This is a genomic window from Qipengyuania sp. ASV99 (assembly GCF_047872805.1).
Lineage (GTDB): Bacteria > Pseudomonadota > Alphaproteobacteria > Sphingomonadales > Sphingomonadaceae > Erythrobacter.
In genome coordinates this window covers 57,672-113,279 of record NZ_JBLQUK010000007.1, presented here as the reverse complement: position 1 = coordinate 113,279, position 55,608 = coordinate 57,672, and the positions used below count along the sequence as shown (strand labels likewise).

53 protein-coding genes and 2 tRNA genes (2 of these 55 running past the window's edge) are annotated in these 55,608 nt (G+C 62.2%); 32 read left to right on the top strand and 23 right to left on the bottom strand.

The features are described 5' to 3' along the window. Positions 1-334: the 3' portion of a hypothetical protein gene (locus ACM64M_RS09815; protein WP_416228506.1), read on the top strand. The gene continues 194 nt to the left of window position 1, outside the view; only the last 334 of its 528 coding nucleotides appear in the window; its start codon lies off the left edge, out of view; it ends in the stop codon at positions 332-334. A gap of 25 nt (positions 335-359) precedes the next feature. Here ACM64M_RS09815 and clpX read toward each other — a convergent pair whose 3' ends face one another. Further along, a complete protein-coding gene (clpX, locus tag ACM64M_RS09810; protein WP_416228505.1) occupies positions 360-1,631 on the bottom strand; it encodes an ATP-dependent Clp protease ATP-binding subunit ClpX in 1,272 nt (423 codons plus the stop codon). A 253-nt stretch (positions 1,632-1,884) separates the two neighbouring features. Next, positions 1,885-2,589 (bottom strand): ATP-dependent Clp protease proteolytic subunit, encoded by a 705-nt coding sequence (locus tag ACM64M_RS09805; RefSeq protein WP_416228504.1) that lies wholly within the window; start codon positions 2,587-2,589, stop codon positions 1,885-1,887. A gap of 195 nt (positions 2,590-2,784) precedes the next feature. Between ACM64M_RS09805 and ACM64M_RS09800 the strand changes: the two genes are divergently transcribed. After that, a complete protein-coding gene (locus tag ACM64M_RS09800) occupies positions 2,785-4,329 on the top strand; it encodes an amidase (protein WP_416228503.1) in 1,545 nt (514 codons plus the stop codon). Between the two features lie 9 nt (positions 4,330-4,338). Here ACM64M_RS09800 and tig read toward each other — a convergent pair whose 3' ends face one another. After that, on the bottom strand, positions 4,339-5,886 hold the full coding sequence (tig, locus tag ACM64M_RS09795; protein ID WP_416228502.1) for a trigger factor: 1,548 nt from the start codon (positions 5,884-5,886) through the stop codon (positions 4,339-4,341). A gap of 64 nt (positions 5,887-5,950) precedes the next feature. Then, positions 5,951-6,035, bottom strand: a tRNA-Leu gene (locus ACM64M_RS09790). Positions 6,036-6,167: 132 nt separating this feature from the next. Here ACM64M_RS09790 and ACM64M_RS09785 point away from each other — a divergent pair. Genes ACM64M_RS09785 through ACM64M_RS09775 form a run of 3 tightly spaced genes read left to right on the top strand, consistent with a single transcriptional unit; the run spans position 6,168 to position 8,500 of the window. Beyond that, entirely contained in the window at positions 6,168-6,524 is a 357-nt protein-coding gene (locus ACM64M_RS09785; RefSeq protein WP_416228501.1) for a DUF3297 family protein, read from the top strand. A gap of 54 nt (positions 6,525-6,578) precedes the next feature. After that, a complete protein-coding gene (gene der, locus ACM64M_RS09780; RefSeq protein ID WP_416228556.1) occupies positions 6,579-8,021 on the top strand; it encodes a ribosome biogenesis GTPase Der in 1,443 nt (480 codons plus the stop codon). Then, positions 8,018-8,500 (top strand): DUF2721 domain-containing protein, encoded by a 483-nt coding sequence (locus tag ACM64M_RS09775; protein ID WP_416228500.1) that lies wholly within the window; start codon positions 8,018-8,020, stop codon positions 8,498-8,500. Before der ends, ACM64M_RS09775 begins: the two co-directional genes overlap by 4 nt. 72 nt (positions 8,501-8,572) lie before the next feature. On the opposite strand, the gene bfr is transcribed toward ACM64M_RS09775, so the two are convergent. Both bfr and ACM64M_RS09765 read right to left on the bottom strand, forming a co-directional pair. Next, positions 8,573-9,055, bottom strand: coding sequence for a bacterioferritin (gene bfr / locus ACM64M_RS09770; protein WP_416228499.1), 483 nt, complete (start codon positions 9,053-9,055; stop codon positions 8,573-8,575). A gap of 162 nt (positions 9,056-9,217) precedes the next feature. Next, positions 9,218-9,364, bottom strand: coding sequence for a ferredoxin (locus ACM64M_RS09765; RefSeq protein ID WP_416228498.1), 147 nt, complete (start codon positions 9,362-9,364; stop codon positions 9,218-9,220). 208 nt (positions 9,365-9,572) lie between these two features. Between ACM64M_RS09765 and ACM64M_RS09760 the strand changes: the two genes are divergently transcribed. Then, positions 9,573-10,325, top strand: coding sequence for a hypothetical protein (locus tag ACM64M_RS09760; RefSeq protein WP_416228497.1), 753 nt, complete (start codon positions 9,573-9,575; stop codon positions 10,323-10,325). 7 nt (positions 10,326-10,332) lie between these two features. On the opposite strand, the gene ACM64M_RS09755 is transcribed toward ACM64M_RS09760, so the two are convergent. Both ACM64M_RS09755 and ACM64M_RS09750 read right to left on the bottom strand, forming a co-directional pair. After that, positions 10,333-11,625, bottom strand: a complete 1,293-nt coding sequence (locus ACM64M_RS09755; RefSeq protein WP_416228496.1) for a DUF418 domain-containing protein — start codon at positions 11,623-11,625, stop codon at positions 10,333-10,335. A gap of 98 nt (positions 11,626-11,723) precedes the next feature. Next, positions 11,724-12,758 (bottom strand): SPOR domain-containing protein, encoded by a 1,035-nt coding sequence (locus ACM64M_RS09750; RefSeq protein WP_416228495.1) that lies wholly within the window; start codon positions 12,756-12,758, stop codon positions 11,724-11,726. A 277-nt stretch (positions 12,759-13,035) separates the two neighbouring features. Here ACM64M_RS09750 and ACM64M_RS09745 point away from each other — a divergent pair, with 277 nt between their 5' ends. The 3 genes from ACM64M_RS09745 to ACM64M_RS09735 all read left to right on the top strand — a co-directional run bounded on the left by ACM64M_RS09745 (position 13,036) and on the right by ACM64M_RS09735 (position 15,868). Next, positions 13,036-13,758: an AAA family ATPase gene (locus ACM64M_RS09745; RefSeq protein WP_416228494.1), complete on the top strand. Its 723-nt coding sequence runs from the start codon at positions 13,036-13,038 to the stop codon at positions 13,756-13,758. Continuing rightward, entirely contained in the window at positions 13,709-14,296 is a 588-nt protein-coding gene (locus tag ACM64M_RS09740; protein ID WP_416228493.1) for a hypothetical protein, read from the top strand. The genes ACM64M_RS09745 and ACM64M_RS09740 overlap by 50 nt, the downstream gene beginning before the upstream one ends. 66 nt (positions 14,297-14,362) lie before the next feature. Further along, complete coding sequence (locus tag ACM64M_RS09735) at positions 14,363-15,868, top strand: SPOR domain-containing protein (RefSeq protein WP_416228492.1); 1,506 nt, start codon at positions 14,363-14,365, stop codon at positions 15,866-15,868. Positions 15,869-15,972: 104 nt separating this feature from the next. Here ACM64M_RS09735 and ACM64M_RS09730 read toward each other — a convergent pair whose 3' ends face one another. Next, positions 15,973-17,202, bottom strand: coding sequence for a dihydroorotase (locus ACM64M_RS09730; RefSeq protein ID WP_416228491.1), 1,230 nt, complete (start codon positions 17,200-17,202; stop codon positions 15,973-15,975). Continuing rightward, positions 17,199-18,215: an aspartate carbamoyltransferase catalytic subunit gene (locus ACM64M_RS09725; RefSeq protein WP_416228490.1), complete on the bottom strand. Its 1,017-nt coding sequence runs from the start codon at positions 18,213-18,215 to the stop codon at positions 17,199-17,201. Before ACM64M_RS09725 ends, ACM64M_RS09730 begins: the two co-directional genes overlap by 4 nt. Before the next feature lie 146 nt (positions 18,216-18,361). Here ACM64M_RS09725 and sppA point away from each other — a divergent pair, with 146 nt between their 5' ends. Beyond that, positions 18,362-20,263 carry a signal peptide peptidase SppA gene (sppA, locus tag ACM64M_RS09720; RefSeq protein ID WP_416228489.1) on the top strand — a complete coding sequence of 634 codons (1,902 nt, stop codon included), beginning with the start codon at positions 18,362-18,364 and terminating at the stop codon, positions 20,261-20,263. Between the two features lie 84 nt (positions 20,264-20,347). Continuing rightward, positions 20,348-20,422, top strand: a tRNA-Val gene (locus ACM64M_RS09715). Positions 20,423-20,521: 99 nt separating this feature from the next. On the opposite strand, the gene ACM64M_RS09710 is transcribed toward ACM64M_RS09715, so the two are convergent. The 3 genes from ACM64M_RS09710 to eda form a co-directional block, all read right to left on the bottom strand. After that, a complete protein-coding gene (locus ACM64M_RS09710; protein WP_416228488.1) occupies positions 20,522-21,385 on the bottom strand; it encodes an exonuclease domain-containing protein in 864 nt (287 codons plus the stop codon). A gap of 134 nt (positions 21,386-21,519) precedes the next feature. Then, a complete protein-coding gene (locus ACM64M_RS09705; protein ID WP_416228487.1) occupies positions 21,520-21,768 on the bottom strand; it encodes a hypothetical protein in 249 nt (82 codons plus the stop codon). A 227-nt stretch (positions 21,769-21,995) separates the two neighbouring features. After that, on the bottom strand, positions 21,996-22,634 hold the full coding sequence (gene eda, locus ACM64M_RS09700) for a bifunctional 4-hydroxy-2-oxoglutarate aldolase/2-dehydro-3-deoxy-phosphogluconate aldolase (RefSeq protein ID WP_416228486.1): 639 nt from the start codon (positions 22,632-22,634) through the stop codon (positions 21,996-21,998). A 180-nt stretch (positions 22,635-22,814) separates the two neighbouring features. On the opposite strand from eda, the gene ACM64M_RS09695 reads away from it, so the two are divergent. Next, entirely contained in the window at positions 22,815-23,549 is a 735-nt protein-coding gene (locus ACM64M_RS09695; protein WP_416228485.1) for a hypothetical protein, read from the top strand. Between the two features lie 16 nt (positions 23,550-23,565). Here the strand turns inward: ACM64M_RS09695 and ACM64M_RS09690 are convergent, their stop codons facing one another. After that, positions 23,566-24,243 (bottom strand): Fe2+-dependent dioxygenase, encoded by a 678-nt coding sequence (locus ACM64M_RS09690; RefSeq protein ID WP_416228484.1) that lies wholly within the window; start codon positions 24,241-24,243, stop codon positions 23,566-23,568. 81 nt (positions 24,244-24,324) lie between these two features. Here ACM64M_RS09690 and ACM64M_RS09685 point away from each other — a divergent pair, with 81 nt between their 5' ends. From ACM64M_RS09685 to ACM64M_RS09670, 4 genes are read left to right on the top strand one after another with little or no spacing between them, the layout of a single operon-like run. After that, the gene (locus tag ACM64M_RS09685; RefSeq protein WP_416228483.1) at positions 24,325-25,164 is read left to right on the top strand and encodes a hypothetical protein; all 840 of its coding nucleotides are present in this window, start codon (positions 24,325-24,327) and stop codon (positions 25,162-25,164) included. 50 nt (positions 25,165-25,214) lie between these two features. Continuing rightward, positions 25,215-26,495: a serine--tRNA ligase gene (gene serS / locus ACM64M_RS09680; protein ID WP_416228482.1), complete on the top strand. Its 1,281-nt coding sequence runs from the start codon at positions 25,215-25,217 to the stop codon at positions 26,493-26,495. Further along, positions 26,495-27,271 carry a 5'/3'-nucleotidase SurE gene (gene surE, locus ACM64M_RS09675; protein ID WP_416228481.1) on the top strand — a complete coding sequence of 259 codons (777 nt, stop codon included), beginning with the start codon at positions 26,495-26,497 and terminating at the stop codon, positions 27,269-27,271. The genes serS and surE overlap by 1 nt, the downstream gene beginning before the upstream one ends. Before the next feature lie 6 nt (positions 27,272-27,277). Beyond that, positions 27,278-28,366, top strand: a complete 1,089-nt coding sequence (locus tag ACM64M_RS09670) for a potassium channel family protein (RefSeq protein WP_416228480.1) — start codon at positions 27,278-27,280, stop codon at positions 28,364-28,366. A 6-nt stretch (positions 28,367-28,372) separates the two neighbouring features. Here ACM64M_RS09670 and ACM64M_RS09665 read toward each other — a convergent pair whose 3' ends face one another. Further along, the gene (locus tag ACM64M_RS09665) at positions 28,373-28,771 is read right to left on the bottom strand and encodes a DUF1761 domain-containing protein (protein ID WP_416228479.1); all 399 of its coding nucleotides are present in this window, start codon (positions 28,769-28,771) and stop codon (positions 28,373-28,375) included. A gap of 67 nt (positions 28,772-28,838) precedes the next feature. On the opposite strand from ACM64M_RS09665, the gene rimO reads away from it, so the two are divergent. The 8 genes from rimO to ACM64M_RS09625 all read left to right on the top strand — a co-directional run bounded on the left by rimO (position 28,839) and on the right by ACM64M_RS09625 (position 41,333). Then, positions 28,839-30,230: a 30S ribosomal protein S12 methylthiotransferase RimO gene (gene rimO, locus ACM64M_RS09660; RefSeq protein ID WP_416228478.1), complete on the top strand. Its 1,392-nt coding sequence runs from the start codon at positions 28,839-28,841 to the stop codon at positions 30,228-30,230. 462 nt (positions 30,231-30,692) lie between these two features. Further along, positions 30,693-32,300, top strand: coding sequence for a site-specific DNA-methyltransferase (locus ACM64M_RS09655; protein ID WP_416228477.1), 1,608 nt, complete (start codon positions 30,693-30,695; stop codon positions 32,298-32,300). A 34-nt stretch (positions 32,301-32,334) separates the two neighbouring features. Next, a complete protein-coding gene (locus ACM64M_RS09650; protein ID WP_416228476.1) occupies positions 32,335-33,159 on the top strand; it encodes a transglutaminase-like domain-containing protein in 825 nt (274 codons plus the stop codon). Between the two features lie 82 nt (positions 33,160-33,241). Then, positions 33,242-34,717, top strand: coding sequence for a glucose-6-phosphate dehydrogenase (gene zwf, locus ACM64M_RS09645; RefSeq protein ID WP_416228475.1), 1,476 nt, complete (start codon positions 33,242-33,244; stop codon positions 34,715-34,717). After that, positions 34,710-36,527: a phosphogluconate dehydratase gene (gene edd / locus ACM64M_RS09640; protein ID WP_416228474.1), complete on the top strand. Its 1,818-nt coding sequence runs from the start codon at positions 34,710-34,712 to the stop codon at positions 36,525-36,527. The genes zwf and edd overlap by 8 nt, the downstream gene beginning before the upstream one ends. Positions 36,528-36,547: 20 nt before the next feature. Next, positions 36,548-37,549 carry a glucokinase gene (locus ACM64M_RS09635; RefSeq protein ID WP_416228473.1) on the top strand — a complete coding sequence of 334 codons (1,002 nt, stop codon included), beginning with the start codon at positions 36,548-36,550 and terminating at the stop codon, positions 37,547-37,549. Then, positions 37,546-40,335 (top strand): phosphoenolpyruvate carboxylase, encoded by a 2,790-nt coding sequence (locus tag ACM64M_RS09630; RefSeq protein ID WP_416228472.1) that lies wholly within the window; start codon positions 37,546-37,548, stop codon positions 40,333-40,335. The genes ACM64M_RS09635 and ACM64M_RS09630 overlap by 4 nt, the downstream gene beginning before the upstream one ends. Positions 40,336-40,469: 134 nt before the next feature. Beyond that, positions 40,470-41,333: a L,D-transpeptidase family protein gene (locus tag ACM64M_RS09625; protein ID WP_416228471.1), complete on the top strand. Its 864-nt coding sequence runs from the start codon at positions 40,470-40,472 to the stop codon at positions 41,331-41,333. A 20-nt stretch (positions 41,334-41,353) separates the two neighbouring features. On the opposite strand, the gene tilS is transcribed toward ACM64M_RS09625, so the two are convergent. The 5 genes from tilS to ACM64M_RS09600 form a co-directional block, all read right to left on the bottom strand. Continuing rightward, positions 41,354-42,358 (bottom strand): tRNA lysidine(34) synthetase TilS, encoded by a 1,005-nt coding sequence (gene tilS / locus ACM64M_RS09620; RefSeq protein WP_416228470.1) that lies wholly within the window; start codon positions 42,356-42,358, stop codon positions 41,354-41,356. Between the two features lie 45 nt (positions 42,359-42,403). Continuing rightward, positions 42,404-43,387 carry a tetratricopeptide repeat protein gene (locus ACM64M_RS09615; RefSeq protein WP_416228469.1) on the bottom strand — a complete coding sequence of 328 codons (984 nt, stop codon included), beginning with the start codon at positions 43,385-43,387 and terminating at the stop codon, positions 42,404-42,406. Between the two features lie 191 nt (positions 43,388-43,578). Beyond that, positions 43,579-44,451, bottom strand: coding sequence for a helix-turn-helix domain-containing protein (locus tag ACM64M_RS09610; RefSeq protein ID WP_416228468.1), 873 nt, complete (start codon positions 44,449-44,451; stop codon positions 43,579-43,581). A gap of 148 nt (positions 44,452-44,599) precedes the next feature. Beyond that, a complete protein-coding gene (ptsP, locus tag ACM64M_RS09605) occupies positions 44,600-46,870 on the bottom strand; it encodes a phosphoenolpyruvate--protein phosphotransferase (RefSeq protein WP_416228467.1) in 2,271 nt (756 codons plus the stop codon). A 105-nt stretch (positions 46,871-46,975) separates the two neighbouring features. After that, positions 46,976-47,143, bottom strand: a complete 168-nt coding sequence (locus tag ACM64M_RS09600) for a YdcH family protein (RefSeq protein WP_416228466.1) — start codon at positions 47,141-47,143, stop codon at positions 46,976-46,978. Positions 47,144-47,436: 293 nt separating this feature from the next. On the opposite strand from ACM64M_RS09600, the gene ACM64M_RS09595 reads away from it, so the two are divergent. Then, entirely contained in the window at positions 47,437-47,634 is a 198-nt protein-coding gene (locus ACM64M_RS09595) for a YdcH family protein (protein ID WP_416228465.1), read from the top strand. Between the two features lie 154 nt (positions 47,635-47,788). Then, positions 47,789-48,262, top strand: coding sequence for a DUF1465 family protein (locus ACM64M_RS09590; RefSeq protein ID WP_416228464.1), 474 nt, complete (start codon positions 47,789-47,791; stop codon positions 48,260-48,262). On the opposite strand, the gene glpK is transcribed toward ACM64M_RS09590, so the two are convergent. Beyond that, positions 48,259-49,743, bottom strand: coding sequence for a glycerol kinase GlpK (glpK, locus tag ACM64M_RS09585; protein WP_416228463.1), 1,485 nt, complete (start codon positions 49,741-49,743; stop codon positions 48,259-48,261). The genes ACM64M_RS09590 and glpK overlap by 4 nt on opposite strands. 56 nt (positions 49,744-49,799) lie before the next feature. On the opposite strand from glpK, the gene ACM64M_RS09580 reads away from it, so the two are divergent. The 5 genes from ACM64M_RS09580 (at position 49,800) to ACM64M_RS09560 (ending at position 53,584) form a co-directional block, all read left to right on the top strand. After that, complete coding sequence (locus ACM64M_RS09580; protein ID WP_416228462.1) at positions 49,800-50,678, top strand: MBL fold metallo-hydrolase; 879 nt, start codon at positions 49,800-49,802, stop codon at positions 50,676-50,678. After that, positions 50,663-51,352, top strand: coding sequence for a DUF4230 domain-containing protein (locus tag ACM64M_RS09575; RefSeq protein ID WP_416228461.1), 690 nt, complete (start codon positions 50,663-50,665; stop codon positions 51,350-51,352). Before ACM64M_RS09580 ends, ACM64M_RS09575 begins: the two co-directional genes overlap by 16 nt. 102 nt (positions 51,353-51,454) lie before the next feature. Next, entirely contained in the window at positions 51,455-52,243 is a 789-nt protein-coding gene (locus tag ACM64M_RS09570; RefSeq protein ID WP_416228460.1) for a hypothetical protein, read from the top strand. 66 nt (positions 52,244-52,309) lie between these two features. Further along, entirely contained in the window at positions 52,310-53,311 is a 1,002-nt protein-coding gene (gene nadA / locus ACM64M_RS09565) for a quinolinate synthase NadA (RefSeq protein WP_416228459.1), read from the top strand. Positions 53,312-53,368: 57 nt separating this feature from the next. Then, complete coding sequence (locus ACM64M_RS09560) at positions 53,369-53,584, top strand: hypothetical protein (RefSeq protein ID WP_416228458.1); 216 nt, start codon at positions 53,369-53,371, stop codon at positions 53,582-53,584. Positions 53,585-53,681: 97 nt separating this feature from the next. Here the strand turns inward: ACM64M_RS09560 and ACM64M_RS09555 are convergent, their stop codons facing one another. Both ACM64M_RS09555 and ACM64M_RS09550 read right to left on the bottom strand, forming a co-directional pair. Beyond that, positions 53,682-53,975, bottom strand: coding sequence for a GIY-YIG nuclease family protein (locus ACM64M_RS09555; RefSeq protein ID WP_416228457.1), 294 nt, complete (start codon positions 53,973-53,975; stop codon positions 53,682-53,684). Further along, on the bottom strand, positions 53,972-54,979 hold the full coding sequence (locus ACM64M_RS09550; RefSeq protein WP_416228456.1) for a DMT family transporter: 1,008 nt from the start codon (positions 54,977-54,979) through the stop codon (positions 53,972-53,974). The genes ACM64M_RS09555 and ACM64M_RS09550 overlap by 4 nt, the downstream gene beginning before the upstream one ends. 68 nt (positions 54,980-55,047) lie before the next feature. Between ACM64M_RS09550 and ACM64M_RS09545 the strand changes: the two genes are divergently transcribed. Then, positions 55,048-55,608, top strand: the 5' portion of a protein-coding gene (locus ACM64M_RS09545; protein ID WP_416228455.1) for an alkene reductase. 552 nt of this gene lie beyond the right edge of the window; 561 of the gene's 1,113 nt are visible here — the first part of the coding sequence; its start codon is at positions 55,048-55,050; the stop codon falls past the right edge of the window.

Below are 55,608 nucleotides of genomic sequence, written 5' to 3'. Positions count from 1 at the left end.
GAGCAAAGATGCAAATTACTTTGCAAACACTTCACCCCAAAATGTTGCACGCGATTTTGCAAGCCAATACTGCCCGGCAAACCCATCTCCTGGCTGGTTTACTGGTCCGGTAATCAATGGAAGGGGCCCTGACGGAAAGCTGGCTATCCGATACTACGATGAAGTTACCTGTCAGGCCGATCTGACGACCGTTCCGTCACCGATCCCAGTTTCGAACGCGAACAATGGCTTCCAAATTTATTACTCAGGGTGCGAATTTGACCGCTTAGGCGATCCGTCTGAAGTCGACAGGGTAGACACTAAGACACCAACGGGCACACCCACGCCAATCTGATTTCAGCAATGAGGCTGCCTGCAAATCAGGCAGCCTCCTCTGTCTTAGCGTTCTTAGAGCCGTCCATAACCTTAACCGGTTCCTTGCGGCCTTCGACCACATCCTGATCGATCACGATTTCGCTGACCCCTTCGAGGTCGGGCAGATCAAACATCGTATCGAGCAACAGACCTTCGACGATCGAGCGCAGGCCGCGCGCGCCAGTTTTGCGCAGAATCGCGCGTTCGGCGATGGCTCGCAATGCCTCATCGGTGAAAGTCAGTTCAACATCCTCAAGCTCGAACAGCTTGCGATATTGTTTGACCAGCGCATTTTTTGGCTCGTTCAGGATCGTCACCAGCGCATCGACATCGAGATCATGCAGAGTGGCGATCACCGGCAGACGACCGACAAATTCGGGGATCAGACCAAATTTGAGCAGATCTTCGGGTTCGCTTTTTTCCAGCAATTCACCCACCCGCCGCTTGTCCGGGTCAGCGACATGCGCGCCGAACCCGATGCTGCGTTTCTGCAGGCGGTCGGCGATAATCTTGTCTAGGCCCGCAAACGCGCCGCCGCAGATGAACAGGATGTTGGTTGTGTCCACCTGCAGGAATTCCTGCTGCGGATGCTTGCGCCCGCCCTGCGGCGGCACCGACGCAGTGGTGCCTTCCATCAGCTTGAGCAGCGCCTGCTGCACGCCTTCGCCCGAAACGTCGCGGGTGATCGAAGGGTTTTCGGCCTTGCGCGTGATCTTGTCGATCTCGTCAATATAGACGATCCCGTGCTGCGCCTTTTCGACGTTGTAATCCGAGGATTGCAGCAATTTCAGGATGATGTTTTCAACATCTTCGCCGACATAGCCCGCTTCGGTCAGGGTCGTCGCATCAGCCATGGTGAACGGCACATCAAAGGTGCGCGCGAGCGTCTGCGCCAGCAAAGTCTTGCCAGTGCCGGTCGGTCCGACCAGCAGAATGTTGGATTTGGCGAGTTCGACGCCGTCCGACTTGCCGCTGTGTTTCAGTCGCTTGTAATGGTTGTGCACCGCGACGGCGAGATTGCGCTTCGCCGAATTTTGGCCGATCACGTAATCGTTGAGTGTGGCAAAGATTTCCGACGGAGTGGGAACCTCGCCCTCTTTCTTGCCAGAAATGCCAGCCTTGGTTTCTTCGCGGATGATGTCGTTGCACAGTTCCACGCATTCATCGCAGATGAACACCGTTGGCCCCGCGATAAGCTTGCGCACCTCGTGCTGAGACTTGCCGCAAAAGCTGCAATAAAGGGTGCTCTTGCTGTCAGATCCGCTCAATTTCGTCATTCCTATAATCCTCGAATCCGTGAAAGGGCACGACAAGCCCAGTCAACAGATTCGGCAAGTGTATCTCCGCTGCCAGATGAATCAACTCGGGCGTGCGGAATTTGCCGCCAATTAAGTGGTATTCGTGCACCACTCATGAACAGCACTGCGGGTTTTTCAGGCCGCGTCCCGATCCGGGGCGGCAAGCGGACGCGGTGTTACCCGCCAGCGAACCTGCCGCCGCGCCCGATCATTCCGGCCATCATTCCGGCCATCATTCAGGAGCGCCGCCCGAACCCTTTTCATCGTCCGATTCTTCGTTTTCCGGGCGGGTTTCAAACACTTTGTCGACCACACCAAATGCCTTGGCCTCGTCCGCTTCGAGGAAGGTGTCGCGGTCCATCGCCTTTTCAATCTCTTCGAGGCTGCGGCCGGTGTATTTGACGTAGAGATCGTTCATCCGCGATTTGATCCGCAGAATTTCGCGCGCCTGAATCTCGATGTCCGATGCCATGCCGCGCGCGCCGCCCGAAGGCTGATGGACCATGATCCGCGCATTGGGCAGCGCCACGCGCATCCCCGGCTCACCCGCAGCAAGCAGGAAACTGCCCATCGACGCCGCCTGCCCCATGCAGACGGTCGAAACGCGCGGCTTGATATATTGCATCGTGTCGTGGATCGCCATGCCAGCGGTCACCACGCCGCCGGGCGAGTTGATATACATGCTGATCGGCTTTGACGGGTTCTCGCTTTCAAGGAACAGCAGCTGCGCTGTGATGAGGCTGGCCATGCCATCTTCGACTTGCCCTGTCACAAACACGATGCGTTCACGCAGCAGGCGGCTGAAAATGTCGAAGCTGCGTTCGCCCCGGCTGGTCTGCTCCACCACCATTGGCACCAACGCCCCGGTCACGGGATCGCGGGTGAACTGGCCCTGGGTGCCATAGGTTTCGCCGGAATTGCCGAGCAGATCGATCATGTAAGGAGTCCTTGGTTGCCTCTGGACCGGATATGTCGGACGCGCCCGCGCAGGTTTCAAGGGGGCGGGGTCACGCCTTTGGGGATAGCGCGACCGCGCCCAAGCTTTTTTGCAGCCTCGCAGCGGTGGCCGCACAGCAGGCGGGTGGCACCTGCGCTCTTGCCATCGCAGCGGCTATGGGCGCAGGATGTCTCCATGACACACATTCAGATGATCGCTCGCCGGGTGCTTTGCGCCGCTCTCGTTTCGACCGTGCTGCCCGCTTCGCATATTGCCGCAGCACAGCATGACGCGGGGACAGCCACCCGCACCGCCATGGCAGAAGTGCTGGCAACCGACGAATATATCTTGCGTATTCAGGCGCTGGATGACCACGGCCCGATGCTGAACGCGGTGATCGATTACAATGTCGAGGCCCCGCTGGAGGCGCGGCGGCTCGCCGCCACCGGTATCTTGCGCGGGCGCAGCGTGCTGGTGAAAGACAATATCGAGACGCGCGAATTTCCCACGACCGCTGGCAGCCTCGCGCTGGCGGGCAACATGACCCGGCGCGATGCCCCGTTGATCGCCAATCTGCGCAGCGCGGGCGGCGTGGTGTTGGGCAAGACCAACCTTTCCGAATGGGCCAACATCCGCAGCAATGATTCGACCAGCGGGTGGAGCGCGGTCGGCGGCCTGACCCGCAACCCCCACGCCATTGACCGCAACACCTGCGGATCATCTTCTGGCAGCGGAGCGGCGATTGCGGCGGGCTTTGCCTGGGGCGCGATCGGGACGGAAACCAACGGTTCGATCACCTGCCCTGCCTCTGTCAACGGTGTAGTCGGGTTCAAACCGAGCGTGGGGCTGGTCAGCCGCACCCATGTCGTCCCGATTTCCAGCACGCAGGACACCGCCGGGCCGATGACCCGCACTGTCTTCGATGCCGCCTTGCTGCTGTCTGCCATTGCGGGCGAAGATGCTGCCGACAGCGCCACCATCGGCGTGCCGCGGATCGCGGATTACACGGCGGGGCTTACTGATTATTCGCTTCAAGGCGTGCGGATCGGGGTGATGCGCGGCCAGATCGGCAGCAATGTGCAAGTAGCGGAGGTGTTCGCCAATGCGCTGGCCGATTTGGAGCGTTCAGGCGCGGTGCTGATCGATATTGAGTTTGAGCCAAACCGCCAGATGTATGCCGACAGCTTCACCATTCTGCTGTTCGAACTGCGCGAGGAAATGGGCAAATACCTTGCTTCTGTCCCTGAATTTGAAAGCGGCAGCACCCCGCGCAGCCTTGCTGATCTGATCGCCTTCAATGCCGCCAATGCCGCCACCGAAATGCGCTGGTTCAATCAGGACATTTTTGAACAGGCAGAAGCCGCAATCGACCGCGCCGCCTATGAGGAAGCGCGCACTAATGCGGTGCGGATTGCGGGCGCGGAAACGCTCGATATGTTGCTGGCCGACAATGACGTGCAGTTTCTGGTCGCCCCGACGCGCGGCCCGGCGTGGATGAGCGACCTGGTGCTGGGCGATCACTACAACGGTTCAATCGGATTCGGATCTCCCGCCGCCATCGCGGGCTATCCGCATCTGACCGTGCCAATGGGCGCGGTCGAGAGGCTGCCCGTTGGCATCAGCTTTTTCGGCGCGAAATGGGCCGATCACGGAGTTCTGAAGGTCGGCGCAGCATACGAAAGGGCGCGGACAGCCGAACTGCCCCCGCCCTCACTGCGCCGGTGGACGCCGGGCGACTGATCGCGCGTCCTATTTCTTAGCGGCTGGCTTTTTTGCAGGAGCCTTTTTCGCCGCAGGCTTGGTTTCCGTAGCCTTCTTAGCCGGAGCCTTCTTGGCAGGCGCTTTTTCGGTGGCAGGCTCTGCTGGCTTGTCAGTGTCGGCTTTCTTGGCCGGCGCCTTCTTCGCAGCGGGCTTTTTGGCGGGCGCCTTTTTCTTGGGCGCAGCCTTGGCCTTGTCCGCTTCGGATTCTTCCTCAGCTTCGATCGCCGCCTGCAATTCCTCGATGGTGACCTCGCGGGTCGTCACTTCAGCCTTGTCGAACAGGAAATCGACCACCTTGTCTTCATAGAGCGGGGCACGCAGCTGAGCGGCGGCCATCGGCTCGGTCTGAATATACTGGACGAAGCGCTCACGGTCTTCCTCGCGGTATTGCCGCGCGGCCTGCTGGACCAGCATCGACATTTCCTGCTGAGTAACCTCAACCCCGTTGGCCTGACCGATTTCCGAAAGCAGCAGGCCGAGCCGCACGCGGCGCTCTGCGATGCCTTTGTAATCTTCTTTCTCGTCTTCGATCTGCTGCAGCGCATCTGCGGGATTTTCTTCCTTGGCGGCTTCCTGTTGAAGCTGCTCCCAGATTTGCTCAAACTCGGCCTCGACCATGGTCGCAGGCACTGCAAAATCATGCCCGGCAGCCAATTGATCGAGCAAAGCCCGCTTCATCTGAGTGCGGGTCAGACCGGCGGTCTGCTGTTCCAGCTGCGCCTTCATGATCTCTTGCAGTTTTTCGAGGCTGTCGAGACCAAGGTTCTTGGCGAATTCATCGTCGATCACGGTGTCGGTTTCGACCTTGACTGCCTTCACAGTGATGTCGAACGTCGCTTCCTTACCGGCGAGGTGATCGGCCTGATAATCTGCGGGGAAAGTCACCGTGATGGTTTTTTCCTCGCCGGTTTTTACGCCCACAAGCTGTTCTTCAAAACCGGGGATGAACGATCCCGAACCCAGCACCAGCGCCGCGTCTTCGGCTGCGCCACCTTCGAAGGGTTCACCGTCCAGCTTGCCAAGGAAATCAATGATCAACTGATTGCCATCGACCGCTTTCTTGGTCTTGGCAGCATCCTTGTAGCTCTTGTTCTGCCCGGCGATCCCGGCAATCGCTTCTTCGATCTGGGCATCGGTCACCGGCACAACCAGCTTTTCCAGTGTGAGCCCGTCAGTGTTCGGCGCGTCGATCACCGGCAGCACTTCAAGCTCGACAGTGATTTCGGCGTCCTTGCCCTCTGCGTAATCTTCACCCAGCGAAATGGCGGGCTGCATTGCGGGACGCAATTCCTCGGATTTGAGCAGGCCGTCGACCGAATCGCGAATCGTGTCGTTGAGCGTCTGCGCGTGCAATTGTTCGCCATGCATTTTCTTCACGAGGTTTGCAGGAACCTTGCCCGGGCGGAAACCCGGCATCTTCACTTGCGGAGCGATTTTCTGCACCTCGGCATCAATTTTTGCCGCGATCTCGCCTGCGGAGATGGTGATCAGATAGGCGCGCTTGAGCCCCTCATTGGTGGTCTGCGTGGTTTGCATGGGAATTGAACAAAGCCTTTATGTGCGAAAACATCCAATGTCCTGACCTCACGCCGGGGCGGATTGGTGCGGGCGAAGGGACTCGAACCCCCACATCTTTCGATACTGGTACCTAAAACCAGCGCGTCTACCAATTCCGCCACGCCCGCAAAGCCCGAACGAAGCCGCGCGGAAAGCCTAGGCCTCCCGCGCGTATTAAAGAGCGCCTCTATCCTTGCTGGCGGCAAAGGGCAAGCGCAACACGCTTGTTTCCCCTGCGATGGCAGATTAAGGGCGCGCGGATGAGCGAAGAAACAAATCCCGAACCGGTGGCAAACGCAGTCGGCGACACCCCACCCAATCACCTGTCCGTCAATCCGCGCAGCCCGCATTTCGACGCCGACCTGCTGCAACGCGGCGTGGGTATCCGGTTCAAGGGCCGCGTGCGCACCGATATTGAGGAATATTCGATCTCCGAAGGCTGGGTGCGGGTGCAGGCGGGCAAGACGATGGACCGCAAGGGGCAACCGCTGACGATCAAGCTTACCGGCCCAGTCGAGGCGTGGTATGAAGACCTCGGCGAAAATCCCCCGGTCGCCAAACAGGCTTCGACCTCAGAACAGTCCCGGGACGCCGAACAGGAAGGGGCGCAGGAGTAAACGCGCGCCCCGCTTGCCAAGTGGCGAGTGAGACGCCACTTGCTGATGCAAGCCATGAAACCCACCGTCATCATCATCGGACGCCCCAATGTGGGCAAGTCCACCCTGTTCAACCGACTGGTCGGCAAGAAGCTGGCGCTGGTTGACGATCAACCCGGCGTTACGCGCGACCGGCGGATGGGCGATGCCGAAATCGCCGGGCTGCAATTCACGATTGTCGACACCGCCGGGTGGGAGGATGAGGACGAACTCACCCTGCCCGGCCGGATGCGCAAGCAGACCGAGGCCAGCCTGGAAGGCGCGGACGCGGCGCTGTTCGTGGTCGACGCGCGCGCCGGACTGACCCCGCTCGACAATGAAATCGCACGCTATTTGCGCGAACATGACGTGCCGATCGTGCTGGTCGCCAACAAGGCCGAAGGCTCTGCGGGCGAAAGCGGCGTGCTGGAGGCCTATTCGCTCGGCTTTGGCGAACCGGTCGCGCTGTCCGCCGAACATGGCGAGGGGATTGCTGACCTGTTTGGCGGTCTATGGCCGATCATCGGCGAAAAGGCCGAAGCGGCAGAGGAAGCCGCCAATGCGCCGCTGGAAGAGGGTGAGGACGCCCCGCTCGGCCCGCTGAAACTGGCAATTGTCGGGCGGCCCAATGCGGGCAAATCCACGCTCATCAACCGGCTGCTGGGAGAGGACCGGCTGCTGACCGGTCCCGAGGCCGGGATCACCCGCGATTCGATTGCGGTCGATTGGCAATGGACCGACCCCAAATCCGGTGAGACGCGCGACATTCGCCTGATCGACACGGCGGGAATGCGTAAGAAACGCAATGTCACCGAAAAGCTTGAAATCCTGTCGGTCGCCGACGCGCGCCGCGCGGTCGATTTTGCCGAGGTCGTGGTGCTGCTGCTCGATGCGACGCAGGGGCTGGAACATCAGGATCTGAAAATCGCCGCGCTCGCGCTCGAAGAGGGGCGCGCGCTGATGGTGGCGATCAACAAATGGGACGTTGCCGGTCAAGGCGGGCACGACACGCCCAGCGGCCTGTTCAACGGGATCAAACAGGCGCTGCACGATGGGCTGGCGCAGGTCCGCGGGGTGCCGCTGTTCGCGGTCAGCGCCAAGACCGGCAAGGGGCTCGACACGATGCTGAATGCCGCGTTTGAAATCCGCGAAAGCTGGTCAAAGCGGGTTTCCACCGCCGCGCTCAACCGCTGGTTTGACGACGCGCTGGAAGCCAATCCGCCGCCTGCGCCCGGTGGCCGCCGGATAAAACTGCGCTATATCACCCAGGTCGGCACCCGCCCGCCGCGATTTGTGATATTCGGATCGCGGCTGGACGATCTGCCCAAGAGTTACGAGCGTTATCTGATCAACGGCATCCGCGCGAAGCTCGGTTTTGATGCGGTGCCGATCCGCGTAACACTCAAATCGCCCAAGAACCCCTATAACGCCAACAAGGGCGGTGGCGGCAATTTCAGCTCAGGATCCGACAAGACATGATCACCGACCTGATTGCAGTGACGAGTGAACCGTTTGCGATGGAGTTGCTCGAACGCACCGCATCGACCCCGCGCGTGCGGCAAGCGGTTGAGCTGAGCCTGGCACCGGCGTTTCTGCTGGTGGGGATCGGCAGCATCATGAATGTGATGATGACGCGGCTGACCTGGCTGGCCGGACGGATCGAACGGCTGGCGGAACCTGCGGAGGGTGCCTGCGATGTCTCCCACGGGCATGAATTGGCGTGGCTGCGCAGGCGGCGCAAACTGGCGCGGCTGGCGATCAAGTTTTCGACCGGGGGCGCGCTGGTTATCAGTTTCGAGATCGCGGTGCTGTTTCTGTCCGCCTATATCGAACCGCGCATCGGCACCCTCGTCGCCACATTATGGGTAGTGACCATCGGGCTGCTGATCACCGGGCTGATTTATTTCCTGCGCGAAACCTTGCTGGCGGCGGATGGGCCGAGGACCGACGGGGTTTAGAGCGGTTTCAACGAAAAGGGCGGGACATTACTGCCCCGCCCTTCCCAAACCTTCTGGTGCGACCCTTCAGGCTCAATCTTCGCCAGCGGCCTTGCTTTGCAGCTGGACATAATTGCCAAGGCCCATGCGTTCGATCATGTCGAACTGCGTTTCGAGGAAGTCAACATGCTCTTCCTCGTTGGAAAGGATATGCGCGAACAGGTCGCGGCTGACAAAATCGCGCACGCTTTCGCTGTAAGCGACCGCGTCGCGGAGGAGCGGGATCGCGTCCTCTTCCAGCGCCATGTCGGCTTTCAGGATTTCCTCAACCGTTTCGCCCACGCGCAGGCTGTGGATCGCCTGAAAATTGGGGAGCGCATCAAGGAACAGGATACGTTCTGCCAATTTGTCGGCATGTTCCATTTCCTCGATCGATTCCTTGCGTTCATAGGCTGCAAGTTTGGTCACGCCCCAATCGTCCAGCACCCGGTAATGGAGCCAGTACTGATTGATCGCGGTCAGCTCATTGGTGAGCGCCTTATTAAGGAATTCGATGACTTTCGGATCGCCCTTCATGGCCGATACCCCCTTTGTTCAGGAACGTTTGAGCCAGATCAATGCACTGGCCTGTATGGTTCCTAAATAGGGTGCAAACGCCCCATGTGACAAGGGGAAACGGTATATATTTTCGTTTGAAATCAGGGTTTTGCGATCCACTCGCAGTTGCGGCAAGCGCGTTTATATTGCGACTTTCTCGCAAGAAAACAGCGCGCGCTCCTGATCGATGATTTGCCCCGCCTTACCAAGGCATTGGCCGCAATTGGGGCGTTTGCCCAGCGCCGCATAGGTCGCCTCTGCATCACCGCCCGACGTCAGCGCGGCCATGCGCAGGTCGGCTTCGCGGATTGCATTGCATATGCAAATATACATGGGCGCTTGTTACTCCTGCGAGTCGATTGCAGAGACAATTTATGCGAATTAATCTCAATAGCAAGTCAAAAGCGCAATGCCTTTTCCGGATTTTGCGATTGCCCCGCGCCGCGCTTCCCCTAAATTGCGATCATGCGATCATGCGATCAGAAAGACATCGGCGATGAACTTGGGCACACAGGCCATTAGGATCGCCCGCGCCCTGCAGATCGCCCTTATTGGCACCCTTGGCATGGTGCTTTGCGCCTGCGGCATGACCCCGCAAGACGAAGCCGAGGCGGTTGAGCGCGGGATTCTCCAAACGCCGGGAGCCGAGAAGTTGTGGGCCGCGATCAAGGCGGAGTATCCCGAAGATTTTGCCATTCTGGTCGAACGCATCCGAAACGCCAGTCCGGCGGAGCTCGCCGATGCGGCACGGGCGGAGGCAATCGGTGCGCAGTGGCTGCGCGAATTCTTTGACCGGATCAGTGCCGATTCGGTCAAGGCGCCGGCGGCCGAAATGATCGCGTGGAGCGCTGCGGAACACGAACTTTACGCCGCATTGCAGCGCAGCTCCGTGCCCGATTGCGCCGCGATGACCATGGGCGAATGGATATTCATCGAAGATTCCGGCTCCGCCACCGCCGCCGCGATTGCGCGCCGCAACGAAGCCATGGTGCGCGCGGCGGCGGCTGGCCGGGATGATCCGCAGAATTATGCCGAACCCGATGACGGGGCCTTCGGAGTGTTAGGCGATGCCATCGCTGCAACCGGAATTGATCCCGAATTGCAGGCCAATCTGGGATCGGATCAGGCAATGGCCGCGCTGTCCGCCGAACAGCAATGCAATCTGGGCGTCGCCGTTTACAAGGGACTGTCGGCGATGCCTGACGATCTCGAACCGCAAATGGCGGCCTATATGCTGGCGCCCCAATAATGCGGGTCTACCGTTTGATCGGGAACACCCGGCCATAGGTCAGACAGCGCCACAACCATTCGAGCGGACCATAGCGGAACCGTTCCAGCCACGGCTTTGACCACGCCAACATCAGTACCCATGTCATCGCGGTGACTAGATAGAGCTGCGGGCGGTTCAATTCGCCATACAATCCCAGCGCCCAGCCGTGAAACACAATCAGCATCACGATCGACGTGCCCAGATAATTGGTGAACGCCGCGCGTCCTGCGGCGCGCACCCGCTCCGCCAGCCAGCCGGTCCAGCCCGGTGAATAGGTCACCAGCAGCGCCGCAATCCCCAGCACCATGGCGAGTCTCGGCAGCGGGCTCCATCCGATAAAAGCGGCCAGCGTGCCGTAATAGCTGAACCCGCCTGCCTGCATCACCAGGCCGATCGCCAGATGCACCGCTGCGCCCAGCGCAAGCCCGGTCCAACCCCACATCTTCATCTTGCGCGGATCGAACGCCCCGCTGAAAAAGCCAAAGCGGTACAACGCCACACCCAGCAGCATCAGCGGCAAGGTTTCCAATGAAAACAGTATGAGGTTGGTAAGCGGTTCGGACCATTGTTCGGTCACCCGGTATTGCACGATCCCGGCATAATCACCCGAGCGGATCAATTCGCTCTGAACAGCGGATTCGGCAATGGTTTCGGCCTTTTGCGTGACCAGGTCTTCGCGCATTTCAGATAGCCCTTCGGCCTCACCCAGCGAAGTTTCAGCCACAAGATAGGGCAATGACATGAACGACGCGTAGAACAACACGCCAAAGACATAGCCGATCAGCCCAGTCCAGAATTGCGCCTTTGGCCCCCAGCGCAAGCAGGGGACCACCACAAATCCGACGACAGCATAATAAAACAGAATATCGCCCGGCCAGATCAGGTAGAAATGGATCATCCCGAACAGCATCAGGATGAACAATCGCCACATCTGCCGCCAGCGCGTACCGCCGCGCGCCCAGGTGCGCTCCATGAACAGATACAGCCCCGCGCCGAACAGCAGCGTAAACAGCCCGCGCATCTTGCCATCGACAGCCACGAATTGCGCGATCCACTGCCAGCCGCCCGGATCACCAGCGGGAACCAGAAAGCCATCGGGATACATATAGGCAGTAAAAGGCTGGCCAAACGCAACGATGTTCGCCGCAAGGATGCCCATCACGGCAATGCCACGAATGAAATCGAGGCTGCTGATACGCTCCGCCGCACTGACGGGAGCAAAGTCTCTTGCCGCATCGGAGTGCAGATCTTTGTCCGCCGCGTGTGGAATAGTGCTCATCAAATTTTCCCCGTGTCGCCCTGCCAGACTGTTAGCAGGCAAGGCGATCCGGGAAAGGGATTATCTGACGAAGGGCGCGCGAGGATCGCGCGGCGGCTTCAGCTGTTGCCCGCAACCAAGCAGGCCTGACCGCTGCGTTTCAGAGCGTCGCAGGCGCTTTGCGCTTCGGCGCGGCTGGTAAAACCCACGGCTTGCAGACGGGTCACATTGCCGCCGGGAACCAGCGCTTTTTGCGTGCCAGCCAGCGCGGGGTTCGATGCCAGCTGCGACCACAACCGGTCGGCATTGCCGCGCACACCGAATGCGCCAAGCTGAACGCGCCAATTGCCGTTCATCCGCGCTGCGGGGCTGGTTTGGGCCAGAGCAGGCGGCGACAGGCGTTCACGCGTCCCTTGCGGGCTTGGCTCGACCGGACGGGAAACCGCTGCGACGCGCACGGGAGCGGGAGCGGCAGCAGGGACTGCAACCGGTGCAGGTGCCGGACGCGCTGTTTGCTGCGTGCCGAGATCGACCGCAGCCAGCTCTGCCGAGCGGCGCTGCGCGGCGGCTTCATCCAATTGCCGGGCCAGCGATTGCGCCTGCTGACGCTGGGTCAGAGGCACATATTGATCCATCTGCGCCAAAGCTGTGCTCGCCTGGGGCAGGCCTGCGCCATTGGCCAATGTCAGATAAGCATAGGCGCGCACCCAATCTTTCTCGGCAAAATCGGCGTTGAAATGCGCTAGGCCCAGAACATATTGCGCGCGCGGATCACCGCGTTCGGCTGCCGCCTTTATAAGCGGCATGGCCCTGTCCTGTTCGCCCTGCTGAAACAGCAGGAGTCCGTAATTGTCAGCGGCCTTGATATGCCCCTTGTCCGCAGCCTGCGCGTAGAGATCGCGCGCACGGTTCACGTCCGCTTCGACCCCGCGTCCCAGCCGGTATGCCTGCGCCAGATTGAACAGCGCATCGGCATCGCCGGTTTGCGCCGGACCCTGCCATTCGGCGATGGCGGCAGCATAATCTCCGGCGCTCCACGCATCGACCCCGGCCTTGACGTCGGCGGCGGCCGGCACAGCAGCGCTGGCCATGAATGCAACACCCACACCGGCGGCGAGGCGAACAAGAGACGAGCGAATTGAACGGTTTGCCATGGAAAGGCTCTCCTTTGGGCATATCATCACAGGCATCATAGCGGAGGAATGGTTAGAATTTCGTTGCCGTTCGATCAGCACAGTCTCGCAGCCGCGCACTCCAGACATGCCAGCCACCTTTCTGCGTCGCGCAGGTCCATTTGCCGCCACCGACAGAGACAAATTGCGGACTTGGGCAAGGCACTTGTTAACTCAAAATTAGGGGTAGTCTGCGATCCCCTCCCCATCCAGTCGCATTTGGGCGGCGAAACAGGTCTAATTTCAGGGGGACCAATCGTTGCGTGTACTCGCTTTGGCATCGCAGAAAGGCGGATCGGGGAAAACGACCCTATCCGGACATCTCGCCGTTCAGGCCCAGCGCGCTGGTGCTGGCCCGGTGGTCCTGATCGATATCGACCCGCAAGGTTCGCTGGCTGATTGGTGGAACGAACGCGAAGCGGAATATCCCGCCTTTGCGCAAACCACCGTTTCACGGCTCGCGAATGACCTCTCCGTGCTGCGTCAGCAGGGTTTCAAGCTGGCTGTTATTGATACGCCCCCTGCGATCACCATGGCGATCCAGTCGGTGATCGGCGTTGCCGAACTGATCGTCGTTCCGACCCGTCCCAGCCCGCACGATCTGCGTGCAGTCGGCGCTACGGTCGATCTGTGCGAGCGCGCGGGCAAGCCGCTGGTGTTCGTTGTCAACGCTGCCACGCCCAAGGCCAAAATCACATCGGAAGCCGCGGTTGCGCTGTCGCAGCATGGCACGGTTGCGCCGATCACTTTGCACCACCGCACCGATTTCGCCGCTTCGATGATCGATGGCCGCACGGTAATGGAAGTCGATCCCGAAGGACGCTCTGCTGCGGAAATCACCGCGCTGTGGAAATATATTTCCGACCGTCTCGAAAAGAATTTCCGCCGGACCGTGTTTGCGGCCCCTGGCACCAATCCCCAGGCGCAGGCCAATGGGGTGCACCGTCCCGCTGGCGGCTTTGGCCGCCGGGTGGCCCAGTAAAGGGCCGCCCGCCATGTCCGATGCCAGCTTTGCCTCGCTAGGACCGACGTTGCTTGCTCGCAAGGGCGGCGCGAAACCGGCCATGCGTCCGCAATGGGGCGCGATGCCCGAAGCCGTCGCTGACGAACAGCTCGAGGATCTCGGCTGGAACGATATGGGCGATGCGGATGGTGATACGTCACCTTCTGACGATGCTGGCGCGCAAATCGTCTCGATCAACAGGGGCGTCCTGCGCGAAGCCAACGATGATCTTGTGCCCGCAGAAGCGGTCGAAAGCGCTTTGATCAAAGCCAAACCTGCGCCGCGAAAAACTGCGCCAGCCGACCAGAACCGACCCGCCAAATCATCCCGTTCCAGCCGCAATGCACACCGCGCGGCTTTCACGCTGCGGCTCGACACCGAACGTCACCTCAAATTGCGCCTCGCCGCCACCATGCAAGGCATGAGCGCGCAGTCACTGGTGACCGAAGCCCTCGACGCAATGCTCGCCGGAATCGACGATCTCGATTCAATCGCTGCGCGAATGCACCGCAATTGACACAAGAAATGACCGCTCAACCGCACAAGACCGCAGAATATCATGGTTAATTTAGGGGAAATGCACATGGCCCGCCTTCAACAAGGCTCTCGCAAGAGCAACAGCAACGGCCCGAAACTTGCCCTGTTTGTAAGCTCAGCGCTTGCCAGCATGGCTCTGGCCGGTTGCACCGCAGCCGCTCCTCCGGCGCAAACCTCCTTTGCCAAAGCGCAGGCAGCGCTGCAGGATGGCAAAGTCGACAGCGCGATTACCCATGCTGAGGCTGCTGTTCTGGCCGAACCGCGCAATGCCGGTTACCGCGCGATGCTTGGCGCGGCCTATCTCGAAGCTGGGCGATTCCAATCTGCCAGCACCGCCTTTGGCGAAGCGATCGAACTGGGCGATAGCGATGCACGCACCGTGCTCAGCTTTGCCCTGACCAAGGTTGCCCTGGGCGAAAATTCAACCGCGCTCGCCAAGCTTTCCGAATTTGAAACCGTCATTCCAGCTGTTGATCTGGGCCTCGCCATGGCGCTCGCAGGTCAGCCGGAGCGCGGTGTGCATTACCTTGTCAACGCGGTGCGCAACGGTGAAAGCAGCGCCAAGTCGCGCCAGAACCTTGCCTATGCCTATGCGCTTTCGGGCAATTGGCGCGCGGCCCGCGTGATGGCCGCCGAAGATGTGCCAGCCGACCAGCTTGACGCCCGCCTGTCCGATTGGGCGGCCACCGCCCGCCCCGAAGATTACCAGACCCGAGTCGCCAATCTGCTGGGTGTGACCCCCATCAGCGACGGCGGCGCGCCGCAATATCTGGCGCTCGCCAACTTCCCCAGCCAGCCGATGCTGGTGGCTGAGGCGCAGGAAATGCGCGCCGCAGCAGAGCGCAGCGAGGGCGCCACCGAACTCGCCGCCGCACAGCCAAGCCAGGCCGAAGCATTGGCCTGGGGCATCAGCGATATCGACACCGCATCGGCGGATATGCCGTCGCGTGTTTCCAGCTATGTGGCCGCTGCTCCGGCTGCTGCGCCAGTCACAGCGGCAGCCGCTCCTGCGCCAACCCCAACCGCCGCGCCGCGCACGGTCACGCCGCGCGTGTCGGGCAGTGCAGCAACCGCCGCTGCTGCTGCGACCGCAATGGCCGCAGCCCCTTCGCGCGGCGCGCCGCGGTTTGTTTCCAACGCCGTGGTGCAGAATGTGCAAGCCGCTTCTGCTGAAAGCCGCGCGCCTACCCGTGTTCCCGCTCGCGCCGCAGCGCCTGCACCGCAGCAACGCATGGCGGTTGCGCAAGGTGCCGCTGCAACGCATCTGGTCCAACTCGGCAGCTTTGAAAGCCGCAACGTCGCCGAAGCCAAGTGGAGAGAATTCCAGCGCCGCTTCCCGCAGCTTGCCAATCATGATGTTGTGATTACCGAAGCGCGAGTTAACGGAGGCACCTTCTTCCGCGTCGCCGCCGCCGGTTTCGGCAATTCTTCGGCGCGGTCAATGTGCAATTCGGTCAAGTCAGCCGGTGTCGGATGCTTCGCCTATGCCGCCTCCAGCCCGCCCGCGGGCGCGGTTGATCGCGGTGTTCGGATCGCGGCCCGGACACGATAAGAACTTCCTGCTCAATTGTTGAGCTATAGCGAAACTGCTCCCGGTGGCTCATGCTTCCGGGAGCTTTTTGCATAGGGCTGCAAATGCGGCAGCTCACTGCAGGGTCAGATGACCACTCCGCCCTTGATCAGGGCGCGCACCCTGCCCTGTGCGCCCTGCCGGTCAAACGGCGTGTTGTCGGCGGTGGCTGCCATCCTGCGGCGATCAATAACCCACGGCGCGTCAGGGTCGATCACGGCAATGTCTGCCTCGCGCCCGGCTTCGATCACCCCGGCGGGGACGCCTAGCAATTCCGCCGGTCTGGCAGCCAGCAGTTCGAAGGCTCGCGTGATCCCGATAACCTCATCGCGGACCAGATTGAGCACCATCGCCAGCAGTGTCTCTGCCCCAGCCATGCCCGGCGCGGCATCGGCAAAGGGCAGCCGCTTGTCCTCTGCCCCGCGCGGATCGTGCCCGCTGGCAATCACATCCACCGTCCCGTCGGCAATCGCCGCGCGCGCCGCCTGACGGTCCGCCTCACAGCGCAACGGCGGCGAAAGCCGCGCAAAGGTGCGGAAATCTGCGGTAGCAAGATCCGACAGCATAAAATGCGCAGGGGTGATGCCGCAGGTAACCATTAGCCCGCGTGCCTTGGCCGTGCGGATCAGATCGAACCCGGCAGCGGTCGTGACCTGACGGAAGTGCACGCGGGCGCCGCATATTTCGGACAGCGCAATATCGCGGGCAAGCGCCAGCGCTTCCGCTTCTGCCGGGGCGCTAGGCAGACCCAGCCGGGTGGCAATTTCTCCTGAAGTGGCCACCGCGCCGCCGACCAGTCCGCCATCTTCCGGGTGAGCAACCACCACCAGATCAAGCATCGCGGCATATTGCAGCAGCCGCAGCATCACGCCGCTATCCGCAATCCAGCGGCGTCCGGTTGCGACCCCTCTCGCCCCGGCGTCGCGCATCAGCGCGATCTCTGCGAGTTCGACCCCTTCAAGACCCCGCGTCGCTGCGGCGAGCGGATGAACCCAGAGATCAGGCTTTCCGCTTTTGGCAATGAAATTGACCCGGCTGGGGTAATCGAGCGGCGGCGATTGGTCTGGCATCAAGGCCGCGCGGGTGATCCCGCCAAAATGAAACGCGGGCTTGTCCACGGCAAAGACACCGAAATCGACTATGCCCGGTGCGATCAACTTGCCCTTGGCATCAAGCACGTCGTCTTGCGGCTGTGCGGAGACATCCGGCCCCTCAGCCTCAATCCGGCCATCGACCAGCCGCACCGCGCCCGCCGAAACTCCGCCGGGAGTGACCACTTGCCCGCCGATAATTGTGAGCGGCCGCGCCTGCTTCATGCCCAGCCCTCCACACCGCGCGCGCTGCGGGTCAGCACATCAAGACAAGCCATGCGGATCGCGACGCCCATTTCCACCTGCTGTGTGATGATCGAGCGGTCGGGCAAATCGGCTACCTCGCTGTCGATTTCGATTCCGCGGTTCATCGGGCCGGGATGCATCACCAGAGCATCTGGCGCGGCGCGCTCCAGCCGCGCCTTGGTAAGGCCATAGAGGCGGCGATATTCACGTGCCGAGGGAATGAACTGCCCTGCCATCCGCTCCGATTGCAGCCGCAGCATCATCACCGCGTCGCAGCCCTCCAACGCGGCATCGAAATCATGGAACGGCTGCGCGCCCATAGCCTCTACCCCGGCAGGCATCAGCGCGGGCGGCGAACACAGCCGCACGCTCGCGCCCAGTGCTTGGAGGCACAGAATGTTGGAACGCGCCACCCGGCTGTGTAGAATATCGCCGCAGATCGTTACGATGCGTCCGGTGAAATCCTCTGCATGCTCGCCGCGCAGCGCCAGCGCCGTGCGCAGGGCCAAGGCATCGAGCAGTGCCTGCGTCGGGTGTTCGTGGCTGCCATCGCCCGCATTGAGCACCGGGCAATCGACCTTGTCCGCGATCAACTGCGTCGCTCCGCTTGAACCGTGCCGGATCACAATCGCATCCGCGCGCATCGCATTCAGTGTGATCGCTGTATCGATCAGCGTCTCGCCCTTCTTCACGCTTGAGGTGGCGGCGTGCATATTGACGACATCGGCGCCCAGCCGCTTTCCCGCGATCTCGAAACTTAAAAGTGTGCGGGTCGATGCTTCGAAGAACGCGTTGATGATGGTGAGCCCGCCGAGCAACGCGACATGCTTCGCGCTTTGCCGGTTCAATTCGACCCATTGCTGTGCAGAAGCGAGCAAATAAAGAATTTCATGCCGTTCCAACCGGCTGATCGCCGTCAGATCGCGGTGCGGGAATGCGTGACGGCCAGCAGGAAAGCGGCCATTTTCAGCGGAAGTCGTCGATTTTTCCATCAAGGCCCCAAAAGCTGCAATGCCCTTAGTCGAGCCGTGCCTGTCGCTCAACCCATACAAGCACCCTTCTCCCATGGAAGTTTGCACCATGCGCGCCTATGTCGGTTCGGTCCAACTCGCGCGCAGTCACAGGAAAACCGCAAATCATGAGCTTCATTGGCAAAGCATGGAAAGTCATCGTCGGGATCAAGGATGGGCTGGTCCTGATTTTCATGCTGCTGTTTTTCCTCGCGCTGTTCGCCGCGCTTTCGGCCACCCCCAACCCCGGTCAGGTGCGCGAAGGCGCACTGTATATCGACCTGTCGGGATATGTGGTTGAAGAACGCACCGAGGTCGATCCCTTCGCCGTCCTGCTCAGCGGCAGCGCCCCGCCGGTCGAACATCAGGCCCGCGACCTGGTCCGCGCGCTCGACGCGGCGGCCAGCGATGACCGGATCAAGGCAGTGGTGATCGACATGACCACTTTTATCGGCGGCGGGCAGGTCCATCTGCAAGCCATTGGCGAGGCGATGGACCGTGTGCGCAAAACCGAAAAGCCGGTGCTGACCTATGCCATCGGTTACAGCGATGATCACATGCTTCTGGCCGCCCACGCCAGCGAGGTCTGGGCCGATCCGCTCGGCGGCGCGTTGATCGCGGGACCGGGCGGCAGCAACCTTTATTATGCAAGTCTGCTCAAAAAGCTGAACGTCAACACCCGCGTCTACCGCGTCGGAGAATTCAAATCGGCGGTCGAACCCTATATCCTCAACGCTCCGTCAGATGCCGCGCGGGAAAATCTGGCGAGCCTGTATGGCGCGCTGTGGGAGGAATGGCAGGCGAACGTTAAAAAGGCGCGGCCTGCGCTCGCGCTCGACCGGGTGACAAGCGATCCGGTCGCGTGGATCGAGGCTTCGTCTGGCGATCTCGCAAAGGCGGCGCTGGAAGCGGGGCTGGTCGACAAACTGGGCGACCGCGTGGAATTTGGTACGCGCGTCGCAGAGATTGCCGGCGAGGATGACTGGAGCAAATTGCCCGGTGCCTATGCCAAAAGCGATCTTGCCCCGTTCCTTGCCGATGTCGGACCCGGCACGGGCAATTCGGGCAATGACATCCTGATCGTGACGGTCGCGGGCACCATCGTCGACGGCGATGCCGGGCCGGGCGTCGCGGGCGGCACCAGGATCGCCAATCTGCTGGACGAGGCAATCGCGGATGACGGAGTCAAGGGATTGGTCGTTCGCGTCGATTCGCCCGGCGGATCGGTGCTTGCCTCCGAAGAGATACGCCGCGCGATTGAACGATACCGTGCCAAGGACATTCCGGTCGCGGTATCCTTTGCCAATGTCGCGGCAAGCGGCGGCTATTGGGTCGCCACCGCAGCCGACCGGATCTTCGCTCAGCCCGAAACGATCACCGGCTCCATTGGCGTTTTCGCCGTGCTGCCGACCTTTGAAAATGCAGCAGCGGACATCGGCGTCACTGCCGATGGGCATCGCACCACGCCGCTTTCGGGACAGCCGGACATCATCGCCGGGCTTTCGCCGGAGGTTGACGCAATCCTGCAAGCGGGTGTGACCGACACCTATGCTGATTTCCTTGCTCATGTTGCCAAATCGCGGGGCATGACTGCAGAGCGGGTTGATACCATCGCGCAAGGCCGCGTCTGGGATGGCGGCGCGGCGCGCAATCTCAAACTGGTCGATCAGTTTGGCGGCACAGACGAAGCGCTGGCATGGGTCGCGGGCAAAGCCGGGCTGAAAGAGGGCGACTGGAACGCGCGCTATCTTGGCACGCAGCAGGCGAATTACAATTCGCTGATCCGGCAATTGGTCAGCAGCGCCGCAGCGCCCGCAGGACAGACGCGCGGCGGCGATCTGTTTGCGATCGCGGCGCGGCAACGCGAAGCTCTGCTTGGCCGGTTAGCCAGCGATGCGCAGCGGCTTGCCGGGACACCGGGCATTCAGGCCTATTGCCTCGAATGTCCCGCTCAGCCCGGCCCGAGCGCGACCAGCACCGTTCAAAGCCGCAATCTGATGGAACTGATCGCCGCGCTGTTCGCCCGCTAGAACGACCGCGAGCATTGGGCTTGCATTGGCAAGCCGAGCGCAGTAGAGGCGCGCGCCTGTCCGGGGTGTTGCTGCCCTACGGACGGGCGCGTAGCTCAGTGGTAGAGCACACCCTTCACACGGGTGGGGTCGCAGGTTCAATCCCTGCCGCGCCCACCATCTTTTCAAGCACTTAGATGGCAAGATGGCCCCAAAAGTTCAGCCAAAATTTTCCCGGGGTACGATAGGGGTAGTCTCGAACTTTTTTCTTCGGCCCCCTTACGCCATCGCGACAAGCTCACGAAAATCCGTCTCCCGCAGAATGCGGATTGGGGCACCCTTAGCAACTAGCTCCTCCGCCTTGCGGTGCTTCGAGCTCTTCTCGTGGCCCGCCAGCCGCATCACGTCCGTATCGCCAACGACCAGCAGCGTTGTCTTCTTCGTCACGCCGGAACCGACCTCGCAACCGACCGACGCGGCTAAGTCAGCCGCCTCGCTTCGAGGGATCGCCAGTGCTCCGGTAAATACGATCACCTCGCCATACAACGACCCATCGGCGTTGCCGTCGCGCCGGACGGCGGCACCCGAGCTACCGCTCGAGGGGTCGATGGGCTGGGCGACCCGCGCCAGCCAGCCGTCGAGGTCGAGCCCCGTCCTCTCCATCGCAGCGAGCATCACGTGCCCGGCCGCCTTCGCGTCCTCCAAGGCGTTGTGGTGCTCGAACTCATACCCAATCAGGCGGCAGACATTGGCGAGACCGTATCCGCTGCTCGCGCATTCTTCCCAAGCGCGCCGCGCGACCCGGGCCGAATCAAGCCAAGTACAGACAGGCACCGCGACCTCCCATTTACCGGAGGCTTGATGCGTGGCCACCCGGTCGAAGTGGGTGTGGGTCACGGTCACGGCATCTTTCAGCATCGCGTGGAGCGTCCCGGCCGCCTCACCGTAGGTCGGTGCGCCGCGCACCATCCCCTCGTCTATGCCGTGGATAGAGACGTTAATTCCATCGAAGTAATCGCGCGGGTCAATCAAAGAGTACCACTCGTCAGCGACTTTCCCGTTCTCGAAGCGAACAGCCCCAATCGAGCATATCGACGCCATATCAGCGTTCGCGGTCTCAACATCTATCGCGACAAAATTCATATTGCGGCCCCCGAGAATCACCAACCCAATACAATTAGGTAGCGCAAAACCCATCACTGGTTAACGGGCGAGGAGACCCCCTCCCCCCACGAGCACAATATTTCCTCTCGTGTTTCCCTTTCGTTCCCGACCTGCTAGGCAGAGACAACAGGAGGAAGGCCTATGGCGGGCAGCGATTTCGACAGGTCAGTTTCGATGCAGTGTTCGACGTGCGGGGGCACGCAATTCGAGCACGAGGCGGAGACGCGGAGCTCCCGGACGAGAGCGTCCGCGATCTCGAGACGGCCGCCGCGTGGCGCAACCAGCTTCTCGAGCCGCTTGTCGGTCAGCCGCTCCCGGCCCCGCTGTTCCTCGACCTTCTCCTCTTCCATAACTGTCGCCATAGCACGTTTCTCCTTCCGGGGTAGCCCCGGGGTAGCGAACCACCCCGGTTTCGGCAGGTCCCTATCGGACCCGCCCGGAAGGTCGCTATCCCCAACCCCTCGGAAAATCGAGGCTTTTTTCGTGACGCAAGACCTAGCCGGAAAGGGTAGCTAGGCCTTCACACGGGTGGGGTCGCAAGTTCAATCCTTGCCGCGCCCACCATGATTTCAATGTGGCTTTCGCGCTTTCAGCGGGCGGATCTGGCTATGGTCAGCGCTTCGGCAGCGAGGCGGGTTATCCGGGTGTAGTCTTCGGCTTCGACCGCGTCGGGCGGCGTCAGCCAGCTCCCGCCGCAGGCGATCACGCTGGGCAAAGCGAGATATTCGGGCAAATTGCTCGCCGAAATCCCGCCGGTGGGCATAAAGCGCATATCGCGGAATACCGCACTGAAGGCTTTCAGCATCGGCACACCGCCCGCCAGACTTGCGGGGAAGAATTTCACTTCGCGCAGGCCCAGTGCATAGGCGCGCTGCACTTCGCCTGCGGTCATTGTGCCGGGGAAAAACGCAATTCCTTCATCGCGGCAATAGATCGCAATTTCATCGACCAGACCGGGCGAAACGATGAATTGTGCGCCGCTGGCCCTGACCGATTTCGCCTGATCCAGCGTCAGAACAGTGCCCGCCCCCACGATCAGCCCCTCTGTCTCGGCCAGGATCGCCTCCATGCCCGCTTGCGCATCGGCGCTGCGCAGCACCACCTCGATCACGGAAAGCCCGCCAGCGGCCAGCGCAGCGGCGGTCTTTACCGCGCGCGCGGGGTCGTTTTCGCCGATCAGCGGAACCACCGGGGCGGCTGCCAGACGCGCGGAAAGATTGGCTGTCATTGAAGTCTCCAGATAAATCCGCCCAACGGGCTCTGCTGTCTTGAACCGGCTTGCGGCCTTCTTGCGAAAATGCCGATCGGGCAGTGACCGCCTACAATGGCTTCGCCCGCGAATGAAGCCAATTGTGGCCCTGCTGCGCCGGATTTGCGAGCGCAAGTGAAAGCTGTAAACATGTCATCCATGGATTTGTTCGATGCTCTCATCGCGGTGCATGTGATTGCCGGTGCCACCGGGCTGATTGCAATCTGGGTCCCGATCCTGACGCGCAAGGGCGCGGCGAGCCATCGCCAATGGGGCCGCATCGCCTGTTATGGCTTTATCGGCGCGGGTGCTTTGGCGGTGGTCATGGCGATGCTGTCGCTTTACGCCCCAGATGGACGCCATCCGACCATCGCCGACCGCAGGGTATTCGAGGGGCTGTTTGTGTGGATGATGCTGTTCCTTGGGCTGCTCACCATTGGCTTTGCTGATTACGGGCTGAGCGTGGTCAGACACGCGCGGCGCAGAGAGGCTTTGCGGCATCCGCGTTATCAGATCGTCATGCTCTGCGTTATCGCATCGGCGCTGTGGTGCGGATATTTTGGCGCGCAGATCGGCAATATGCTGATGATCGCGGTCGCCGGTCTGGGAGTGACCGCGATGGCGTTGCAGCAAGTGTTTGTCTGGCGGACCAATCCCCCCTCGCCGCAGGCCTATGTCGGGGAACATTTCCGCGCGCTGATCGGGATGGGTATTTCGGCCTACACCGCATTCATGTCGGTCGGATTGATCCGCTGGGTGCCTGAGGAAGTTTTTAACCCGGCGATTTGGGCCGGGCCAAGCGTGGTCGGGGTAAGCCTGATTCTCTGGTTCACGCACCAAACAAGCCGCAAGCGCAAATCGCGCGCCCCACTCATATCAGAGGCCCGAGGCTAATACCTAGGGTCAGGACCTAGGACTGACCCCACATCCGCAGCAAATTGGCGATCGTCTTGTCCAGGGTCAGCATCTCAGCCGAACCTGCCGGGCGCGTCTGGCGCAAGGTCGCTCGCAGATTTTCGAGATCGAACAGCAATTCGCGGTGCGCTGGATCGCAGATCATGCTCTCAATCCAGCCCACACAGACCACTCGTGCACCATTTGTAACGGGGCGCACTTCGTGGATGCTGGTGGAGGGATAGAGGATCATCTCTCCCGCCTTACCCTTGATTGTCTGCGTCATGCCCGCCGCATGGACGATCAATTCGCCGCCCTCGTAATTTTCGGGATCGGTGAGGAACAGGGTGAAGGAAATGTCGCTGCGCATGCGCGCATTGCCCGCGCCCATCATGGCATTATCGACATGCGCACCGTAATATCCGCCCACCGGGGTGCGGGCGATCATCGGCGAGGAAATCCGCCGGGGCCGTGCGGCGGCTTTCACCACCGGGTTTTCCGCGATGATCGGCACCAGCAGGTCGCGCATTTTCACCCCGGCGGTGTCATTCATCACCGCCTGTTCGTTGCGTTTGACCGCGCTTGCGGCGCTCCCTGCAGTCGACCGCCCATCGCGCCAGGAAAGGCCCGCCAGCCCGTCTTGCAGCCGGGCAATTACCACTGGGTCCTGTATCGCTGCGATGCTGAGAATCACGCTACGCTCTTGATAATCATTTGCATAAACGCTCCGCCCAGCTAAAGTTCACAGCAACACAGTATCGCTGGAGGAATCGAAATGAAAGCCGAGTTGAAAACATGGGCCGGTCTGGGTCTGGCAACCGCATTGGCGGGCGCGGGACTTGCCGGGTGTTCGGGCGAAGCGGGCGAAGGCGGCGGTTCCGCTCAATCAGCACAAGCGGGCGAGGCTGGCGCTGGAGAGGGCGGCGGCGAAGGCGGTGAAGGTTCGGGCGGCGAAGGCGGGGAAGGCGGCGTTGCCACCGCCGACGCATCCACCGACCCGGTTGTCTATGGCACTGCTTTGGCCGTGGCAGAAGCGCATGTTGTCGCCGCGCGCGATGCCTTTGCCGCTGGTAAGACGGACGCCGCAGCGGAGATGTTTGCGCACCCCGTTTCCGAGGTTTTGCTGGATATGGACCCGGTGTTTACCGAACTGGGCGTCGCCGATTTCAAACCCTTGTTCAGCGAAGCATCCAACGCCGTTCTTGCCGGAGCAAACAAAACCCAGATCAACGCCCGATATGACACCATCATCGCCGCCCTGCGCGCCGCCTCAGCCAAAGCTCCCGATAATGGATCAAGCGAAGGTGCCATTGCGGGCGGAGTGATCGCCGATCAAATCGAGCGCGCAGCCGCGATGTATGCCCGCGCAGCCGAAGGCGATGACTATGGACCCTATCTGGACGGCTACGGTTATTACAAGACCGCGCAGTCCATGTTCGATGCCTTTTCCGCAGCCATCAACGCCGAAAGCAAGCCGCTGCATGACCGGATTGCCAAGGCGCTGGAACTGCTGGCGCAGGCCTATCCGGGGGCTGAGCGTCCGGCAAAGCTTGAGGTTGCGCAGGGGGCCTTGTCGGGCGCATCATCGGGCGTGAAGCTGTCGCTGCCGCAATAGGGGCAAAGCGCTCTTTCAATCAGCGGATGAAGCGGGCATAGGCCCTGCCCATGCATGATATCCGGTTGATCCGAGACGACCCTGATGGGTTTGACAAAGGGCTGGCGCGGCGCGGGGCCGATCCCGTGGCAAAGGGCATTGCCGCGCTCGATGAAGAACGCCGCGCGCTCGCGACCCGGTTGCAAGAAGCGCAGAGCCGCCGCAACGAAGCCTCCAAGGCGATCGGCGCGGCCATGGCCAAGGGCGACAAGGACACCGCCGAAACGCTCAAGGCCGAAGTTGCCGCGATCAAGGCGGAAATGCCCGAGCTGGAAGAACGCGAACGCAAGGTCGCTGACGAGCTGCAAAGCGCGCTGGCAGTGATCCCCAATATCCCCGCCGACGACGTGCCGATGGGCACGGACGAAGCCGGCAATGTCGAAGTGTCGAGCTGGAGTGAGAAACCCGCTTTCGACTTCGAGCCCAAGGAGCACGCCGACATCGCGCCTGCGCTCGGCATGGATTTCGAAACCGGCGCGCTGTTGTCCGGCGCACGCTTCACCTTCCTGCGCGGCGACATTGCAAGGCTCCACCGCGCGCTCGGCCAGTTCATGCTCGACCACCAGACGCGCAACAACGGCTACACCGAATGCGCCCCGCCCGTGCTGGTCAAGGACGAGGCGATGTATGGGACGGACAAGCTGCCAAAGTTTGCCGAGGATAGTTTCCGCACCACCGATGACCGCTGGCTCATCCCCACTTCCGAAGTCCCCCTCACCGCCAGCGTCATGGGCCAGCTGCTTGACGACGCCGCACTCCCGATCCGCCTCACCGCGCTGACCCAGTGTTTCCGCAGCGAAGCGGGCGCGGCGGGGCGCGATACGCGCGGCTTCATCCGCCAGCACCAGTTCGAGAAATGCGAGCTGGTCAGCATCACCCGCCCCGAAGACAGCGAGGCCGAGCATCAGCGCATGTTGAAAGCCGCGACCAGCATTCTTGAAGCGCTTGCACTGCCTTATCGCACCATGTTGCTGTGCACGGGCGACATGGGCTTTGGCGCGCGCAAGACCTACGATCTGGAGGTCTGGCTGCCGGGGCAGAATGCCTACCGGGAGATTTCCTCCTGCTCCAACACTGGCGATTTTCAGGCGCGCCGCATGAACACGCGCTATCGCCCAGACGGTGAAAAGGGCACCCGCTTCGTCCACACGCTCAACGGATCGGGCCTCGCAGTGGGCCGCACGCTGGTCGCGGTGATCGAGAACTACCAACAGTCCGATGGCAGCGTGGTGGTGCCCGAGGTGCTTGCCCCTTACATGGGCGTTGTGACCAGACTGGAGCCTGCAAGCTGATGCGCATCCTTGTAACCAATGACGATGGCTATCACGCCCCTGGTCTCGCCGTACTGGAAGCGATTGCGGCGCAGCTATCCGATGACATCTGGGTCTGCGCCCCGTCCGAGGAACAATCGGGTGCGGGCCACTCGCTGACGCTCAATCGCCCGGTTCGGCTGCAACAATTTGGTGAGCGACGCTTTGCGGTGACGGGCACCCCCACCGACAGCGTGATGATGGGCCTACGCGAAGTGCTGGACAGCCCGCCCGACCTGATCTTGTCCGGGGTCAATCGCGGCGCCAATCTGGGCGATGACGTCACCTATTCGGGCACCGTCTCCGCCGCGATAGAGGGCGCGCTTGCCGGTATCCGCTCGATAGCGCTGAGTCAGGTCTACAGCGCGGAAACACGCGGCAACGACAGCGAATTTTCCGCTGCACGCGAATGGGGGGCAAAGGTGATCCGCCCGCTGCTGGGTGTGCCCTTTGCCGCGCGCACGCTGGTCAACGTCAATTTCCCACCGCGTCCCGCCGAGGCGGTGAAGGGCATCCGCGTGGTGCGTCAGGGCTTTCACGATTATTCGCGCGGCTCGATCGTCGAAGGCCGGGACCCGCGTGGGCACCGCTATTTCTGGTTTGGCCTGCATGCGATTGAACACACGCTCGATCACGGCACCGATCTCGAAGCAATCGACGATGGCTATATTGCGGTGACCCCGCTGCAATTGGACTTTACCCATCATGCGTCGATTGGCGCGATTGCCGAACGTTTTGCCGATCCGGCAGAGGGCTAGATAGCGATGGCAGTGCCAGACAGAGGCAAGAAGCCCAGATTGCCCGGCCGCCTCCTGCGCAACCGCGCGCCGTCTCAACCTTTGCGGCGCGCCGTTAGATTGCCGGTGTGGGGCGATCTGGGCCTGAGGATGGGTCTCGCGCTGTTCCTCGTTTTCTTGGTCATCATGATCCACTGGTGGGACCGCGCTGGGCTGATTGACCATGTCGACGGGCATATCAGCTTTCTCGACGTGGTCTATTTCACCATGATCTCCGTCACCACCACCGGCTTTGGCGACATTGCCCCGGTCAGCGACCGGGCGCGGCTGATCGAAGCGGTGCTCGTCACCCCGGTCAGGGTCGCGGTCATTTTCATCTTTGTGGGCGCAGCCTACAGTTTCGTAATCAAACGCAGTTGGGAGAAATGGCGTATGGCCCGCATCCAGGACAAGCTTAGCGGCCACATCGTGGTGTTGGGCTACGGCGTTTCCGGCTCGCAAAGCGTTGCTGAATTGATCGAACGCGGGTCCGATCCGGGCCAGATCGTGGTCGTCGATCCAAGCGAGGACCGGCTTGCCGAAGCCGAAAAGCTTGGCGTCAATGTCATGGCCGCCGATGCCACGCGGGACGAAACGTTGAAAGCGGTGCGCATCCAAGAGGCGCAGACAGTCCTCGTATCGGCCGGTCGTGACGACACGTCGATCCTGATCGTGCTCACCGTCCGTCATCTCGCTCCCAAAGTGCCAATCAGCGTTGTCGTGCGCGCCGATGACAACGAATTGCTCGCACGGCAGGCGGGCGCGAACAACGTTATCAACCCGGTGCGCTTTACCGGCCTGTTGCTGGCGGGCAGCGCAAAGGGCGCGCATATCGCTGACTATCTCGCCGATCTCGCCTCGGTCACCGGCCGCGTGCAACTGGTCGAACGCGTGGTCAGCGAAGGGGAATGCGGAAAATCCATTTCAGACCTCGCCACCGGCGGACGGGGCCTGCGCATTTACCGCAATGGCCGCGCCATCGGTTTCTGGGAGGAGGAATGCGAGACCCTCCAATCAGGCGACATCCTCGTCGAAATTGTTCCCACCGACAACGGCCATGACGGCGCGGACGGCTAAGCGCGATTACAGGAACAGCAGGAACACCCCGCCCATTGCCGCCATGCCCAGGATGAAGTGCCCCGCGTCGATTGCGAACAGCAGACCGCTTTTGCGCTGATAGAGGTAGTTGATCCCCACCGCCGGGATCATCACCCCCACCGCAAATCCGACCGCCATCATCATCACCACATGCGGCGCGGCTCCGGTCCGCGCAATCAGATGCCACAGCACCATCGCGATCAGCATTTCGAACAGAAACGTCAGCCCAAAGATCAGCGCCATATTGCCGCTTTGTGCCTGCTCATCGCTGAGGCCCGCCGCCCTTTGCCACGCTTTGCCAAACAGCACCCCATACCACAGCGCCCCCACTGCGAAGAAGGCTGCGGCTCCGGCCACCACCGGCCACAATGCGAAATCAGTCATGACTTTCCCTCCCTTGATACCTCACCGCTAGCGCATTGCTGGCATCCGGTGTAGGGGGCGCGCGCAAATGACCGATCCTGCCACACCTTTTCCGACGACCCTCCCCGATGCCAAACGCATCGGCATGGTCAGCCTCGGCTGTCCCAAGGCGCTGGTCGATTCCGAACGCATCCTGACCCGGCTGCGCGCCGATGGCTATGCCATGTCGCCCGATTACGCCGGGGCAGACGTGGTGCTGGTCAACACTTGCGGCTTCCTCGACAGCGCCAAGGAGGAGAGCCTTGCCGCCATCGGTGAAGCCATTGCCGAGAACGGCCGGGTGATCGTCACCGGATGCATGGGCGAGGAAGCCGATGCAATCCGCGCCGCGCATCCGCAAGTGCTCGCGGTCACGGGCGCGCATCAGTACGAACAGGTGGTCGAAGCGGTTCACCTCCACGCGCCGCCGTCGCAGGGGCCGTTTGTTGACCTGATCCCTCAGCCTGACATCAAGCTGACGCCGCGCCATTACAGCTATCTCAAGATCAGCGAGGGCTGCAACCATTCCTGCGCCTTCTGCATCATCCCGCAATTGCGGGGTCGACTGGCGAGCCGCCGGATCGACGCGGTGCTGCGCGAGGCGGAGAAGTTGGTCGCGGCGGGTACGCGCGAGTTGCTCGTCATCAGCCAGGACACCTCGGCTTACGGCGTCGACACTAGGCACGATCCCCGCCAGTGGAAGGGGCGCGAGGTCCGCGCGCATATGACCGATCTGGCCCGCGAACTCGGCCAGCTTCGCACCCCCGAAGGCACGCCGCCATGGGTGCGGTTGCATTATGTCTATCCCTACCCGCATGTCGATCAGGTCATCCCCTTGATGGCTGAGGGGCTGCTGACGCCCTATCTCGACATTCCGTTTCAGCATGCCGCGCCCGCCGTGCTCAAATCGATGAAGCGCCCCGCCAATGAAGCCAAGGTGCTCGCCCGGCTCAAGGACTGGCGCAGCATCTGTCCCGACATCGCCGTGCGTTCCAGCTTCGTCGTCGGCTTTCCGGGTGAGACGGAGGACGATTTCCGCTACCTGCTCGACTGGCTTGAGGAAGCCCAGCTTGACCGCGTCGGCGCGTTCCGGTTTGAACCGGTCGCGGGCGCCGCCGCCAACGCCCTGCCCGATCCCGTGCCCGAAGCCATCAAGGAGGAGCGTTACGCCCGCCTGATGGAAGTGACGACACGCATCTCCGCCGCCAAACTCGCCGCCAAGGTGGGCCGCACGCTGGCCGTCATCATCGACGAGGTTGGCGAGCCCGATGAGGACGGCGACGTGGGCGCGACCGGCCGCAGTCAGGCCGACGCGCCCGAGATCGACGGCGCGGTGTTCCTGCGCGATGTCCCCGCAACCTTGCGCGCAGGCGACATCGTCAATGTGACTGTCGAGGATGCCGACGCACACGACCTGTTCGGGGTGATCAAGGGCTCCTGACCGCCGCCCGTTCATTGGCAACGGTTCGTCGCACGTGAAGCACGGTTGGAACACATGGAACACTGTCCTGGGGCGAAAATCCAATCGATCACAGACTGCCCTTTCAATCGACTGAGGCGATCAATGGCAAAAGGGCAAGTGGCGGTCATGCGGCTGATTTACCGCTTTGGGCGAGTGTAGGAAAATGCCGTGTCATTGCGAGCGAAGCGCGGCAATCCAGAGCGTGCGGCAGGCAGGTCTGGATTGCCGCGCCTTCGGCTCGCAATGACGAATTGGGGTCAGCGCCTAGCGCGCCTCCCATAAAGGCAGGTCGAGCGGGACACGCAACCGCGATGCGCGCGGGGCGGAGCCATCACCCCCCTTTCGTCACCCTTTCTTCGTCACCCCTTTTCGTCTCCCCGGGCTTGACCCGGGGTCCAGCTTGCTGCTGTTACATGCGTTCCGCATAGGGGAGCGCGCGCCATGACCAACACGCTTTATTACGGCGACAATCTGCATGTTTTGCGCGAACATATCGCGGATGCCAGCGTGGACCTGATCTATCTCGACCCGCCGTTCAATTCGAACGCCAATTACAACATCCTGTTCAAATCACCCGAGGGGCAGGATTCCGACGCGCAGATTGAGGCGTTCGAGGATACGTGGCACTGGAACGACACGGCGGAAGATGCCTTTGACGAGGTGATGCGCAGCGGGAATAACGACGCCTTCACGCTGCTGCGGGCGATGCGCGAATTTCTGGGCGATAACGACATGATGGCCTATCTCGCCATGATGGCGGTGCGGCTGATCGAATTGCACCGGGTGCTGAAGCCGACCGGCTCGCTGTATTTGCACTGCGACCCGACTGCGAGCCATTACCTCAAGCTGCTGCTGGATGGGGTGTTTGGGGCGACGAATTTCAAAAACGAATTGATTTGGAAGCGGACGAGCGCGCACAGCAGTGCAAAGCGGTTCGGCCCTGTGCATGACACCATTCTGTTCTACTCCAAGTCTGATAAGTATCTCTGGAATAAGCTATTTACGCCTCACGAAGCCGAATACATTGACTTGTTCTTCGACCAAACCGACCCTGACGGTAGACGTTGGAAACGTATGGACATGACCGGGGCAGGAACTCGGAACGGCGAAACAGGGAAGGTTTGGCGAGGCATAGATATTACTGCCAAGGGTAGGCACTGGGGCTATCCGCCAAGCAAGCTTGAGGAACTAGACGCGGCGGGCAGAATTCATTGGCCCAAGAAAGAGGGCGGAATGCCCCGTCTGAAGCAGTATCCGGAGGACTTGCCGGGTGTGGCACTTCAAGATGTAATCACCGACATCCGCCCGATGCACAATTTGGCGAAGGAACGCCTCGGCTATCCCACACAAAAACCCCTTGCGCTGCTCGAACGCATCATCGCCGCGTCCTCCAACGAGGGTGACCTGGTGCTCGATCCGTTCTGCGGCTGCGGCACCGCCGTTCACGCCGCGCAGAAACTGGATCGGCAATGGCTCGGCATTGACGTGACGCACCTTGCCATCGGCCTGATTGAAAAGCGGATGCAACAGGCCTTCCCCGGCCTTGCCTTTGAAGTGAAAGGTCGCCCGCAATCGCTCTCCGCCGCGCAAAACCTTGCCGAGCGGGACAAGCATCAATTTGAGCTGTGGGCGCTGTCCGTCGTCGATGCCGTGCCATGGAAAGGCGGACGCAAGGGCCCCGATGGCGGGATCGACGGGATCATCTGGTTCAAACCCGATGGCAAGAAGACCGAGAAAGCCATTGTCGAGGTCAAGGGCGGCGGCGTGGGCGTAAAAGACATTGGCCGCCTCGCGCAAGTGATGGAGCGCGAAAACGCCAAGCTGGGCGTTTTCATCACCGCGCAAGCCCCAACCCGCGCCATGGAGCGCGATGCCGCAGCGGTCGGCGTGTGGGAAAACGAATATACGGGCCGCAAACACCCGCGCCTGCAAATCATCACGCTGGCCGAACTGTTTCAGAACAAGCGCCCGGACATTCCGTGGGTCGATGCCAGTGCGGTCAAACGCGCCAAGCGCGAGGATACCGCCAAGCAGGAGAAATTGCTGTAGGCCAATCGCTGCCAGACTGTGATATGCGCCGCCCATGACCGTCCTTGTATCCTCCCGCTTTTCCTTTGCGCTGGCGCATCCGGCTTCGGTTCTTTTGCAATTCGAGGCGGCGGACTTTGCCGGGCAGGAGGTGATCGATGCTGCGACGCATATTACCCCCGCCGGACATTTCTCACGAGTCTCGGCGCAGGATGATATCGGCACGCGCATCTGGCTGCATGCCCAAGGGCGGGTGGAGGTGGAATATCAGGCCCGCGTTGCGGCGCGCCGGAAAATCGCCGATCTGACCGCGCTCGACGCGGTGCCGCTGCACCGCCTGCCCGGTCCGGCGGTCAAATTCCTGTTCGATTCGCGCTATTGCCATTCAAGCCAGTTCGTCGAATTCAGCGACCAGACCTTTGGCGATTTGCAGGGCGGCGCGCGTGCCGCAGCGATCCGCGACTGGATCCATGCCAATATCGATTACGTCCCCGGTGCCAGCAATGTTTCGACCACCGCAACCGATACATTTCACGCGCACGAGGGGATCTGCCGCGATTTCACCCATCTGTTCGTCACGCTGGCGCGCGCGGCGGCAATCCCGGCGCGCTATGTCGCCTGCTATGCGCCCGGAGTGACGCCGCAGGATTTCCACGCGCTTGCCGCAGTGTATCTTGCGCATGCCGATGGGGCCGATGAAGAGGGCGATCCAGGAGCCGAACCCGGATCGTGGCAATTGGTCGATGCGACCGGCATGGCAGACCTTGCCAACACCGCAATCATCGGGGTCGGGCGCGATGCCGCCGATGTCAGCTTCATCACCAGCTTTGCGCCCATGCAGTTTGAAATGAGCAGGGTCGAGGTATCGCTTGAAGCGTGATTGCCGTAAAGGCATAGGGGCCGCCGAAACTGTTGCAGTGCAGGCTTGTTAACGTTAACAATCGCGCGCCGGAGAGACCAAGATGACCGAATTCGCCGCTGATCGATTGTTGCTGTTTGGGGCCACGGGGGACCTTTCGCGGCGCAAGTTATTGCCCAGCCTGTGCGCGCTGGATGCCGATGGTTTGCTGCCCGAAAACCTCGCCATCATCGGCACCGCCCGCAGCGAGATCGACGAGTCCGAATTCCGCGACATGGCGCGCGCGGCGCTGGAGGAATTCCTGCCCGCCGAACGGCGCGGCGACATGGCGCGGTTTCTGGCCCGATTGTCCTATCAACAGCTTGATGCCTCCAGCATTGATGGGTTCGACGCGCTGGCACAAAAGGTCGCCGAAGCGGGGCGCGGCGCTGATGATGCAGAAGGCGGGCTGGCGATTTTCCTGTCCACCGCGCCCAGCCTGTTTGGTCCCACTATCGCGGGACTGAAACACGCCGGATTGACCGGCGAACGGGTGCGCATGTGCCTTGAAAAGCCGCTCGGCACCGATCTCGCCACTTCGGCTGAGATCAACGACGCGGTGGCGGACGCCTTTCCCGAGAACCGCATTTTCCGGATCGACCATTATCTGGGCAAGGAGACGGTGCAGAACCTGCTGGCGCTGCGCTTTGCCAATATATTGTTCGAACCGATCTGGAATTCCAACGTCATCGAACACGTTCAGATCACCGTCGCGGAGACGGTCGGATTGGAAGGGCGCGTAACCTTTTACGACGATGCGGGCGCGCTGCGCGATATGGTGCAGAACCACATGCTGCAATTGCTGGCGCTGGTGGCGATGGAGCCGCCGACCAGTTTCGATGCGACCGCAGTGCGCGATGAAAAGGTGAAGGTGCTGCGCGCGCTGCGCCCCGCGCTCGCCAGCGAAACGGTAACCGGGCAATACCGCGCGGGTGCCATTCTGGGTCAGGCCGTGCCCGGCTATGACGAAGAGCTGGGCAAACCCAGCACCACCGAAACATTTACCGCGATCAAGGCGCATGTCGACAATTGGCGTTGGAAAGGCGTGCCCTTTTACCTGCGCACCGGCAAACGCCTGCCCGAACGCGTGACCGAAATCCTCGTGCAATTCCGCTGCGTGCCGCATTCGATTTTTGAAGGCCAGAAGCTGCAAACGGGCGCGGGATTGATGCCCAATAAGCTGCTGATCGGAATTCAACCCGAAGAGGACATCACCCTGTCCTTGATGGGCAAGGTGCCGGGGCTGGACGAAAACGGCGTGCGCCTGCGCGAGGTGCCCTTGCAGATCGCCATGCCGGATGCCTTTGCCGAACATCAGCGGCGGATCGCCTATGAACGGCTGCTGCTAGACCTGATCAAGGGCGATCAGACATTGTTCGTGCGCCGCGACGAGGTAGAGGCGCAGTGGCAATGGATCGACGCCATCCGCGCCGAATGGGACGCGAAAGGGGTCACGCCCAAGACCTACACCGCAGGCAGTTGGGGGCCGAGCGCGGCGATTGCCCTGACCGAACGCGACGGAGTAAGCTGGCATGAGTGACCTCAACGACACCATTCACCGCGTCACGCAGCGAGTGATTGAAAACTCGCAAGCAAGCCGTGCCGCCTATCTCGAACTGATGAAACGCGAAGGCGACCGGCGGCCCGAACGCGGGGCGGTTTCGTGTTCGGTGCTTGCCCACGCCTTTGCCGGGGCGCTGGAGGATCAGGAGCGGCTGAAAGACGGGCGCGGCCCGAACATCGGCATCGTCACCGCCTATAACGATATGCTGTCGGCGCATCAGCCCTATGGCCGCTATCCCGACCGGATGAAGATCTACGCCCGCGAAGTCGGCGCAACCGCGCAGGTCGCGGGCGGCACTCCGGCGATGTGCGACGGCGTGACTCAGGGTGAGGACGGGATGGAGCTGTCGCTGTTCAGCCGCGACAACATCGCCATGGCCGCCGCCGTTGCGCTCTCGCATCAGATGTATGACGGGGCGGCATTGCTGGGCATTTGCGACAAGATCGTGCCCGGTCTGGTGATCGGCGCGCTGCGGTTCGGCCATCTGCCCGCGATCTTCGTCCCCTCCGGCCCGATGCCCTCAGGCATTTCCAACAAGCAGAAGCAAGAGACCCGGCAGAAATTCGCAGCGGGCGAAGTCGGACGCGATGCGCTGCTCGAAAGCGAGCTGGCGTCCTATCATTCGCCGGGCACCTGCACGTTTTATGGCACCGCCAATTCCAATCAGATGATGATGGAGATGATGGGGCTGCATGTGCCCGGCGCGGCATTCGTGCTGCCGGGCAGCAAACTGCGGCAGGCGCTGGACCGCGCGGCGGTGCACCGGCTGGCGAAGCTATCGGGCACCACCACCCGCACGCTGGCGCAGGTGGTCGATGAAAAGGCGATCATCAACGCCTGTGTCGGCCTGCTTGCCACCGGCGGATCGACCAACCACGCAATCCACTTGCCCGCGATGGCGCGCGCGGCGGGCGTCCGCATCGACTGGAACGACATGGCCGAACTTTCCAGCGTCGTGCCGCTGCTGGCGCGGGTCTATCCCAATGGCGCAGGCGATGTGAACCAATTCCACGCCGCGGGCGGCATGGGCTATGTCATTGGCGAATTGTTGAACGCTGGGCTGGCGCACCGCGATATTCTGACCGTGTGGGAAGATGGGTTTGATGCCTACACCGCCGAACCGGTCTGGCAGGACGAGGCGCTGCAATGGTCCCGCGTCGAAACCAGCCGCGACGATACGATGCTTCGCCCCGCCAGCGCGCCGTTCCAGAGCGATGGGGGCATGAAATTGCTCGCCGGCAATCTTGGCCGCGCCTGTTTCAAATCCTCATCCGTGGCTCAGGAACGCTGGACTATCGAGGCGCCATGCCGCGTGTTCCACACCCAGGCCGATGTTGTCGCCGCGTTCAAGGCGGGCGAGCTTGACCGCGATGTCGTGGTGGTGGTCCGGTTTCAGGGGCCGCGCGCCAATGGCATGCCCGAACTTCACGGGCTGACCCCGTCGCTCGGCGTGCTGCAAGACCGGGGTCACCGTGTTGCGCTGGTCACAGATGGTCGCATGTCGGGCGCATCGGGCAAAGTTCCTGCCGCCATCCATGTCACGCCGGAGGCCAAGGCAAAGCACGGCGTGCCCGGCCCGCTCAGCTATTTGCAGGACGGCGACATGGTAAGGGTCTGCGCGGCGACAGGCGAGCTTTCGACGACTGCCGACCTCGCCGCCCGCGCGCCTGCAGATGAACCACCGATCGAATGGGGCGTGGGGCGCGAATTGTTCCGCATGATGCAGGATCACGCCGACGGCGCGGAAATGGGCGCATCGGCCATGCTCGCCAGCGCCGGGCTGTAATCGGTGAGCGGGGGGAAAAGATGAGCCACGATATCGTTGCGGTCGATATTGGCGGCACCCATGCGCGTTTTGCCATTGCCAGCATCAGCTCCGATGGCACCATCGAACTCAGCGAACCGGCAACCTTGCACACCGCCACCCACGCCAGTTTTCAGACCGCGTGGGAGGATTACCGCGAGCGTATGGGCGGCGCGCTGCCCGATGATCTGGCAATGGCGGTGGCGGGCCAGATAAAACCCGATATCATCCGCTTCACCAACAACCCATGGATCATCCGTCCGCCTCTGATCCGCGAAAAGCTGGGCTGCGTGCGGCATCTGATCGTCAATGATTTTGAAGCCGTCGCCCATGCCGCGGCGCGCGCGCCTGCGGATCAGTTCCTGCATCTCACCGGCCCAGAAACCGACCTGCCCACACATGGCACAATCAGTGTGCTTGGACCCGGCACCGGGCTGGGCGTGGCGCAATTCTGGCGCGATGGCACGCCGGAAGGCGGGGGCACATACCGGGTGCAGGCGACCGAGGGCGGGCACGGCGATTTCGCCCCGCTCGATTCAATCGAGGATGCGCTGCTTGCCCGGCTGCGCAAACGACACAACCGGGTTTCGACCGAACGGGTCGTGTCCGGTCCAGCGATTGTCGACATTTACGAAGCGCTCGCCGCGATGGAAGGGCGCGCGGTCGTGGAGCTCGACGATGTTGCCATCTGGACCGCCGGGGTCAGCGGCGAGAACAGTCTGGCGGCGGCGGCGGTCGACCGGTTCTGCCTCGCGCTCGGATCGGCGGCGGGCAATATCGCCCTGGTGCAGGGGGCCAGCGGAGTGGTCATTGCAGGCGGTCTGGGTTACCGCATCCGCGAAACATTGCTGGCATCCGGTTTTGCCGAAAGGTTCTGCGCCAAGGGCCGCTTCGCCGCACTCATGGCGAGCCTGCCGGTCAAGCTAATCACCCATCCGCAGCCCGGCCTGCTCGGCGCGGCGGCTGCCTTTGCCCAGACCTATTTCAAGGACCAAACGGCATGACCCTTCCGCTGACGTCGATCACCCATTTGAGCGAGCGGTTGCAGGAATTGCACGTCCGCACCCGCGAAACGCCGCTGTTCAATCCGGTGTTCCAACTTGGGCTGGACCTGTCACGCCGTATCGAAAGCGGTGCGATGGACCTCGCGGCGGTGGAGGCGCTCGTCGAAGAGTTGGAATCGCACAGCCTGAAAGCGCGGGCCAAACGGCTGGAACGGCTGGTGACACCGATTGACCCTGCGGCCAATCGCACCGCTTTGGCGCAGGTTCTGGCGCGCGACACAGATTTCGAGACATTTCGCGCTCGCTGGGAAAGCCCGCGCCTGCACGCAGTCTTTACCGCGCATCCGACTTTCCTGCTCACCCCGCAGCAAACCGGCGCGGTCGCTGATGCGGCGGTCAAAGGCAGCAAAATCGGCAAGGAAACTTGCTCCAGCGGCGACGAGCGCCCCGCCGTGACGCTGCAATATGAACACGATCAGGCGATGGCAGCCATCGCCGATGCTCAGGATGCGCGCGCCGATATCGTCCATCAGGCGCTGAGCCATGCCGCCGCGCAGTGGCCCGAACAATGGCACGATGCCGCGCCGCTGCCATTCCGGTTTGCGACCTGGGTCGGGTATGACATGGACGGGCGCACCGATATCAAATGGTACACGTCGATCCGCTTCCGGCTTCAGGAAAAGGCGATGCGGCTGGACCGTTATGCTGCTGCGCTGGCGGCGATTGACGCGGCGCATCCGGTGCTCGGCACTTTGCGCGCGGCGGGCGAACACACCGCAGCCTGCGCGGCGGGATTTGCCGATGATCTGAGCGACCCCGCTGATCTCTCCGTCGCCGCCAACCGGCTGACCGCCGATGACCCGGCCAAACTGACCACACTCACGCCAGTGATCGCGGCGCTCGAGGATGAGGCCCGCAGCAGCGACGACGTGGCCCGCGCCGCCGCACTCAAGACTCTGGCAGCGAGTATGCGCGCCGATGGGCTGGGCATGGCGCATGTGCATTTCCGCGTAAACGCCAAGCAATTGCACAATGCGATCCGCGTGCATCTGCATGAGACCCCGCAATTGGATCTGGCCAGCAAGGGCGCGATGGCAACCTTGCGCCGGATGCTGGGCGAGGTTCAGCCGCGCCGCACCAATTTTGCCAGCATCGCCATCGAAAGCTCAACCGCGACCCGGTTGTTCCTCGCGATGGCGCAGATCCTTGGCCATATTGACGCGGACACGCCGATCCGGATGCTGATCGCCGAATGTGAACAGCCCTCCACCATTCTCGCCGCGCTCTATTTTGCGCGGGCGTTCGGGATTGAGGACAAGGTTGATATTTCGCCCCTGTTCGAAACCGAAAGCGCGCTGGAACATGGCGGGCGCTTTCTGGAGGCGCTGTGCGCGGAGCCGCATTATCAATCCTATGCCCGCACACGCGGACGGGTCTGTATCCAGACCGGGTTTTCCGATGCCGGGCGGTTTGTCGGGCAAATTCCGGCCAGCCTTGCGATTGAGCGGCTGCAAGGGCGGCTTGCGCAGGCGATGGCCCGCAATGGGCTTACGGGCACGCGCGCGCTGATTTTCAACACCCACGGTGAAAGCATGGGCCGGGGCGCGCATCCATCGGGGTTTGCCGACCGGCTGACCTGGCCGCTGAGCCCCTGGGCGCGCAGCCGCTTTGCCCAGGCTGGGATCGCGCTGGAACCCGAAGTCAGTTTTCAGGGCGGCGACGGCTATGTGTTCTTTCGCGGACCGGAGCTGGCGCGGGCAACATTGACGCGGATCATCTGCGAAAGCCCCAATGCGAGCAGCGAAAACACCGATCCATTCTACACCCGCACCGATATCAGCCTCGATTTCTACCGCGCGGTGCGCGCGCATCAACAGGAACATCTTCACAGCGCCACCTATAGCCGCGCGGTAACCGCGTTCGGTCTCGGGCTGCTTAATCCGACCGGCAGCCGCGTGTCGCGCCGCCAGTCTGACCTGTCGGCAGACCGCGACATGAACCTGCGGCAAATCCGCGCGATCCCGCACAATTCGATCCTCCAGCAATTGGGCTATCCGGTGAATGTCATCGCCGGTCTGGGCAGCGCGGCGGATGGCAATTACGAAGAGGTCGCCGCCTTGCTCAGCGAGAGCGAGCGCGGGCAGCAGATCCTGCGGCTGGTGCGCGCCTCCAACGCGCTGGCGAGCGTAAAGACGGTCGCGGCGCATGGCGAATTGTTCAATTCGGCCTATTGGGCAACGCGCCCCTATCGCGGGACCGAACCGCATCTGTCGGCGGCTTGCGAAGTGCTGGCCGAATATCTGACCAAGGATGATCGCACCGGCGTGTTCCGCCGGCTGGCGTCGCGGTTGCGGGTCGATGCGCTGAAACTGCACCGCCTGTTTGACCATTTGCCCGATGAAGAGCCCGATGCGGTGACCGAAAACACCCGCAGGATGATCGGCGCGGCGCAATCGCTGCGGCTGGCGTTGATGCAACATATCTTCTTGAAGGCGGTCTCGGTCCCGGTGTTCAGCCGAGCCAACGACATCAGCCGCGAAGACGTGCTGGAAATGGTGTTCAGCCTGCGGATCGAGGACGCACTGGGCCAGCTGCGCCGCGCGTTTCCCACGCATTTTCCCTCACCCAGCGATTTTGCGATGGATGCTCCGGCGGATTATCCCGATGCCACTGCTGATGGCTATTCGCAGATCACCCGTGATTATATCGACCCGATAGAGCGCGCCTATGCACTGATGCTGCGGCTGTCGGTGGCGATTGCCAACCAGTTTGGCGCGCATGGATAAGGAAGCGCGGGGGGCTTGCCCACGTTAACCTTTGCCCCCCTGCGGCGTCCCCCGCAGGGACGCGCGCCTTTAGCCGCTGGTGGTTTGCGTCAAAAAACGGCATAAGATGCGCCATGACACAGGGAATTGGCGCGATGGCTTTCACGAAATTTCGATTTGCAGCCTTGCTCGGTCTCGGCCTGCTGGCTGGCGGCGCGACGCTGGCATCGGCGCAGACCTCTGCCGATGCCGCTGCCGATGCGGCGGTCGAAGTCGCCAACGTGGCAGAGGCCGCGATCCGCGCGATTGATCCGACCACCGGCGGCGATTCCCTGGTGATCGACCCCAGCCTGCCGCAGCCCTATAATATCCCCGTCGCCGCCGAAGCGGATTTGCCAGAGCTTCCGCCTGCACCCGTCTATGAATCCGATTATGATGCAGTCAGCATCGGCACACCCGCGCGCGGCCCGGCGGCGCGGATGATTTCCAACCCGCAGGTGCAGGAACTGGCAGAAGCCGCTCCGGTTCAGGCGCGCACACTGGTCAGCGACGATCCGTTTGTCGTCAAAAGCATCCTGCCGATCGAAGGGACGATCCGTTACGGCGAATGGTTCTGGGACGAATCGCGCGCTCCGGCAACCGGTCCGCTGGTCATCACCGTCGACCTGGAAGCGCGCGTCATCAGCGTGTTCCGCGACGGGCATGAAATCGGCACGGCGGTGGCGCTGCTCGGCACGACCTCGCATCCGACCCCGCTGGGCACTTTCCCGATCCTGACCAAGGAACGCGACAATGTCTCGGAGAAATACAACAATGCGCCCATGCCCTGGACCTTGCGCCTGACCTGGGACGGGATTGCGATCCACGGTTCGCCGGTGATGAATGGCTATGCCTCGCATGGCTGCGTCGGAGTGCCTGATCCCTTTGCGGAAAAACTGTTCGCCATTGCCAAGCGCGGCGACCGAGTGGTCATCACTCGCGGCCAGATGATCGGGATTGGCGACAAGATCATGTCCTGATCCGGCGGTTTTAGAGCGCCCTAATGCACGGCGCGCGGCGGTTCCGGAGTGAACCGCCAGACGCGCATTTCCACGCCGATCTTTGCCACTTTTTCGACCTTGGCGACCGCCAGCACACCGCCGAGCGATGCGTTCTGGCCGCGCCATAGGCGGTCCGCCGCGCGCCCTGCTTCGCTGCGGCTGACCTGCCCGCCAAGGGCCGCAACAATCCGTCGCACCGTCTCTATCTGGATGATGCGCGGTACATTGGCGTAATAAACATACGCGGGGCCAGCGCCGCTGCGATCGTCTGTGCTGACCATCTCTTCCCAATCGATCTCGGCATACCATTCGATCGCGCGCCATCCCTCTGCCAGATGCTGCGCGCTCGTTGCCAACGCTTCGGGATCAAGCCAGTCATGCTCGGCCAGATGTTGGCGCACCCGCACCCGGTCAAACGCCGGATTGGCATTGGAGGGATCGCGCGCCGGGGTGACCCCGCAGTCCGCGACCGCCGCCTCCAACGCGGATTTGCGCGCCCAGAGCAAAGGGCGGATCAGCGGAATCCCGGTTTCGGGTAGATGGCTCCACGCCCTGACCCCAGCCAGCCCGGACAGTCCGCTGCCGCGCGCCAGCCGCATCAGCAGCGTTTCCGCCTGATCGTCGGCGTGATGCGCGGTGGCGACCGCGCCTATCCCATTTTCCTGCGCCCAATGCGCCAGCGCAGCATAGCGTGCATCGCGCGCCATAGCCTGCACATTGCCCGCGCCGACGGTCACCCTGATCGCGGTAAAGGGAATGCCGAGTTTTTCGCTCAGCGCCCCGACCAAGGCCACCTCGCTCGCCGCCTCTGCCCGCAGGCCGTGATCGACGCTCACCGCCGCGATCTCGCCGGGCATTGCCGACTGCGCGAGCAGCAACAGCGCGAGGCTGTCCGGACCGCCCGACACGGCTAGGCCAAGCGGCCCGCTGCGCTCATCATGGGGCCACAGCGTATCGACCGCGCTGGCAAAGCGCGCGATCAGATCGGAGTCGATCCGCTCCAAGGCAATCGGCGTATCAATGACAGCCCCCTGACAGCGCTGCGCGCGCTATTCGCAGGTTACGCGGCGGCGATTGCTTTCATATTGATCGGCCAGCCGTCCGCTGGCAACCGCCGGATAGGTCTCACCAAATTCGGAAAGCGCGATGCAGGCGCGGCGCGTGTCGTTCATCTCGATCATGGATTGGGCGAGATATAGCAGGCTGTCAGGTGCGCGGTTGGCGGTGCGATCGGCCTGATAATTGCGCAGGAACCAGCGCGCGGCCTCCTCTGGCATACCGTCATCGAGAAACGCCCGGCCAAGCAGATTGCGGCCATAGGTGATGCGGAAATGATCGGGATGTTCCTCGATATATTTGGCCAGTTGCTGGCGCGCCTCGGGGAAAAATCCTGCGTCCCAAAGGCGAAAGCCATAGGAATATTCATCATCGCCCGGATCTTCGGTCTGCGGCTTGGTGATTTGCTGCACCGCGGCGAGGCGTTCGGGCGAGGGTCCGGTCGCGGCAGGAAGCGCCGGTTGCACACCCGCTTCGCCGCCCGATTCTCCGCCTGCTTCGCCGCCCGTCATTGCGGCCAGATTGGTGTCTGTCGCCCCGGCGACGCCCGCGGCGGGAGCACCAGCAGCGGGACCGGATTCGAGCGCGATGACCCGCGCATCCAGTCCGCTCAGCGCGTTGGTGTTTTCCTCCGTCAGGGCGGTCAGCCGCTGAAGCTGAATTTCAAGCGCATCGAGCCGCGCCAGAATGTCGGTCACCGCCGTGGTGGAAGCATTGCCGGGCGCGTTGCCGGGTGCATTGCCGTTAGCGGCCGAACCTTCTGCGGAAATCTGCGGTTCGAAAAACCGCCCGTCGCCGCCGGGAAAGACCGAGCGCTGCAGCGCGCGAATTTCGGCCTCTGCACGGCGCAGGCGGGCTTCGGTGTCGTCCTGTGCCATGGCAGGCACCGGTGCGGTGGCGATTATTGCGGCGCAAATGACCGCGCCAAACAGCGTCGCCGGACGGCGCAGATTGGCGATAGCGGATTGAGGGCTCATGGCGGATCAGGCTCCCTTATTGATCGTCACGCGGTTTTTTGCCGGTCGCGGTTCTTTCCGGTTGGGCCGAATATGCCGCAGCGCGGATGAATGTCAGCCAAATCTCTGGCGAAGGCCCTTGCGCAAGTCGAGCCTGAAGGGCCACTTATCCGGGGAATGTGCGCGCTTTCTGCGATCACAGGGCGAGGATACTAGTTGTTGGCAGTTTCCGAGGGTGATGCAGATTCGGCACGGGCCAGCAGCGCCGCTGCAGAAACCGGTGTGTCCCCCAGTGTGATGGGTTCGTCCGAAAGCTTGGGAACCGGACGCCCGCCAATCGTGATCGACAGGGCATCGGGGCGCCCGGTGTTGATCCGCGGATCGGCCGCGTCAGCGGGCAGTTCATAACGGTCGCCGCTCGACATTTGCGCTTCGAACAGGCGTTCCCCGCCGTCTTCGTAAAAGCGCGCCCAGACGCCGTCCTCCAAAGCGGTGAAGACCACCTTTCCGCCGGGCTGGGCGGCTGAAGCAGCGGGTGGCTGAGCGGCATCACCGGCAGACGCCAGCGCGCCCGATTGACCGCCAGTATCGCCGCCTGCGGCCTGGGTGTCTGTTTCAGCGATCAGCGTGCCGGGATCGGCTCCCGCGCCGAAATAGGTGTTGTAGAAAAAGATCGCGCCGACGGCAAAGATCAGCGCCGCAATCCCGCCGAACCATGCCAGACCCGCCGATGGCAGTTTCGCAGGATCGCCGGGCTCCATCCCGCCCGCCAAGGCCGAACGCCGCGCCTGTCCATCGGCCAGTTCCTCGCTCACGGCATTGGCAGTGGCGGTTTCATCCATGCCGACCGCGCGAGCATAGTTCCGGGCAAAGCCGATGGCATAAGTGCGCGAAGGCAGTGCAGCGAAATCGCCCGCCTCAACCGCTTCGAGATGACGGAGCGGAATCCGCGTTTCCGCAGCGATATGCGATAGGTCCAGCCGCTTTGCCTCGCGCGCCGCGCGCAGGCGATCGCCGATGCTGGCCGAATCCGATTCCATCAGATCGGTCAGCGCTTCGGTAGTGCTGTCCTGTTCGCTATCCATGACCCGTCCACTTATCGTGGTTTTTTGACATTTTGTATGTCTGCCTCTCAAGCTTTGTCGCTGACCCACTGTCAAGGGATAGGTACAAATATTTACCTGATCCGTCGCTGAACTGCCCCGCAAGGGCGGTTGGCAGAGCCGGGCTGCGTCAGTCTGTTTCGATATCGCGTTCGCTTGCCCAGGCGCCCAATTGCGCGCGCAGATCGATTCCCGGCTGCGCCAGCCACGCGGTCATCGCCTCGCTCAATTCGGCAAGATCGACCTTGCGCACCAATTCCTTGATCGGACCGACCGCCGCCGGCGTGATCGAGAGCCTGCGGAAACCGATGGCGAGCAGCGCCAGCGCTTCGAGCCGCCGTCCGCCCATTTCGCCGCACACGCCCAGGTCGACGTCGGTTCCGGCGGTGCTGATCACAACGCGCCGCAGGAACCGCAAGATAGCGATGCTGAGCCAGTCATAGCGTTCCGCCAGCGCAGGGTTGCCGCGGTCGGCTGCAAACAGGAACTGCGTAAGATCATTGGTGCCAATCGACAGAAAGCTCAATTTGGGCAGCAGCAGATCGAGCACTTCGGCAAGCGCGGGCACTTCGAGCATGGCGCCGTAATTGATGCGTTCGGGCACCATCTTCTTGTGCGACCGGAGGAACAGCAGTTGATCCTCGAACACCGCCTTGGCCGCGTCAAATTCCCAGGGTTCGGACACCATCGGGAACATGACATATAGCGAACGCCCTGCCGCCGCCTCCAGCAAAGCCCGCGCCTGCGCCTTCATCAACCCTTCGCGGTGCAGCGCCAACCGCAGCGCGCGCCAGCCCATCGCCGGGTTTTCATCATTCGCGCCAATATCCGACGCGAGGTAGGGCACCGCCTTGTCCCCGCCGATATCGACCGTGCGGAAAATCACCGGTTTGTCGCCGGCTGCATCGAGCACATCACGGTAAAGCCTGAGCTGCCGCTCGCGCTGCGGCAGGGTGGCCGACACAAGGAATTGAAATTCGGTGCGGAACAATCCGACACCGTCCGCCCCGGTCAGCGCCAGCGCGCTGATATCGTCGCGCAGACCGGCGTTGATCATCACCTGAATGCGCGTGCCGCAGCGGGTAAAGGGCTCAACATCACGCAGGCTCGCATAGGCGGCCTGCTTCTCGCGCGATTTGGCAAAGCGCTGCGCAAAGGCATCGGCAACCTGCGCCGTCGGCCGCACGGTCGCGGTGGCGGCGGTCGCGTCGAGCAGGATTTCATCGCCCTCGCGCACAATCCCGCGCAGCCCCTTGGCCCGCCCCAGCACCGGCACCCCCATCGCCCGCGCCACGATCACCACATGCGCCGTCAGCGAGCCTTCTTCAAGGATCACCCCCTTGAGCCGCCGCTTGTCATATTCGAGCAATTCCGCCGGACCGAGATTGCGCGCGATCAGGATCGTGTCCTTGCGCAGCCCCTGCTGCGCCGCGGTGCCAATCTGGCCTGCGACGATCCGCACCAGCCGATTGGCGAGATCCTCCAGATCGTGCATCCGGTCGGCGAGCAACGGATCGTCAATCTCGCGCATCCGCATCCGCGTGTGCTGTTGCACGCGCTCAATCGCGGCCTCTGCCGTCAGCCCGCTGTCGATCGCTTCGTTGATGCGCCGCGACCAGCCCTCGTCGTAAGCGAACATCTTGTAGGTTTCGAGCACCTCTTCATGTTCGCCGCCGACGCCGAATTCCGCCTGCCCAGTCAGATTGTCGATCTGTTCGCGCATCTTGGCAAAGGCGCGGTAAACCCGCTCGCGTTCGGCCTCAGTGTCGTCGGCCATCATCTGGGTGATCTGCACGCGCGGCTGGTGATAGGCGGCGATGCCCGCGCCCAGCCCTTTCACCAGAGTCAGCCCAGTGAGCGTTTGCTGCCCCGACATCTCAGCCGACAGGCCCAGCGCATCCTCGTCATCGACCAGTTCGGCATTGGCGATCAGTTCGGACAGGACCATTGCGGTGGTTTGCAACGCTTCGATCTCGATGTCTTCGTAACGGCGCGGATCAAGATGCTGGACACACAGCACCCCGACCGCGCGTTCGCGGTAAATGATCGGAACCCCGGCAAAGGAGTGGAATTTTTCCTCGCCGGTTTCCGGGCGGTACTGGAAATCGGGATGCGCCTTGGCCTCCGCCAGGTTCAGCATTTGCGTGGTCTCAGCGATCACCCCGGTCAACCCTTCGCCGATGGCCATCCGGGTTACGTGGACCGCGCTTTGATTGAGGCCGCGCGTGGCGAACAGTTCCAGCATCCCTTCGCGCAGAAGGTAGATCGAACACACTTCGGAGGTCAGGCATTCGCCGATAATCTCGACCACTTGGTCAAGCTTGCCCTGCGCATGCATACGCGAGGCCATGACCTCATGCAGGCGGGTGAGAATCTGGCGGGCGGATGCGGCTGCGGTCATGGCAGATACTGGCCTAGGGTCCGCAGCCGCAATCGGCAAGGTTCACTTGCCGGTCGCGGTGCCTGAACTGACATCGGTGCGGTTGCCGCCGCTGGTAACCCGCATTTATGCGCGGGCAATCTCTTCTTTCAATCGCAGCTTTTGTTTCTTTATCGCCTGGATCATCGCCGCATCGGGGGCCGGGCGGGCTTGCTCGGCGCGAAGTCGGGCTTCGAGGCCGGCATGTTTGGTTTGGAGAGCGTTCACGTGAGATGAAGCTGCGGTGGATGCCATATGCGTTCTCCTATGCGATACGGGGCAAATTTCCCGGCAGGGAACAGCCCCATGGAGCGACTCGGCAAAATGCGGCCGAGCCGCTGATTTCAATGAAATCACAGTCAGACTAAGGCGTAAAGGGCTGATGAAAGATGAATCGCCCAGCCTGTGCATTTCCGGCTGCGAGTTGTGGCCAGAATTTGCACCCGTGCCAGCAATAGGCGAATCATCCAAAACAGCGTAACGGCGCGGCGCAAGCTGTCGCCCGGCCGTTCCGGGCACCTTTGAATCAGGGGCAAGTGACTTCACCGATGAATGAGCAAGAGCTTCTGAAAAGCCTCGCATTGCTGCGTTCCGAACATCGCGATCTCGATGCGGCGATTGAGGCGCTAACCGGCGCTGGATCGGTGGATCAGTTGCAGGTTGCCCGACTGAAAAAGCGCAAGCTGCGGCTCAAGGATCAGATTGCGATTATCGAGGACACCTTGCTGCCCGATATAATCGCCTGACGATGTCGGCTCATTTGCGCGGCTTTGGCGCAGCGCAAGACCTCGTTAATTTCTAGCCGATATTGTTCCGATTAGGGACGCCATAAAATCGCAGAGGGATAGTAACCATAGGCCGCTGGCGTAGCGGCCCGAAGAGGCATAGCGCCTGCAAAATATGGCACGGACCACAAACCTTTCCCGCCCGATTATCGAGGCATTGTATACCGAGGCGCTGATCCTCGCCGATGACGTGCGCGCGGTGTTCGCGCTCGGCGCGCGGGCACCGGAATTTGACATCAACAACGCCGACGACGCGACTGCACGGCTGGCGCTATCGACCGAAGGCTTGAAGACCACGACCCGGATGATGCATGTGCTGGCCTGGCTGCTCAATCAGCGCGCGTTCTTTTCGGGCGAACTCAGCGAAGGTCAGGTGCGCCGCAACGGAACCTTGCCGCCAGACCGCGTCGCCGATCCCAAGGCGCTGGCGGTGCTGGAACCTGAAACCTGCGAGCTGATTGCCGAAACCGAGCGGCTGCATCAACGCATCGCCCGACTGGATGCGGCATGGCGCAGCGGGTTCGAAATGGCATCCCCGGCGCGCGCGATCCATTCCCGCCTGAAGCGGCGGCTGAGCGATTTGGGCTAGATCGCTGCCAGCGCCTTGCGCCAGCGCGTCAGCCGTTCTTCGCGCACTTTTTCATCCATTGACGGTTCAAACCGGGTCAGCGTCCCGCGCATTGCTGCTGCGGCGCTGGCAAGATCGGGATACAGCCCAGCCCCTGCGGCCGCCAGCATCGCCGCGCCGAGCGCTGTGGTTTCAACAAAGCCGGGCCGCTCAACCGGAATGCCGAGCATGTCGGCAAGGTCCTGCGCCATCCAGTCATTCGCCGCCATCCCGCCGTCAATCCGCAGCGTTTCCCACGCGGTTCCATCGGCAGCAAAGGCGCGCGCCAGATCGTATGTCTGATGCGCCATCGCCTCCAGAGCGGCGCGGGCAAGCTCGGCCTTGCCGCTGGCAAAGCTGAGGCCGGTGATAACCCCGCGCGCATCGGCGTTCCAATGCGGCGCGCCCAGCCCCGATAGCGCGGGAACAATCGTCACCCCGCCGCTGTCGGGGATCGACCGCGCCAGTTGCTCGGTCTGACTGGCGACCTCGACAATGCCGAGCGAATCGCGCAGCCATTGCACCAGACTGCCCGCGACAAACACCGAACCCTCGATCGCATAGGTTCGCTCGCCCGCAATCTGACACAGCACTGTGCCGAGCATCCGGTGCCCCGATTGCGGGATAGCCGCGCCTTGATTGGTGAGCACGAATGCGCCGGTGCCGTAAGTTGCCTTGGTCTGGCCCGGCGCAAGGCACGCCTGCCCGATGGTCGCCGCCTGCTGATCCCCCGCGAGACCCGTGATCGGGATCGCGCAACCAAACAGGCTGGGGTCAGTCGCCGCCAGATTGCCCGCCATATCGACCACTTTGGGCAGCGCCGAAATGGGCACGCCGAACAGATCGCATAGTTCTTTCTCAAAGCTCGATCCCGCCAGCTCCATCAACAATGTGCGGCTGGCATTGCTGGCGTCGGTGATGTGGGCCCCTGCTCCTTTGGCTCCGCTCGTTAGCTTGTAGACCAACCAGCTTTCGACCGTCCCGAATGCCAGCGTCCCGGCATCCGCCGCCGCGCGCACCGCAGGCACATTGTCGAGCATCCAGCGCATCTTGGTGCCCGAGAAATAGGGGTCGAGCATCAATCCGGTGCGGCGTTGCACCTCCGCCTCATGTCCCGCTTGACGCAAGGCAAGGCAGAACGGCTCTGTCCGCCGGTCCTGCCAGACAATCGCGCGGGTCAGCGGCTCGCCGCTTTCCTTGTCCCAGGCCACCACCGTTTCGCGCTGATTGGTAATTCCCAGCCCCGCGATCATCGCCGGGCCGCCCGCCTTGGGGATCACTTCCAATGCGCAGGCGAGCGTCTTGTCCCAGATTTCTGCCGCGTCGTGTTCGACCCAGCCGCCTTGCGGGTAATGCTGCGTCAATTCCGCCTGCGCGCTCGCAGCCAGCGTGCCGTCGCTGGCAAACAGCATGGCGCGGGTCGAAGTGGTGCCTTCATCCAGGACAAGGATATAGTCGCTCATCAAGTTCCTCTTTCTGAGGCGTGACATGTCCCATTCCCCCCTCCATATGCAAGCGCATGGCAAATATTCCCCCCAAACCTTGGCCGACCGGGCTGGCCGATCAGCTGGAACCGCTGGTGGTGCGCGTGCTTGCACCCAATCCCTCACCCTACACCTACACCGGCACGCAGACTTACGTTGTGGGGCAGCAAGACGGGCCGGATTGTGCGGTGATTGATCCAGGGCCGGATGAAGCGGCGCATCTGGACGCCATTGAGGCGGCGATCGGCAACCGCGTGGTGCTGGCGATCATGTGCACCCACACGCACCGCGACCATTCGCCCGCCGCCGCGCCGCTTTCGGCGCGCACAGGCGCGCCCGTGGTCGGCTGCGCACCGCTGGTGCTTAAAAGCAATCTACCGCGTGCCGATGAAGCCTTTGACCCCACCTATGCGCCCGACCGGGTGCTGGAAGATGGTGAGGCAATGCGCGGCACCGGCTGGACCCTGACCGCCGTGGCGACACCCGGCCACACCTCGAACCATCTTTGTTTCGCGCTGGAGGAAAGCGGCGCGCTGTTCACCGGCGATCACGTCATGGGCTGGTCCACGAGCGTCGTGATCCCGCCAGATGGCGACATGGGTGATTACATGGCGAGCCTAGAGAAACTGATGGCGCGCGAAGACCGTGTCTACCATTCCGCGCACGGGGCCGCGATCGAGAAACCGCGCCAATTGGTGCGCGGCATGATCGGCCACCGGCGTCAGCGCGAAAATCAGATCGTGCGTTTGATGGGAGAACAGGCGCGCAGTGCCACAGCCTTCATTCCGGAGATGTACAAGGGGCTCGACCCGCGCCTTATCCCGGCCGCCGAAATGAGCGTGACCGCGCATCTGATCGACCTCGAGAAACGCGGAGTCGCCGCAAAGGAGGGCGAAATTTGGCGGACGATCTGAAACCGCAAACAGACACGCAAATCCTGCCGCCAATGACCCGCGAGCGAGGCATATTGTCGGGGCGCGGAGAGGCTGCGCTGGCGCTGCTCGCTGCGGTGCTGCTGATCGCGGCGCTGGGCCTCGGCTGGCGCGCCTATTTCTATCAGGAAGAAGGCGATCCGGTCGCCAGCGCGATGCTCGCGTTTGAACGGCAAAATTCCTTGGTCGTGTTCGCCAGCCGCTTTGAAGTCGTGGCCGAAAGCGAATATGAACAGACGGTCGGGCCAATCACGCTCCGCCGCGTGCGACAGGCCGCGATCATCCCGGCCAGCATCGACTACCGGCTCGACCTGTCGGGCATGGATACAGACGATTTTGCATGGGACGAGGAAAGCCAGACGCTGACCGTGACTCTGCCGCAATTGCAGACCTCCGCGCCCAATCTTGACGAGGCAAGCGCGCGCATTTTCACCGACGGTCTGCTCAACACCGGCGGATCGCAGCAATTGCTGTCGGAAAGCAATTCACGGATCGCGCGCGACAAGGCACTGGCCTTTGCGAAGAACTCCGAAGTGCTCGCCCTTGCCCGCACCGCTGCGCGCGAGGCGGTGCGCCAGAACCTTGCCGTGCCGCTGCAAATCGCTGGCCATGAACGCGCGCGGGTCAAAGTGCGGTTTGCTGGCGCTCCCGAATAGACGAAGCGCCGAGCCCGCCCCGCCATTTGCACCAAGGCGCGAATTGGGGCACAAGTTTGCTGGGTTGCGGGGCTGTTCGGTGGCCCGAATGGGGGGTAATCCATGGCGACGACATCCGCGCAGGTTTTTGCGGCGCAGAATTCCTATTTTCGGCGATCTGGCCTGACGCTTGCGGCCATCGCCGCGCTCGGTTTTGCTGCGTTCAACCTTGCCGGGATAACGGACATTACCGCCATGCCAATGGCGACGCATGTCCATGCGGCGGTGATGACGCTGTGGCTGGGGGTGTTTGCCGCGCAGGTGACGCTGGCAACCAGCGGCAATATTGCAGTCCACCGCCAGCTTGGCCGCGCCGGAGCCGCGCTCGCAATCTTGGCCGTGGTCACCGGCATTACGGCGATCCTCGCTACATTCGCAGCGGGCCGCGTTCCGCCGATCTTTCCGCCGGGCTATTTCCTGATGCTCGGCTATGCCAACATCGCGATGTTCGCCCTGTTCGTGGGCGGCGCGGTGATGCTGCGCAAGCGGACCGATTGGCACAAACGGCTGATGCTGGGTTCGATGGTGATGATCTACGAGCCGGTGCTGGGCCGCACCCTGCCGTTCCTCATCATCCCCGCGCTGGGCGGACCGGACGCGGCCTTCCCCGCAATTCTAGCCAATCGGGAAGCTTTCGAGCTGTTTCGCTTTGCCGTCCATATCGGGATTGCCGTGCTCCTGCTGGTGCTTGATCGCCGCGCGAGCGGACGCGTGCATCCGGCAAGCTTGCTGATCGTCGCAGGCGTCGCGGTGATCTATGCGATTGCCAATGGGGTCGGGCTGAACGTCGGCATAACCGACTATGCGACGGGTCTGATGCAAGCAGATACAACGGTGCCAATGCCCGGCTGACTTTAGGCTCGAAAAGCCTCACAGCAATGCCTATGTCCGCGCCATGAATATTAGCGGGGTCACCTCATGAGCATTGAAACCAAAATTCCCACCGGCGACGATCTGCTGGCAGAGATCAACCGACTGCGCCAGACACGCAATGCGGTGATCCTCGCGCATTATTACCAGACCCCGGATATTCAGGACATTGCCGATTTCGTCGGCGACAGCCTCGAATTGTCGCGCAAGGCGGCAGAGACCGACGCGGATGTGATCCTGTTTTGCGGCGTGAAATTCATGGCTGACACGGCCAAGATCCTTTCCCCGCAAAAAACCGTGATCCTGCCCGACATGGACGCCGGGTGCAGCCTCGAAGACAGCTGCCCGCCCGATAAATTTCGCGCTTTCCGTGAAGCGCATCCCGATCACATCGCGCTGACCTATATCAATTGCTCGACCGAGGTTAAGGCGCTCTCCGATGTGATCGTCACCAGTTCCAGCGCCGAAACGATCCTGTCCCAGATCCCCAAGGACCAGAAGATCATCTTTGGCCCGGATCGCCACCTTGGCGGCTGGCTGAGCCGCAAGTTTGACCGCGAGATGCTGCTCTGGCCGGGCGTGTGTATTGTGCATGAGGCTTTCAGCGAAACCGAGCTGCTCAAGCTGAAAGAGCAGCACCCCGGCGCGCCGGTGGCCGCGCACCCCGAATGCCCGCCCGCGATCATCGACCACGCCGATTATGTCGGCTCGACCAGCGGCATCCTGAAATTCGCGCAGAGCTTTGAAGGCGACACGCTGATCGTCGCGACCGAGCCGCACATCATGCACCAGATGGAAAAGGCGCTGCCCGAAAAGACTTTCATCGGCGCGCCCGGCGAGGACGGCAACTGCAACTGCAATATCTGCCCCTACATGGCGCTGAACACGATGGAGAAAATGTACACCGCACTGCGCGACCTGACCCCGCGCATTGAGATCGAGGAAGAGATCAGGCTCAAAGCGAAACGCAGTCTCGACCGGATGCTGGAAATGGCAGGCGGGACTGTCGGGCTGGGGGACTTGGGCAAGGTGCCGTTTAGCGGGGATTGAGGGGGTAGGGTTTTGTCTAGGAATTTTCAGGAACTTGCATCTGCGAATGTGTTCGAAATGTCTGATAAAGAGATCAAGGCATTGGTTGTCGAATGCCAAGATACGCTCAAAGGCTATCTGAATAGCGTCGGACCCAACGTCAATTCGCTGAGTCAGCAACTTGAGTTTGCGCAGCACGAACTGACTTCACGTCAGTCAACGCGACTGGCGCGACTTTCCTTGGTCATTTCCACAATCGCCATTGCTGCTTCCGCACTCAGTTTTATCATTTAAGCTGCCCTAGATACCAGCTTTCGCTGGCATGACGTGGTGTGGGTTTGGCGCTTGCTCTCTTAATCCGTCACCCCAGCGAAAGCTGGGGTCTCAGGCGTCACGCGAGCAGTTTGAGATAGAGATCATCCCAAGTCGGGTTCTGTTCCTCAATCGCTTCGATCTTCCATTCACGCTTCCATGCTTTCATTGCTTTTTCGCGCGTTATGGCCTCTTCGATGGTCGCGAACTCCTCGACATAGACGAGGCGGGTGCACCTGTATTTCGACGTGAACTCGCCACCTGTTCCTTCGCGGTGTTGAGTAGCGCGTGCCGCGAGGTCGGCAGTCACGCCCACATACAACACGCCATATCGCTTGTTGGTCATGATGTAGACATGACCGCCTCGCTTCATGGGTTGGCCTCGTCACCTGACGCTTGAGACCCCAGCTTTCGCTGGGGTGACGGGGAAGGCTGGGGTGACGAGGTAGGCGCAGTCACCATCCCCGGCCCCGCTTTCCTCGTGCTCGCCCGCGCCACCACCAGCGCGCTTCCCAGCAGCACCATCCCGGCTATATCCAGCGGCGTCAAAACCTCGCCGAAGGCCAGCCAGCCATATAGCGCCGCGACCGCAGGCTGAGTCAGCAGCGCGAGCCCGATCACCAGCGGAGGAAAATGCGCCAGCGCATAGACCAAAAGGCCCTGCCCGATCAGCTGGCTGACCACGAACAGGCCCACCACCGGGGTCCAGTCGGTCGGCCACACCGGCTCACCCAGCGCCAGCGCCAGCGCCAATAGCACCGGGCAGGCAAACACGCTGACCCACACCAACAGGCTCCATGATCCGAAACGCGCGCGCGCGCCTTGCAAGGTGAGCAGATACACTGCGTAGAGCACCCCTGCGGCAAGGCAGAACAGATCGCCCGCCAGCGATAGCGGCGATATTTCAAGGCTGCGACCCATCAGGATCGCCGCCCCGCCCAGCGCGCATACGATCGCCAGCCACTCCGCACCGCGTGGCAGCATCCGGGCGATGATAAATCCCCAGAACAACAGGATGATCGACCCGGCATTGCCGAACAGCGTCGCATTGCCCAGCCGCGTCATGCCAATCCCGACATGCCAGCTCGCCAGATCCAGCGCAAAGGTCACCGCGCCCAGCGCCACCAGCGCCAAAGTGCGCGGCGGCATCCCGCCCAGCCGTTGACCGCTGGCCCGCGCGAACACGATCAGAAACGGCAATGCCAGGAACAGGCGCCAGAACCCCGCGCTCACCGGGCCGGTATCAGCTTCGCGGACAAACCATGGGCCAAGCGCCAGCGCCACATTCCCCGCCAGCAAGGCCGCGAGCAGCAATGCCGCCGTCAACGCGCTGCGCGGCGGTGAAAGATTGTCTTTGCTGGCCCCCTCAATTTCCATCCTTGCGCCTTAAGGCCATCGCCGCCAAGTGAATAGCCAATTGAAACCCAACCCGAGGAATTCCGCATATGCATGACGTCCTTTTCCAACCGCTCACAATGGGCGCGCTGAATGCAAAGAACCGCATTTTCATGGCCCCGCTCACGCGCGGTCGCGCCGCCGAACCGATGTTCACGCCCAACGATCTGATGGCGACCTATTACCGCCAGCGCGCCGGTGCAGGGATGATCCTGACCGAGGCAACCGGCATCAGTGTCGAGGGTCTGGGCTGGCCGAGCGCGCCGGGAATCTGGAGCGACGAACAAACCGAAGCGTGGAAAGCGACGACCAAGGCCGTGCACGAAGAAGGTGGGCTGATCGTCCTGCAATTGTGGCACATGGGGCGCATCGTCCACCCCTATTTCCTCGGCGGCGAAGCGCCCTTTTCAGCCAGCGCGACCAAGGCCCCCGGCGAAGCGCATACGCCCACCGGCAAGAGTGAATACGCCACCGCGCGGGCCATGACGCATGAAGATATTCAGCGCACCATTGGCGACTACCGCCGCGCTGCCGAAAACGCCAAGAAGGCGGGTTTCGACGGTGTGCAATTGCACGGCGCGAACGGATACCTTGTCGATCAATTCCTGCGC

Excerpts from the sequence above, each read along its gene's own strand:
- clpX (WP_416228505.1), bottom strand. The coding sequence starts at position 1,631 with ATGACGAAATTGAGCGGATCTGACAGCAAGAGCACCCTTTATTGCAGC.
- ACM64M_RS09805 (WP_416228504.1), bottom strand. The coding sequence starts at position 2,589 with ATGATCGATCTGCTCGGCAATTCCGGCGAAACCTATGGCACCCAGGGC.
- ACM64M_RS09800 (WP_416228503.1), top strand. The coding sequence starts at position 2,785 with ATGACACACATTCAGATGATCGCTCGCCGGGTGCTTTGCGCCGCTCTC.
- tig (WP_416228502.1), bottom strand. The coding sequence starts at position 5,886 with ATGCAAACCACGCAGACCACCAATGAGGGGCTCAAGCGCGCCTATCTG.
- ACM64M_RS09785 (WP_416228501.1), top strand. The coding sequence starts at position 6,168 with ATGAGCGAAGAAACAAATCCCGAACCGGTGGCAAACGCAGTCGGCGAC.
- der (WP_416228556.1), top strand. The coding sequence starts at position 6,579 with ATGAAACCCACCGTCATCATCATCGGACGCCCCAATGTGGGCAAGTCC.
- ACM64M_RS09775 (WP_416228500.1), top strand. The coding sequence starts at position 8,018 with ATGATCACCGACCTGATTGCAGTGACGAGTGAACCGTTTGCGATGGAG.
- bfr (WP_416228499.1), bottom strand. The coding sequence starts at position 9,055 with ATGAAGGGCGATCCGAAAGTCATCGAATTCCTTAATAAGGCGCTCACC.
- ACM64M_RS09765 (WP_416228498.1), bottom strand. The coding sequence starts at position 9,364 with ATGGCCGCGCTGACGTCGGGCGGTGATGCAGAGGCGACCTATGCGGCG.
- ACM64M_RS09760 (WP_416228497.1), top strand. The coding sequence starts at position 9,573 with ATGAACTTGGGCACACAGGCCATTAGGATCGCCCGCGCCCTGCAGATC.
- ACM64M_RS09755 (WP_416228496.1), bottom strand. The coding sequence starts at position 11,625 with ATGAGCACTATTCCACACGCGGCGGACAAAGATCTGCACTCCGATGCG.
- ACM64M_RS09750 (WP_416228495.1), bottom strand. The coding sequence starts at position 12,758 with ATGGCAAACCGTTCAATTCGCTCGTCTCTTGTTCGCCTCGCCGCCGGT.
- ACM64M_RS09740 (WP_416228493.1), top strand. The coding sequence starts at position 13,709 with ATGGGGTGCACCGTCCCGCTGGCGGCTTTGGCCGCCGGGTGGCCCAGT.
- ACM64M_RS09735 (WP_416228492.1), top strand. The coding sequence starts at position 14,363 with ATGGCCCGCCTTCAACAAGGCTCTCGCAAGAGCAACAGCAACGGCCCG.
- ACM64M_RS09730 (WP_416228491.1), bottom strand. The coding sequence starts at position 17,202 with ATGAAGCAGGCGCGGCCGCTCACAATTATCGGCGGGCAAGTGGTCACT.
- ACM64M_RS09725 (WP_416228490.1), bottom strand. The coding sequence starts at position 18,215 with ATGGAAAAATCGACGACTTCCGCTGAAAATGGCCGCTTTCCTGCTGGC.
- sppA (WP_416228489.1), top strand. The coding sequence starts at position 18,362 with ATGAGCTTCATTGGCAAAGCATGGAAAGTCATCGTCGGGATCAAGGAT.
- ACM64M_RS09710 (WP_416228488.1), bottom strand. The coding sequence starts at position 21,385 with ATGAATTTTGTCGCGATAGATGTTGAGACCGCGAACGCTGATATGGCG.
- ACM64M_RS09705 (WP_416228487.1), bottom strand. The coding sequence starts at position 21,768 with ATGGCGACAGTTATGGAAGAGGAGAAGGTCGAGGAACAGCGGGGCCGG.
- eda (WP_416228486.1), bottom strand. The coding sequence starts at position 22,634 with ATGACAGCCAATCTTTCCGCGCGTCTGGCAGCCGCCCCGGTGGTTCCG.
- ACM64M_RS09695 (WP_416228485.1), top strand. The coding sequence starts at position 22,815 with ATGGATTTGTTCGATGCTCTCATCGCGGTGCATGTGATTGCCGGTGCC.
- ACM64M_RS09685 (WP_416228483.1), top strand. The coding sequence starts at position 24,325 with ATGAAAGCCGAGTTGAAAACATGGGCCGGTCTGGGTCTGGCAACCGCA.
- serS (WP_416228482.1), top strand. The coding sequence starts at position 25,215 with ATGCATGATATCCGGTTGATCCGAGACGACCCTGATGGGTTTGACAAA.
- surE (WP_416228481.1), top strand. The coding sequence starts at position 26,495 with ATGCGCATCCTTGTAACCAATGACGATGGCTATCACGCCCCTGGTCTC.
- ACM64M_RS09670 (WP_416228480.1), top strand. The coding sequence starts at position 27,278 with ATGGCAGTGCCAGACAGAGGCAAGAAGCCCAGATTGCCCGGCCGCCTC.
- ACM64M_RS09665 (WP_416228479.1), bottom strand. The coding sequence starts at position 28,771 with ATGACTGATTTCGCATTGTGGCCGGTGGTGGCCGGAGCCGCAGCCTTC.
- rimO (WP_416228478.1), top strand. The coding sequence starts at position 28,839 with ATGACCGATCCTGCCACACCTTTTCCGACGACCCTCCCCGATGCCAAA.
- ACM64M_RS09655 (WP_416228477.1), top strand. The coding sequence starts at position 30,693 with ATGACCAACACGCTTTATTACGGCGACAATCTGCATGTTTTGCGCGAA.
- ACM64M_RS09650 (WP_416228476.1), top strand. The coding sequence starts at position 32,335 with ATGACCGTCCTTGTATCCTCCCGCTTTTCCTTTGCGCTGGCGCATCCG.
- zwf (WP_416228475.1), top strand. The coding sequence starts at position 33,242 with ATGACCGAATTCGCCGCTGATCGATTGTTGCTGTTTGGGGCCACGGGG.
- edd (WP_416228474.1), top strand. The coding sequence starts at position 34,710 with ATGAGTGACCTCAACGACACCATTCACCGCGTCACGCAGCGAGTGATT.
- ACM64M_RS09635 (WP_416228473.1), top strand. The coding sequence starts at position 36,548 with ATGAGCCACGATATCGTTGCGGTCGATATTGGCGGCACCCATGCGCGT.
- ACM64M_RS09630 (WP_416228472.1), top strand. The coding sequence starts at position 37,546 with ATGACCCTTCCGCTGACGTCGATCACCCATTTGAGCGAGCGGTTGCAG.
- ACM64M_RS09625 (WP_416228471.1), top strand. The coding sequence starts at position 40,470 with ATGGCTTTCACGAAATTTCGATTTGCAGCCTTGCTCGGTCTCGGCCTG.
- ACM64M_RS09615 (WP_416228469.1), bottom strand. The coding sequence starts at position 43,387 with ATGAGCCCTCAATCCGCTATCGCCAATCTGCGCCGTCCGGCGACGCTG.
- ACM64M_RS09610 (WP_416228468.1), bottom strand. The coding sequence starts at position 44,451 with ATGGATAGCGAACAGGACAGCACTACCGAAGCGCTGACCGATCTGATG.
- ptsP (WP_416228467.1), bottom strand. The coding sequence starts at position 46,870 with ATGACCGCAGCCGCATCCGCCCGCCAGATTCTCACCCGCCTGCATGAG.
- ACM64M_RS09600 (WP_416228466.1), bottom strand. The coding sequence starts at position 47,143 with ATGGCATCCACCGCAGCTTCATCTCACGTGAACGCTCTCCAAACCAAA.
- ACM64M_RS09595 (WP_416228465.1), top strand. The coding sequence starts at position 47,437 with ATGAATGAGCAAGAGCTTCTGAAAAGCCTCGCATTGCTGCGTTCCGAA.
- ACM64M_RS09590 (WP_416228464.1), top strand. The coding sequence starts at position 47,789 with ATGGCACGGACCACAAACCTTTCCCGCCCGATTATCGAGGCATTGTAT.
- glpK (WP_416228463.1), bottom strand. The coding sequence starts at position 49,743 with ATGAGCGACTATATCCTTGTCCTGGATGAAGGCACCACTTCGACCCGC.
- ACM64M_RS09580 (WP_416228462.1), top strand. The coding sequence starts at position 49,800 with ATGGCAAATATTCCCCCCAAACCTTGGCCGACCGGGCTGGCCGATCAG.
- ACM64M_RS09570 (WP_416228460.1), top strand. The coding sequence starts at position 51,455 with ATGGCGACGACATCCGCGCAGGTTTTTGCGGCGCAGAATTCCTATTTT.
- nadA (WP_416228459.1), top strand. The coding sequence starts at position 52,310 with ATGAGCATTGAAACCAAAATTCCCACCGGCGACGATCTGCTGGCAGAG.
- ACM64M_RS09560 (WP_416228458.1), top strand. The coding sequence starts at position 53,369 with ATGTCTGATAAAGAGATCAAGGCATTGGTTGTCGAATGCCAAGATACG.
- ACM64M_RS09555 (WP_416228457.1), bottom strand. The coding sequence starts at position 53,975 with ATGAAGCGAGGCGGTCATGTCTACATCATGACCAACAAGCGATATGGC.
- ACM64M_RS09550 (WP_416228456.1), bottom strand. The coding sequence starts at position 54,979 with ATGGAAATTGAGGGGGCCAGCAAAGACAATCTTTCACCGCCGCGCAGC.